The 47664-nt window shown below is 69.4% G+C and carries 41 protein-coding genes and 2 pseudogenes (1 of these 43 cut by a window edge); 27 read left to right on the forward strand and 16 right to left on the reverse strand.

The window, feature by feature from the left end; all coding sequences use genetic code 11:
- From OFY01_RS20860 to pstB, 10 genes are all read left to right on the forward strand, one after another.
- Positions 1-881 carry the 3' portion of an ABC transporter ATP-binding protein gene (locus tag OFY01_RS20860; protein ID WP_266602169.1) on the forward strand. The gene continues 34 nt to the left of window position 1, outside the view, so the window shows 881 of its 915 coding nt (coding positions 35-915); the start codon falls outside the window, past its left edge; the stop codon is at positions 879-881.
- The gene (locus tag OFY01_RS20865; protein ID WP_266602171.1) at positions 878-1909 is read left to right on the forward strand and encodes a hypothetical protein; all 1032 of its coding nucleotides are present in this window, start codon (positions 878-880) and stop codon (positions 1907-1909) included. Before OFY01_RS20860 ends, OFY01_RS20865 begins: the two co-directional genes overlap by 4 nt.
- On the forward strand, positions 1906-2901 hold the full coding sequence (locus OFY01_RS20870) for an ABC transporter permease (protein WP_266602173.1): 996 nt from the start codon (positions 1906-1908) through the stop codon (positions 2899-2901). The genes OFY01_RS20865 and OFY01_RS20870 overlap by 4 nt, the downstream gene beginning before the upstream one ends.
- A 135-nt stretch (positions 2902-3036) precedes the next feature.
- Positions 3037-5592, forward strand: coding sequence for an RNA degradosome polyphosphate kinase (locus OFY01_RS20875; RefSeq protein ID WP_407700391.1), 2556 nt, complete (start codon positions 3037-3039; stop codon positions 5590-5592).
- Positions 5573-6646 carry a CHAD domain-containing protein gene (locus tag OFY01_RS20880; protein WP_266602177.1) on the forward strand — a complete coding sequence of 358 codons (1074 nt, stop codon included), beginning with the start codon at positions 5573-5575 and terminating at the stop codon, positions 6644-6646. Before OFY01_RS20875 ends, OFY01_RS20880 begins: the two co-directional genes overlap by 20 nt.
- A gap of 7 nt (positions 6647-6653) precedes the next feature.
- On the forward strand, positions 6654-7115 hold the full coding sequence (locus OFY01_RS20885) for an NUDIX hydrolase (RefSeq protein ID WP_266602179.1): 462 nt from the start codon (positions 6654-6656) through the stop codon (positions 7113-7115).
- Positions 7116-7455: 340 nt separating this feature from the next.
- On the forward strand, positions 7456-8583 hold the full coding sequence (pstS, locus tag OFY01_RS20890) for a phosphate ABC transporter substrate-binding protein PstS (RefSeq protein ID WP_266602181.1): 1128 nt from the start codon (positions 7456-7458) through the stop codon (positions 8581-8583).
- A 146-nt stretch (positions 8584-8729) separates the two neighbouring features.
- On the forward strand, positions 8730-9731 hold the full coding sequence (gene pstC / locus OFY01_RS20895; RefSeq protein ID WP_266602183.1) for a phosphate ABC transporter permease subunit PstC: 1002 nt from the start codon (positions 8730-8732) through the stop codon (positions 9729-9731).
- Complete coding sequence (gene pstA / locus OFY01_RS20900; RefSeq protein WP_266602185.1) at positions 9728-10807, forward strand: phosphate ABC transporter permease PstA; 1080 nt, start codon at positions 9728-9730, stop codon at positions 10805-10807. Before pstC ends, pstA begins: the two co-directional genes overlap by 4 nt.
- Before the next feature lie 55 nt (positions 10808-10862).
- Positions 10863-11639 (forward strand): phosphate ABC transporter ATP-binding protein PstB, encoded by a 777-nt coding sequence (pstB, locus tag OFY01_RS20905; RefSeq protein ID WP_266602187.1) that lies wholly within the window; start codon positions 10863-10865, stop codon positions 11637-11639.
- A gap of 207 nt (positions 11640-11846) precedes the next feature.
- Here the strand turns inward: pstB and OFY01_RS20910 are convergent, their stop codons facing one another.
- On the reverse strand, positions 11847-12845 hold the full coding sequence (locus tag OFY01_RS20910) for an inorganic phosphate transporter (protein ID WP_266602189.1): 999 nt from the start codon (positions 12843-12845) through the stop codon (positions 11847-11849).
- Between the two features lie 8 nt (positions 12846-12853).
- On the reverse strand, positions 12854-13474 hold the full coding sequence (locus OFY01_RS20915; protein ID WP_266602191.1) for a DUF47 domain-containing protein: 621 nt from the start codon (positions 13472-13474) through the stop codon (positions 12854-12856).
- 197 nt (positions 13475-13671) lie between these two features.
- On the opposite strand from OFY01_RS20915, the gene OFY01_RS20920 reads away from it, so the two are divergent.
- The gene (locus OFY01_RS20920; RefSeq protein WP_266602193.1) at positions 13672-14034 is read left to right on the forward strand and encodes a metal-sensitive transcriptional regulator; all 363 of its coding nucleotides are present in this window, start codon (positions 13672-13674) and stop codon (positions 14032-14034) included.
- 10 nt (positions 14035-14044) lie between these two features.
- Here the strand turns inward: OFY01_RS20920 and OFY01_RS20925 are convergent, their stop codons facing one another.
- A complete protein-coding gene (locus OFY01_RS20925; RefSeq protein WP_266602195.1) occupies positions 14045-14245 on the reverse strand; it encodes a hypothetical protein in 201 nt (66 codons plus the stop codon).
- 220 nt (positions 14246-14465) lie between these two features.
- Positions 14466-15323 carry a hypothetical protein gene (locus tag OFY01_RS20930; RefSeq protein WP_266602197.1) on the reverse strand — a complete coding sequence of 286 codons (858 nt, stop codon included), beginning with the start codon at positions 15321-15323 and terminating at the stop codon, positions 14466-14468.
- 122 nt (positions 15324-15445) lie between these two features.
- Between OFY01_RS20930 and OFY01_RS20935 the strand changes: the two genes are divergently transcribed.
- On the forward strand, positions 15446-15595 hold the full coding sequence (locus tag OFY01_RS20935; RefSeq protein ID WP_266602199.1) for a hypothetical protein: 150 nt from the start codon (positions 15446-15448) through the stop codon (positions 15593-15595).
- A 60-nt stretch (positions 15596-15655) separates the two neighbouring features.
- Positions 15656-17248 (forward strand): FAD-binding oxidoreductase, encoded by a 1593-nt coding sequence (locus OFY01_RS20940; RefSeq protein ID WP_266602201.1) that lies wholly within the window; start codon positions 15656-15658, stop codon positions 17246-17248.
- Positions 17249-17661: 413 nt separating this feature from the next.
- Here OFY01_RS20940 and OFY01_RS20945 read toward each other — a convergent pair whose 3' ends face one another.
- The 4 genes from OFY01_RS20945 to OFY01_RS20960 form a co-directional block, all read right to left on the reverse strand.
- Complete coding sequence (locus OFY01_RS20945; RefSeq protein ID WP_266602203.1) at positions 17662-18387, reverse strand: phosphatase PAP2 family protein; 726 nt, start codon at positions 18385-18387, stop codon at positions 17662-17664.
- A 200-nt stretch (positions 18388-18587) separates the two neighbouring features.
- Positions 18588-19589 carry a C40 family peptidase gene (locus OFY01_RS20950; protein ID WP_266602205.1) on the reverse strand — a complete coding sequence of 334 codons (1002 nt, stop codon included), beginning with the start codon at positions 19587-19589 and terminating at the stop codon, positions 18588-18590.
- 501 nt (positions 19590-20090) lie between these two features.
- Positions 20091-20441 (reverse strand): SHOCT domain-containing protein, encoded by a 351-nt coding sequence (locus tag OFY01_RS20955; protein ID WP_266602207.1) that lies wholly within the window; start codon positions 20439-20441, stop codon positions 20091-20093.
- 245 nt (positions 20442-20686) lie between these two features.
- A complete protein-coding gene (locus OFY01_RS20960) occupies positions 20687-21532 on the reverse strand; it encodes a patatin-like phospholipase family protein (RefSeq protein WP_266602209.1) in 846 nt (281 codons plus the stop codon).
- A 125-nt stretch (positions 21533-21657) separates the two neighbouring features.
- On the opposite strand from OFY01_RS20960, the gene OFY01_RS20965 reads away from it, so the two are divergent.
- Together OFY01_RS20965 and OFY01_RS20970 are read left to right on the forward strand one after the other, a co-directional pair.
- On the forward strand, positions 21658-22023 hold the full coding sequence (locus OFY01_RS20965; protein WP_266602210.1) for a glyoxalase: 366 nt from the start codon (positions 21658-21660) through the stop codon (positions 22021-22023).
- A 42-nt stretch (positions 22024-22065) separates the two neighbouring features.
- Positions 22066-23592, forward strand: a complete 1527-nt coding sequence (locus OFY01_RS20970) for an MDR family MFS transporter (protein WP_266602212.1) — start codon at positions 22066-22068, stop codon at positions 23590-23592.
- Between the two features lie 285 nt (positions 23593-23877).
- Here OFY01_RS20970 and OFY01_RS20975 read toward each other — a convergent pair whose 3' ends face one another.
- The gene (locus OFY01_RS20975) at positions 23878-24165 is read right to left on the reverse strand and encodes a hypothetical protein (protein WP_266602214.1); all 288 of its coding nucleotides are present in this window, start codon (positions 24163-24165) and stop codon (positions 23878-23880) included.
- A gap of 293 nt (positions 24166-24458) precedes the next feature.
- Here OFY01_RS20975 and OFY01_RS20980 point away from each other — a divergent pair, with 293 nt between their 5' ends.
- Complete coding sequence (locus OFY01_RS20980; protein ID WP_266602216.1) at positions 24459-25211, forward strand: dienelactone hydrolase family protein; 753 nt, start codon at positions 24459-24461, stop codon at positions 25209-25211.
- A 197-nt stretch (positions 25212-25408) separates the two neighbouring features.
- Here the strand turns inward: OFY01_RS20980 and OFY01_RS20985 are convergent, their stop codons facing one another.
- Entirely contained in the window at positions 25409-25606 is a 198-nt protein-coding gene (locus tag OFY01_RS20985) for a hypothetical protein (RefSeq protein ID WP_266602218.1), read from the reverse strand.
- Positions 25607-25724: 118 nt separating this feature from the next.
- Positions 25725-26189: an ATP-binding protein gene (locus OFY01_RS20990; RefSeq protein ID WP_323135537.1), complete on the reverse strand. Its 465-nt coding sequence runs from the start codon at positions 26187-26189 to the stop codon at positions 25725-25727.
- Positions 26190-26431: 242 nt separating this feature from the next.
- Here OFY01_RS20990 and OFY01_RS20995 point away from each other — a divergent pair, with 242 nt between their 5' ends.
- Both OFY01_RS20995 and OFY01_RS21000 read left to right on the forward strand, forming a co-directional pair.
- Complete coding sequence (locus OFY01_RS20995) at positions 26432-27286, forward strand: helix-turn-helix domain-containing protein (RefSeq protein WP_266602220.1); 855 nt, start codon at positions 26432-26434, stop codon at positions 27284-27286.
- A gap of 10 nt (positions 27287-27296) precedes the next feature.
- A complete protein-coding gene (locus tag OFY01_RS21000; protein WP_266602222.1) occupies positions 27297-27491 on the forward strand; it encodes a DUF397 domain-containing protein in 195 nt (64 codons plus the stop codon).
- A gap of 26 nt (positions 27492-27517) precedes the next feature.
- On the opposite strand, the pseudogene OFY01_RS21005 reads toward OFY01_RS21000, so the two are convergent.
- The 5 genes and pseudogenes from OFY01_RS21005 to OFY01_RS21025 form a co-directional block, all read right to left on the reverse strand.
- A pseudogene (locus OFY01_RS21005) lies at positions 27518-27763 on the reverse strand (phosphotransferase-like protein); the annotation flags it as partial.
- Positions 27764-28501: 738 nt separating this feature from the next.
- Positions 28502-30763, reverse strand: a complete 2262-nt coding sequence (locus OFY01_RS21010) for a hypothetical protein (RefSeq protein WP_266602224.1) — start codon at positions 30761-30763, stop codon at positions 28502-28504.
- Between the two features lie 29 nt (positions 30764-30792).
- Complete coding sequence (locus OFY01_RS21015; protein WP_266602226.1) at positions 30793-31287, reverse strand: hypothetical protein; 495 nt, start codon at positions 31285-31287, stop codon at positions 30793-30795.
- A 1-nt stretch (position 31288) separates the two neighbouring features.
- Positions 31289-32602, reverse strand: a complete 1314-nt coding sequence (gene mycP / locus OFY01_RS21020; protein ID WP_266602228.1) for a type VII secretion-associated serine protease mycosin — start codon at positions 32600-32602, stop codon at positions 31289-31291.
- A gap of 1854 nt (positions 32603-34456) precedes the next feature.
- Positions 34457-34969, reverse strand: coding sequence for a hypothetical protein (locus OFY01_RS21025; protein ID WP_266602230.1), 513 nt, complete (start codon positions 34967-34969; stop codon positions 34457-34459).
- Positions 34970-35477: 508 nt separating this feature from the next.
- On the opposite strand from OFY01_RS21025, the gene OFY01_RS21030 reads away from it, so the two are divergent.
- From OFY01_RS21030 to OFY01_RS21070, 9 genes and pseudogenes are all read left to right on the forward strand, one after another.
- On the forward strand, positions 35478-37133 hold the full coding sequence (locus tag OFY01_RS21030) for an MBL fold metallo-hydrolase (RefSeq protein ID WP_266602232.1): 1656 nt from the start codon (positions 35478-35480) through the stop codon (positions 37131-37133).
- A 739-nt stretch (positions 37134-37872) separates the two neighbouring features.
- Positions 37873-39978: a protein kinase domain-containing protein gene (locus OFY01_RS21035; RefSeq protein WP_266602234.1), complete on the forward strand. Its 2106-nt coding sequence runs from the start codon at positions 37873-37875 to the stop codon at positions 39976-39978.
- A 155-nt stretch (positions 39979-40133) separates the two neighbouring features.
- Complete coding sequence (locus tag OFY01_RS21040) at positions 40134-40880, forward strand: galactose oxidase early set domain-containing protein (protein ID WP_266602236.1); 747 nt, start codon at positions 40134-40136, stop codon at positions 40878-40880.
- Positions 40881-41225: 345 nt separating this feature from the next.
- A complete protein-coding gene (locus tag OFY01_RS21045) occupies positions 41226-41534 on the forward strand; it encodes a hypothetical protein (RefSeq protein ID WP_189938366.1) in 309 nt (102 codons plus the stop codon).
- A gap of 291 nt (positions 41535-41825) precedes the next feature.
- Positions 41826-42725, forward strand: a complete 900-nt coding sequence (locus OFY01_RS21050; protein ID WP_266602240.1) for a hypothetical protein — start codon at positions 41826-41828, stop codon at positions 42723-42725.
- Positions 42715-44079, forward strand: a complete 1365-nt coding sequence (locus tag OFY01_RS21055) for a hypothetical protein (RefSeq protein WP_266602242.1) — start codon at positions 42715-42717, stop codon at positions 44077-44079. The genes OFY01_RS21050 and OFY01_RS21055 overlap by 11 nt, the downstream gene beginning before the upstream one ends.
- Positions 44076-45641 carry an SCO6880 family protein gene (locus OFY01_RS21060; protein WP_266602244.1) on the forward strand — a complete coding sequence of 522 codons (1566 nt, stop codon included), beginning with the start codon at positions 44076-44078 and terminating at the stop codon, positions 45639-45641. The genes OFY01_RS21055 and OFY01_RS21060 overlap by 4 nt, the downstream gene beginning before the upstream one ends.
- A gap of 45 nt (positions 45642-45686) precedes the next feature.
- On the forward strand, positions 45687-47180 hold the full coding sequence (locus tag OFY01_RS21065; RefSeq protein WP_266602246.1) for an ATP-binding protein: 1494 nt from the start codon (positions 45687-45689) through the stop codon (positions 47178-47180).
- Between the two features lie 2 nt (positions 47181-47182).
- Positions 47183-47664 (forward strand): annotated as a pseudogene (locus tag OFY01_RS21070) (type VI secretion protein); the annotation flags it as partial.

A 47664-nucleotide genomic window follows, 5' to 3' on the forward strand; every position in this document is an offset into this window, starting at 1 on the left:
AGCGGTACGGGAGGCGCGCCACCGCCGCCCTCGGCGACTGCTCCTTCCGGCTCCCGGCCGGCCGGATCAGCGCCCTCGTCGGGCCCAACGGCGCGGGCAAGTCCACCCTGCTCGCCATCGCGGCCGGGCTGCGGCGCCCCACCTCCGGCAGGCTCACCGTGCTCGGCGGCGCCCCCGGTGAGGCCCGCGCGAAAGTCGCGTACCTCTCGCAGGACAAGCCCCTCTACCCACAGCTGACCGTCGCGGCCACGCTCCGCCTGGGCGCCGAGCTGAACCCCGACCGCTGGGACGCGGCGTACGCGGCCGACATCGTGGAGCAGGGGTCGCTCGACCCGAAGGCGAAGATCCGCTCGCTCTCCGGCGGCCAGCGCACCCGTGTCGCGCTCGCCCTGGCCCTGGGCAAGCGGCCCGAACTGATGCTCCTGGACGAGCCGATGGCCGACCTGGACCCGCTCGCCCGCCACGAACTGATGGGCACACTGATGGGCGACGCCGCCGAGCACGGCACCACCGTCCTGATGTCCTCGCACATCGTCTCCGAGCTCGCCGACGCCTGCGACCACCTGCTGCTCGTGGGCGGCGGCCGGATCAGGCTGGGCGGCGGCATAGACGACCTGACCGGCGCGCACAGTCTGGTCACGGGCCGCGGCGACCTCGCCGGGCACACCGTCGTCGAGTCCCGCCCCTCCGGTCGCGGCGTCACCGCCCTGATCCGCCGCGAAGGCCGGCTCGGCGAGGGCTGGCAGGTCCAGGAGCCGTCCCTCGAGGAACTGCTCCTCGCGTATCTGCGCTCGCCCGGCGCCCCGGCCCTGCTCACCCCGAGCACCGCTCCCGCCACCGGCTCCGGCCCGGCCACGCACCGGGCGGAGGTGTCCGCGTGAGCGCCACCGCCACCACCACGCCCCCGGCCCCCGGCAAGGCCCCGGCCCCGGTGCGGCGCACCCTGCCGGGCCCGGACGGCCTGGTCTGGACGATGCTGCGGCTGCACCGCAAGGCGCTGTGGGTGTGGACGGGGTACGTCGCCGTCAGCGCGGGGCTGCTGCTGTGGCTGTGGGGGCCGCGCTCGTCGGCCGTACAGAAGGCGTTCGACACGTTCGGGTACGCGGGGGCGCAGGACAATGCCTGGCGGGGCTCGTTCACCTTCACCTTCAACTACCTCTTCTACGCTCCGCTGTCCTGGACCCGCATAGCCGCCGTCGCCCTCGCCGTCTTCGCGGCCGGTCCGCTGATCGGCCGCGAACTGGAGTCGGGTACGGCCAAGTTGGTGTGGACGCAGTCCGTGTCGCCCGCCCGTTGGCTCGCCGCCAAGCTGGCGCTGCCCGCGCTGTGCGTCACGGTCGGGACCACCCTGGTCGTCGTCGTCTACCGACTGGTGTGGGACGGGCGCAACCATCTGCTGATCGCGGGTATCGGACCACGCGACTTCGCCTTCTCGGTGGGCCCGGCCACGGTGGTCAACGCGCTGGCCGGTCTGGCGCTCGGCGCCCTCGCCGCGCTGCTCGTGCGCCGTGTCCTGCCCGCCGTCACCCTGGCCGGAGCGGCGACGTTCCTGGTGGGCGCGGCGCGCGGCAACTCCTGGCCGTTCCAGGGCAGTTACCAGCAGCCGGAGCTGCCCGTGCACAGCAGGGCGATCACCTCCGCGGGCGCCGAGGTCCGCGACCCCGGGTGCGAGCTGAACCGCCGGTGCCTCGAACATCACGACATCACCGGCTTCACCCGCCATTACCTGCCGTCGCCCGACTACTGGCCCCGCCAGCTCGCGGAGACCGGCATACTGCTCGCCCTGACCGCACTCGCCGTCGCCGCTTCGTTCCTGGTGCTGCGCCGCTACGGTCCGGGCCGTGTCCGGCCGACGAGGCCCGCCCCGTCCGCGCCGGAGGGCCGCACCTCTAAGGAGGCCGCCGCATGAGCACGACCACCGTTCGCGCGCCCGGCGCCCCGGCCACCGCCGCGGGGCGGCGCACCCTCTCTCCCACGAAGGGCCTCGTCCGGTCGGTTCTCCGGCTGCACCGCACCTCGGTGTGGCTGTGGGCTGGGTATGTCGCCGCGACCGCGGGCCTGCTGCTGTGGCTGTGGGGGCCCGGCACGTCAGGGCTGCACATCACCGGACGCTGCGACGCCGCCGTGGTGAACGCGTGCACCGCGAAGGGCCCGACCGCGGACACGTACCACGCGCTGCTCACCCGAGTGGACGGCCTGATCGGGGTCGTTCCGCTGATCGCCTCGGCCGTCGCGGGCGGGGTGCTCGTCGCACGTGAGCTGGAGCGTGGCACGGCGCACCTCGCGTGGACGCAGTCCGTCACACCGGCGCGCTGGCTGGCGGTGAGGCTCGCCGTGCCCGCCGTGTGCGTGGTCGCGGGCACGACCCTGCTGATGGTGCTGCGCCGCCTGGTCGCCTCGGGGGCGCAGGGGCTTTCGGGCAACCGGTGGTACGACGAGGCCCAGGTCTTCGACAACCTGGGGCCCACCGCCGTGGCGCTCCCGCTGCTCGGTCTCGCCATCGGCGCGCTGATCGGGTTCCTGGCCGAGCGCACCGCGGCCTCGATCTTCTTCTCGCTGCTCGTCTCGTCCCTGGTGACCGGGATGCTCGACATCACGCGTGACCTGATGTGGCCCACGGTGACCGTCACCGGCGACGTGAGCGCGGGGTACCCGAGGTTCCCGGGCGTGATCGTCGCCGAGGGCCCGGTCACCGGCAGCGGGGCGCGTCTGGCCGACGACCCGGGCTGCGTCGACGACAAGGCGTGCCTGGCCGCGCACGACATCGTGGGCTACTACCGGGAGGGCCACCCGCCCTCGCACTTCTGGCCGCTGCAACTGGCCGAGACGGGCGTGGTGTTGGCGCTGACCGCGATCGTCGTGTTCGCCGTGTTCCGGATACTGGGGCGGCGCGTGGCATGACCGTCGGCTCGGGCGGCCCGTCCCGGCCGCGGGGCCCGCGCCGCCCCCGGAGGGACCCCGTGGGGCCGCCCGCGCATAGCCCGCACGTCATGTCGCCGTAACCATTGATTCAGACAGGCTTGCGACCCTCTCGGAATGCAGCCCCCCGCTCCCGACCCTGCGAAGGCCCCACCGGAGCCCGCCGCGTCCGCCGAGTCCGGCGCGCTCCGCCTCGCCCCTGCACCCGAGCCCGCGTCCGAGCCCCTCGGCGAAGGTTCCGACGCGCCCCGGGCCCGGTCCGCGCGGAACAATAGGGGCATGAGCCAGTCGAGCGCCGCACAGGAGCAGTCCGTACCGGGAAAGGCCACGTCACGGAAGGCCGAGTCACGGAAGGCCACGTCACGGAAGGCCGAGTCACGGAAGGCCGAATCGGGTGGGGCCGAGGCGGGGAAGGCCACACCGGCCCAGCCGTCCGTCGGCACTCTCGCCGCCCACCGGCCCCACCCGGTGAACGGTGGCGATCTCGACGGCGAGTACACCGGAAAGTTCGCCGCGAAGTACGCCGGGATCGTCGGCGACATCGACGCGGACCCGGACGACTACGAGGACGAATACGCGCCCGCGCACGCGGGCGAGGAGCTGCCGCAGGGCCGGTTCCTCGACCGGGAGCGCAGCTGGCTGGCGTTCAACGAGCGGGTCCTTGAGCTCGCCGAGGACCCGAACACCCCGCTCCTGGAGCGCGCCAACTTCCTGGCGATCTTCGCCTCCAACCTGGACGAGTTCTTCATGGTCCGGGTGGCGGGCCTCAAGCGCCGTATCGCCACCGGGGTCGCCACCCGCTCGGCCTCCGGGCTCCAGCCACGCGAGGTCCTGGAGCTGATCTGGAACCGCTCCCGCGAGCTCATGGCCCGGCACGCCGCCTGCTACCAGGAGGAGATCGCCCCGGCGCTGGCCGACGAGGGCATCCACATCGTCCGCTGGCACGAGCTCACCGACAAGGAGCAGTCCCGGCTCTACTCGCTGTACATGCAGCAGATCTTCCCGGTGCTCACGCCGCTGGCGGTCGACCCGGCGCACCCGTTCCCGTACATCTCGGGTCTCTCCCTGAACCTCGCGGTCGTGGTCAGCAACCCGGTCTCCGGCCACCGCCACTTCGCCCGCGTCAAGGTGCCGCCGCTGCTCTCCCGCTTCCTGGAGGCGTCGCCGCAGCGGTACGTGCCCATCGAGGACGTCATCGCCGCGCCCCGGCACCTCGGCGAGCTGTTCCCGGGCATGACGGTCGAGGAACACCACATGTTCCGCCTCACCCGCAACGAGGACCTGGAGGTCGAGGAGGACGACACCGAGAACCTTCTCCAGGCCCTGGAGAAGGAGCTCATGCGGCGCCGGTTCGGCCCGCCCGTGCGCCTGGAGGTCGAGGAGACCATCGACTCCGAGGTGCTCAGCCTCCTCGTGCGCGAGCTGAAGATCGGCGAGGCGGAGGTGTACCCGCTGCCGGGCCCGCTCGACCTGACCGGCCTGTTCTCCGTCGCCCGCATCGACCGGCCCGAGCTGAAGTACCCGAAGTTCGTCGCGGGCACCCACCGCGACCTCGCCGAGGTCGAGTCGGCGTCGGCCCCCGACGTCTTCGCCGCCCTGCGCACCCACGACGTTTTGCTCCACCACCCGTACGACAGCTTCTCCACCTCCGTACAGGCGTTCCTTGAGCAGGCGGCCGCCGACCCGGACGTGCTCGCCATCAAGCAGACGCTGTACCGGACCTCCGGCGACTCGCCGATCGTCGACGCGCTGATAGAGGCGGCCGAGTCCGGCAAGCAGGTGCTCGTCCTGGTGGAGATCAAGGCGCGCTTCGACGAGCAGGCCAACATCAAGTGGGCCAGGAAGCTGGAGGAGTCCGGCTGCCACGTCGTCTACGGTCTCGTCGGCCTCAAGACCCACTCCAAGCTCTCGCTCGTCGTGCGCCAGGAGGGCGACTCGCTCGTCCGCTACAGCCACGTCGGCACCGGAAACTACAACCCCAAGACGGCCCGCCTCTACGAGGACCTGGGCCTGCTCACCGCCAACCAGGAAGTCGGAGCCGACCTCTCCGACCTCTTCAACCGGCTGTCGGGCTACTCGCGCCGTGAGACCTACCGCCGCCTGCTCGTCGCCCCGAAGTCGCTGCGCACGGGCCTGATCACCCGCATCGAGTCGGAGATCAAGCACCACCGCGCCGGCCGCCCCGCCTACGTCCGCGTCAAGGTCAACTCGATCGTCGACGAGGCCGTCATCGACGCCCTGTACCGGGCGTCGCAGGCGGGCGTGCCGGTCGACATCTGGGTGCGCGGGATCTGTGCCGTCCGTCCCGGGGTCGCGGGCCTGTCCGAGAACATCCGGGTCCGCTCGATACTCGGCCGCTTCCTCGAACACTCCCGCGTCTTCGCCTTCGGCAACGGCGGCGAGCCCGAGGTGTGGCTCGGCAGCGCCGACATGATGCACCGCAACCTCGACCGCCGTATCGAGGCCCTGGTCCGCGTGGAGGACCCGGCCCACCGCGCGGCACTCAACCGGTTGCTCGAAACGGGGATGTCCGACACGACCGCCTCCTGGCACCTGGGCCCGGACGGTGACTGGACCCGGCACGCCGCCGACGCGGACGGGCGCCCCCTGCGCAACGTACAGGAGATGCTCATAGACGCCCGGAGGCGCCGGCGTGGCACAGCAACACCTTGAGTCCGACGTGTCGTCCGACGAGGCGGGCCACGTCCTGGCCGGCTATCTGCGGGCCCAGGCCACGGAGTTCCTGCGCTCGCTGCGCCAGCACGGCGAGAGCGGTGCGGCGGGCGACACCGCCGGCGCGGCCCGCTCCCTGCGCCGCGCCGCCCGCCGGGTCAGTGGCACGCTGCACACCTTCCGCCCGCTGCTGGACGCGGACTGGTCGGACACGCTCCGCCCCGAACTGGCGTGGCTGTCGGGCACGTTGGCGCAGGAACACGCGTACGCGGACCGTCTCGAACGCCTGCACGAGGCGCTGCGCAGGCTGACGACCGCCACGACGGCCACGACCGCGCCACCGCCGCAGCGCACCGAGCGCGAACCCCGGACCTCGGCTTCGGCTTCCCCGTCGGCATCGGCATCGGCATCGGCACCGGCACCGGCATCGGCTCGGTCGAAGCCTCCCGGCCCCGCCTCCCGGGAGACCCTCACCGTGGGCGCGGCCAAGGCGACCGCGCTGCTCGACCGCCAGCTGACGCTCGCCCGGACACGGGCCCACAGCACGGCGCTGCAGGCCCTCGGCTCGTCCCGGTTCCACGCGGTCGCGGACAGCGTCGCCGTACTGGCCAGCGAGGTCCCGCTCTCCGGCGCCGACATACCGCTGGCGAAACTCGCCGCGCAGGCCGAGTCACGCCTGACGGAGGCGGTCGTGGCGCTGCACGACGCGGCGGGCCGGACCCCGTGCAGGACGACCCCGTACGACGCGGACACCGACGCGCCCTGGCACCACGTGCGGCTCCTGCTTCGTCTGCACCGTTACGCGCAGGAGGTCACGGACGGCCGGCCCGCCGCCGACGGCACGTGGCAGGCCGACGCGGCCCGCGCCCTCGACGCCCACCGCGACGCCGCCGAGGCCGCGGCCGCCGCCGCCCAGGCGGCCCGCACGGCACGGATCGCCCCGTCGACGGCATACGCCCTGGGCGTCCTCCACGCCGACCAGCGCCACCAGGTGGAGGCCGCCCGTGCCGCGTTCACCCGGGCATGGCAACGAGAGGCGGTGGGCACACCGTGAACACCCCATGACCGCGCACCACGGCACCGGCCCGGACCCGCACGCCGCCGCGCGAGGCCCGCTGGTCCGCGCCGCGGGCTGCGTGCTGTGGCGCCACTGCCCGCTCAGCGGCGGCACGGTCGAGATCTGCCTCGTGCACCGCCCCAAGTACGACGACTGGTCCCACCCCAAGGGCAAGCTCAAGCGCGGCGAGGCCCCGCGGGACGCGGCGTTGCGCGAGGTGCTCGAGGAGACCGGAGCGGCCTGCGAGCTCGGGGCGCCGCTGCCGACGGCGCGCTACCTGGACGCACGCCACCGCCCGAAGGAGGTCCACTACTGGGCCGCCGAGGCGACCTCCGGCGCGTTCGTTCCCAGCCACGAAGTCGACCGCATCCGGTGGCTGCCGCCCGACGCGGCCCGCGCCCGCCTCACCCAGCCGCGCGACCGCGACCTCGTCGACGCCCTGCTCGACGCCCTCCGCGCGGCCTGAGCCCGGCCCGAGCCACAGCCCGCGCCCGGCCCGAGCCGAGCCCGGACCCGCTCCGAGCCGCGCCCTGAGCCGCGGCCCGCGAACCCCTCACGTCACGCGCCTCACAGCCTGGCGCCGTGACCACTCCGTGACCTAACCACACCGCCCGCTTAGGTTCACCCGCCGTTCACTTTCGCCCATCGGCCGCTTCACCTGATCTGCCTAATTTCGGCCTTACGCGGTGAGCACCGGGACGAGAATCCGGTGCGACCGACCGCACCACGACCGACCGAACGTCCGCAGACTTCGCACGCCGCCACGGAAAACAGAGGCCGGCGGCTCCTGGAAGGAACATCCGAAAGTGAAGCTTCAGCGCAAGAACCGGCTCCGCGCCCTCTCCTTCGGCGCCATCGCCGTCTCCGGCGCCCTGGCCCTCACGGCGTGCGGCTCCGACAACAACAGCGGCGGCAACGGCGGCGGCGCCAGCGCCTCGGCCAACGCCTCGAACATCAAGTGCGACAACGCCAAGGGCCAGCTGCTCGCCTCCGGTTCCACCGCTCAGCAGAACGCCATCGGCCAGTGGTCGAAGGACTTCATGGCGGCCTGCTCCGGCGTCCAGATCAACTACAAGGGTGTCGGCTCCGGCGCGGGCATCCAGGACTTCCTCCAGGGCAACACGGCCTTCGCGGGTTCCGACTCCTCGCTCAAGCCCGACGAGGTCGCCCAGTCCAAGAAGGTCTGCAAGGGCGGCAAGGCCATCGACCTGCCCATGGTCGGCGGCCCGATCGCGGTCATCTACAACCTCGACGGCGTGGACAACCTCACCCTCGACGCCCCGACCCTCGCCAAGATCTTCGACTCGAAGATCAAGAAGTGGAACGACCCGGCGATCGCCAAGCTGAACCCGAAGGCGAAGCTCCCGAACCTGGCGATCCAGGCGTACCACCGCACCGAGGACTCGGGCACCACGGACAACTTCACCAAGTACCTGAAGGCCGCCGCCCCGTCCGACTGGAAGTACAGCGGCGGCAAGGCATGGCAGGCGCAGGGCGGCCAGTCCGCCAAGGGCTCCTCCGGTGTCGCCGCGGGCGTCAAGCAGACCAACGGCTCCATCGCCTACGACGAGCTGTCCTACGCCAAGGGCCTGCAGATGGCCCAGCTGGACACCGGCGCCTCCAAGCCGGTCGCCCTGACCACCGACTCCGCGTCCAAGGCGATCGCCGACGCCAAGATCGTCGGCGCCGACGGCGACCTGTCGCTCGAGCTGAACTACGCCACCAAGGCGGAGGGCGCCTGGCCGATCGTCCTCGTCACGTACGAGATCGCCTGCGACAAGGGCAACAAGGCCGACACCCTGCCGGCCACCAAGGCATTCCTGAAGTACATCTCCAGCGACGACGCTCAGGCGGGCCTGGCCAACCAGAGCTACGCGCCGCTGCCGAAGGAGATCGCCACCAAGGTGCAGTCCGCCATCGACGGCCTCTCCTGACACCCGCTCGCACGCACACCTGACGCCCGCGTCCGGTCCGGTCCCCCGCCCACTCGGGCCGCGGGACCGGGCCGGACCGGACCCACGTCACCCATCCGGTGCACCGCCGCCGGGGGAGCGATCCCCCATCCAGACCGGAGAACAGCATGGAAATAACCAAGGAAACCGCACCACCACCCCCCGCCGTACCCGCCGCCGCAGCCCACGGCCGGCGCGGCGTCACCCGCCCCGGTGACCGCATCTTCTCGGGCCTGTCCCGCGGATCCGGCATCCTGCTGCTCGTGCTCATGGCCGCCATCGCGGTCTTCCTCACGGTGCGCGCCGCGAACGCCATCTCGCAGGACCACGGAAACTTCCTCACCACCTTCGAGTGGGACGCCAACACCACGCCGCCCGTCTTCGGCATCGCCGTCCTGCTCTACGGCACGCTGGTCAGCTCGGTCATCGCGATGGCCATCGCGGTCCCGATCGCCGTCGGCATCGCCCTGTTCATGACGCACTACGCGCCGCGCAGGCTCGGCGGCCCGCTCGCGTACGTCATCGACCTGCTCGCCGCGGTCCCCTCGATCGTGTACGGCCTGTGGGGCGCCCTCTTCCTGGTCCCGCACCTGCAGGGCCTGACCTCCTGGCTCGACCAGTACCTCGGCTGGACCGTCATCTTCGACCAGTCCAACCCCGGCACCGCGCCGCGCAACCTGTTCACCGCGGGCATCCTGCTCGCCATCATGATCCTTCCGATCATCACCAACGTCAGCCGCGAGGTCATCCGGCAGGTCCCGGCCGCGCACGAGGAGGCCGCACTGGCCCTCGGCGCCACCCGCTGGGAGACCATCCGGATGTCGGTGCTGCCGTTCGCCCGCTCCGGCATCATCAGCGCCTCGATGCTGGGCCTGGGCCGCGCGCTCGGCGAGACGATGGCCGTCGTCACCGTCCTGTCGTCCTCGGACAAACTGACCGCGCACATCCTCGACCCGGGCGGCGGCACCTTCGCCGCGAACATCGCCTCGCACTTCGGTGAGGCCACCAGCCTCGGCCGTGACGCGCTCATCGCCTCCGGCCTCGTGCTCTTCGTGATCACGCTGCTGGTCAACGGAGCGGCCCGAGTGATCATCGCCCGCCGCAAGGAGTACTCGGGGGCCAACGCATGAGCGACATCATGACCAAGAACCCGCGCGGGACCGACCCGCTCGCCCGCCCCGGCGTCCTGGCCCACCGCCGGATGCCCCGCTGGGCGCCCGCCGGCATCGCCGTGGCGGCCATCGCCGTCGGCACCGCGCTCGGCCTGGCCCTCGGCCTGTCCAGCAAGATCCAGTGGGGCCTGATCGCCCTGATCCTCTTCGTCCTCGGCACGTACGTGATCACCGCCGCCGTCGAGGACCGCCGCCAGGCCAAGGACCGTGTGGTCACCAGCGCCGTCTGGGCGTGCTTCGTCGTCGCCGTGGTCCCGCTCTACTCGCTGGTCGAGACGACCATCGCCAAGGGCGCGAAGATGATCAACGGCAACTTCCTGAGCCACTCGATGGCCGGTGTCCTGTCCAACGACACGGGCGGCGGCGTCTACCACGCGATCATCGGCACCCTGGAGCAGGTCGGCCTCGCCTCCCTGATCGCCATCCCGATCGGCGTGTTCACCGCGATCTACCTCGTCGAGTACGGGCGCGGCAAGCTCGCCGTGGCCGTGACGTTCTTCGTCGACGTCATGACGGGCATCCCGTCGATCGTCGCGGGCCTGTTCATCCTGGCCTTCTGGATCCTCGTCCTCGGCTTCTCGTACTCCGGCTTCGCCGGCTCGCTCGCCCTGGTCATCCTGATGATCCCGGTCGTGGTCCGTTCCACGGAGGAGATGCTCAAGCTCGTCCCGAACGAGCTGCGCGAGGCGTCCCTGGCCCTCGGCGTCCCGAAGTGGCGCACCATCCTGAAGGTGGTCCTGCCCACCGCCCTCGGTGGCATCACCACCGGCGTCATGCTGGCCGTGGCCCGCATCGCCGGTGAGACCGCCCCGATCCTGCTCCTCGTGTTCGGCAACCCGATGATCAACAACGACCCGTTCCACGGGACGCAGTCGTCGCTGCCGTTCTACATCTACGAGCAGTACGTCCTGGGCACCGAACAGTCCTACGACCGGGCGTGGGGCGCGGCACTCGTGCTGATCGCCTTCGTCATGATCCTCAACCTCGTGGCCCGCGGCATCGCCCGCTGGAAGGCCCCGAAGACGGGCCGCTGACGCGGCTACCGCTACACAGCGACAGCGACTCGACTTTCGAAAGTGAAGTAACCCCATGGCCAAGCGAATCGACGTAAGCGGACTCTCCGCGTACTACGGATCCCACAAGGCGATCGACGACATCTCCATGACGGTCGAGCCCCGCTCGGTGACGGCCTTCATCGGCCCCTCCGGCTGCGGCAAGTCCACGTTCCTGCGCACGCTCAACCGCATGCACGAGGTCACCCCCGGCGGCCGCGTCGAGGGCAAGGTGCTCCTGGACGACGAGGACCTGTACGGCTCGGGCGTCGACCCGGTCGCCGTGCGCCGCACGGTCGGCATGGTCTTCCAGCGCCCCAACCCGTTCCCCACCATGTCGATCTTCGACAACGTGGCGGCGGGCCTGCGCCTGAACGGCACGCACAAGAAGTCCCAGCTGAACGACATCGTCGAGCAGTCCCTCAAGGGCGCCAACCTCTGGAACGAGGTCAAGGACCGCCTGAACAAGCCCGGCTCCGGCCTCTCCGGCGGCCAGCAGCAGCGCCTGTGCATCGCGCGGGCGATCGCGGTGGAGCCGGACGTCCTGCTCATGGACGAGCCGTGCTCCGCGCTCGACCCGATCTCGACCCTCGCCATCGAGGACCTGATCGGTGAGCTGAAGGAGCGCTTCACGATCGTCATCGTGACGCACAACATGCAGCAGGCGGCCCGTGTCTCGGACCGCACCGCCTTCTTCAACCTGGCGGCGGTCGGCCAGCCCGGCAAGCTCATAGAGATCGACGAGACGGAGCGCATCTTCTCCAACCCGTCGGTCCAGGCCACGGAGGACTACATCTCCGGCCGCTTCGGCTGATCCGAGCCGAGCCACCACCCAGACCCCTCGCGGTGCTGCATGGCGGTGCCACCGCGAGGTAGCTGAGAGGGCCCGCCCCCGACAGGGGGCGGGCCCGATCGCTTTGCATTTCAGGGGCGCTGGGAACTGCGCGAGCAACCACGACGAAACCCGCACCCGGCATCAGAAGAAGCCCCACGGCGCAAAGCCGAGGACCTAGCCGAAGACCTAGCCGAAGACTAGATACACAACCCCGTAACTCGCGGCAGCGACAAGCGCCGCAGCGGGCATCGTGATGAACCACCCCATCACGATGTTCTTGGCAACCCCCCACCGCACGGCGTTGACCCGCTTCGTGGCCCCCACACCCATGATCGACGCGGTGATGACATGCGTCGTGGAGATGGGCGCCTTGAACATGTACGCCGTGGCGAACATGATCGAGGCCCCGGTCGCCTCCGCGGCGAACCCCTGCGGCGGATCAAGCTCGATGATCTTGCGCCCGAGGGTCCGCATGATGCGCCACCCACCCGCGTACGTGCCCGCCGACATGGCGAGGGCGCAGACCAGCTTCACCCATACCGGGATCGGGTCGTTCGAACCCTGCACATCGCCGATGACCAGGGCCATCACCACGATGCCCATCGTCTTCTGCGCGTCCTGAAGGCCGTGCCCGAGCGCCATGCCGGCGGCCGACACCGTCTGCGCGATGCGGAAGCCGCGCTTGGCCTTGTGCGGATTGGTCCTGCGGAAGAGCCACATGATCAGGCACATGATGAGATACCCGACGATGAGGCCGACGATCGGCGAGAGGATCATCGGGATGACGACCTTGTCGAGCACACCGGACCAGATGACGTCCGTGCCGCCGGCGAGCGCCGCGCCCACCATGCCGCCGAACAGGGCGTGCGAGGAGGATGACGGAAGGCCGTAGTACCAGGTGATCAGGTTCCACACGATGGCGCCGATGAGCGCCGCGAAGAGAATGCCCATCCCCTTGTTGTGGGTGGGTGTCTCGATCAGGCCCTTGCTGACGGTGTGCGCGACACCGCTGCCGATGAACGCACCGGCGAGGTTCATGACCGCGGCCATGGCGAGCGCCGCGCGGGGCGTGAGCGCACGCGTGGACACGGAGGTGGCGATGGCGTTCGCGGAGTCGTGAAAGCCGTTCGTGTACGTGAATCCGAGCGCGACGCCGATCGTCACGATCAGGGAGAAGGTGTCCATGAGGTGCCTCAGGACTCCTTCACGGCGATGGTCTCCACCGTGTTGGCCACGTGCTCGAAGGCGTCGGCCGCCTCTTCCAGCACATCGACGATCTGCTTGAGCTTGAGCACTTCGATGGCGTCGTACTTGCCGTTGAAGAGGTGGGCCAGCAGCTTGCGGTGGATCTGGTCGGCCTGGTTCTCCAGGCGGTTGACCTCGATCCAGTACTCGGTCAGATTGTCCATGGTGCGCAGGTTCGGCATGGCCTCTGCGGTCAGCTCGGCCGCGCGGGCGAGGACCTCGATCTGCTGCTCCACGCCCTTGGGAAGCTCCTCGATCTGGTACAGGACGACCAGGTCGACGGCCTCCTCCATGAAGTCCATGATGTCGTCGAGGGACGACGCGAGGGAGTAGATGTCCTCCCGGTCGAACGGCGTGATGAACGAGGAGTTGAGCTGATGGAAGATCGCGTGGGTGGCGTCGTCACCGGCGTGCTCGGCTGCCCGCATCCGCTCCGCGATCTCGGCCCGGGCGGAGGAGTCCGCTCCGAGCAGTTCCATCAGGAGCTTCGAGCCCGTGACGATGTTGTCCGCGGACGCGGCGAACATGTCGTAGAAGCTCGTCTCCCTGGGGGTCAGACGAAAGCGCACGTGGGGTCCTTGGTGTCCTCTGGGTTCGGTCAGGGTGATGCTAGGCGCATCATCCGGCCACGGCTAACCGGCGTTCCCCCAGTGTCGCCCATCAGGAACAGTGGTCCGCACGGGGTCCCGCAGAGCGGCACAACCCCGGCAAAGTCGGGTACCCTATACCCACTGGGGGTATAGGGATCTACGGGAGGACGGACGCGATGACGACGGAGACGACCAGCACGGCGGCACAGCCGGCCACGGCCGCGGCGGCGGACATCGTGACCGACCACGACCTCGGCATCCACGGCTACCACCACCAGAAGGACGAGCACGTCAAGCGCCTGCGCCGCATCGAGGGCCAGATCCGTGGCCTGCAGCGGATGGTGGAGGAGGACACCTACTGCATCGACATACTCACGCAGGTGTCGGCCTCCACGAAGGCCCTGCAGTCGTTCGCCCTGCAACTCCTGGAGGAACACCTGCGGCACTGCGTCGCGGACGCCGCGCTCAAGGGCGGCAACGAGATCGACGAGAAGGTCGAAGAGGCCACGAAGGCCATCGCGCGCATGATGCGCACGTGAGGAACCTCTCTCAGCGGACGGCACGAGCGGGCGCCGGGGCCGACCCCGCCCGCCCCGTGCCACCGTCCGCCCGCTCGACGCGCAGCACCTCGTCGATCCGGTCCGCGCTGAGCCGGTCCCCGGCCACGGTGGAAGCGGCGATGATCAGCTCGCCGCACAGCTCGATCTCGGCGAGGGCGACGTGGTCGTGCACCACCACCGTCACGTTCATCACCCCTTCCCGGCTTCCCGGCTCCCGGCCACACGGGTCGGCTTCTCAGCGTAGGGAGTCCCCTACGCGCCGCGCATGGCACGGAAGAACCATTTCCGGCCGCCGAACCGGACCCCTCTTCGGAGCGGCCCCTTCGCCGAACCGGACCCTTCGCCGAACCCGGCCCTTCGCCGAACCCGACCGTCACCGAAGCGGCCCCCGCTCGTCCACTCGCCCGCCGCTACTTGTCGGCGACCTTCCCCGCGTAGATGTCCCCCTTCTCCGGCAGCCGGACCCGCACCGCCTTCCCGAACCCGTACAGCAGCGTCGTGGACGCCACCACGGTGTCCCCGTCCCCGCCGCCGCGCTTGCGGCCCGCGGCGCCGCTGGTGAACCCGAACCGGTGCCGGATCTCGTGGACCAGGCCCTCGTCGTCCAGGTAGACGTCGAACGGCACCCGCTCCTTGCCGAACCCTTTCGCCGCCGCCTCCAAGGTCGCCCGCCGCCCCGGCGAAGCGGCCTTCGCGGCGGCCCGGAGGTCGACGGTCCCCCGGTAGTGCCGGGTAGCCACCCCCAGCACCTCGCCGCGCCCCACGTACGTCACGTCCCGCGCGCCGCGCAGCAGCTCGGCCGCGGTCAGCGGGTCCGTGGCACCGCCGGTGGCCAGATTCCCGTCCTGAAGGGACGCCGTGTCGATCCGCACCCACTTGTCCGCCGGTACACCCGCGCCCCGGTTCTTCATGAACAGGGCGCCCGGCGCGAGGAGTTCGGTGATCGGCCGGTGCTCCCGGTCGCCCGCCGCGTCCCGCGGCAGCCGCACGGTCAGCTCGCCGCGCCCCGCCCGGTAGTCGTACACCCCCTCGCCGTGGATGGTCACCCGGGTGCCGCCGCTCGCCATCTCCATCGACGTACGCACCTGGGACGTGCCCTCCCGCACGAGCCGGTCCGCCGCCTCGTGCACGGCCTGCGTGGGATCGGTGTTCCGGTCTCCCGCCTCCGCGCCTCCGCCGCACCCGGCGGCGCCCGCCATGATCCCGGCGACGGCCACGACGGCCACCGCCGTGCGCGCCGGACGTCGCCCGCGCTGCTGCCTCACCATCGCCTGTCGACCCCCAAGCCGGTCGGTCCGTCCGCGTACGACCCCCTGTCGCTGGGTTAACGACGAGTAGGGTCGCCCGTCACGCGAACGGGGGGTTTACACAAGCCCGCTACGGTGGCCCGGTGACACAACAGCAGCCCGACCACGCGACGATCGTCGTGGAGCAGGGTCGTTTCTGCCTGGCACGGTGCAGCTGCGGCTGGCGCGGCCCGGCGCGCAGAGCACGCAGCAAGGCGAGGTCGGACGCGGCCGAGCACACGCAGGACGGGTGACCGGAACCCGGCACCCGTCCGTTCTCGTCTTCCCGCCGGGGAAGCGACAGGAGGCGTGACATGGAACGACGTACGTTCATCGCGGGTGCGGCGGCCGCGCTCACCACAGGGGTGACGGCGGCCTGCTCGTCGGGCGGCGGCGGATCGCCCTCCGCACCGACCACGGCGTCGCATGCCGCCGCGCCCACGTCCGCGCGCCCCACCGCGACGCACGCGAGCGGCGCCGCGCACACGCACGCCCCCGCCGACCTCGACGCGCTGGCCAAGGACCTCGACGGCTCGCTGGTCCGCCCCGGCCAGTCCGCCTGGGCGGCCGCCCGCCAGCTGTACAACACGCGCTTCGACAACCTGAGGCCGACGGCCGTGGCGTACGTGTCGTCGCCCGACGACATCCGTACGGTCCTGGCGTACGCGCGCAGCCGCAAGGTGCCGATATCGATCCGCAACGGCGGCCACTCGTACGCGGGTTGGTCCTCCGGCGACGGCCGCCTGATCCTCGACGTCTCCCGCCTCTCGAAGATCCGTACGTCGTCGGGCGAGGCGGTGATCGGCGCGGGCGCCAAACTCATCGACGCCTACCGGGCACTGACCGCGAAGGGCGTCACCATCCCGGCGGGCTCCTGCCCCACGGTCGGCGTCAGCGGCCTCACGCTCGGCGGCGGCCACGGTGTGGTGTCCCGCGCGTACGGACTGACCTGCGACAGCCTCACGCAGGCCACGCTGATCACGGCGGACGGCAGGGAGCTGACCGCGAACGCGTCGACGCACAAGGACCTGTTCTGGGCGCTGCGCGGCGCGGGCAACGGCCAGTTCGGCGTCGTGACGGAACTGCGCTACAAGACCCACCCGGCGCCGCAGGGCGTCACCGCGTACATGACGTGGCCCTGGTCGAAGGCGGCGACGGTCCTCAAGGCGTGGCAGGAGTGGGGCCCCGGCCAGCCCGACGAGATCTGGTCGGCACTGCACATCGCCAACGCGGCGGGCGGCCACCCCACCGTCTCCGTCGCGGCGTTCTCGCTCGGCACGTACACAGGGCTTCAGAACGCGGTCGACCGCCTGGCCGACGGCCCCGGCGGACCGGGCCCGGCGAGTTCGGTCTTCCTCAAGCGGCACTCGTACGAGGAGGCGATGGAGATCTACGCGGGCTGCTCCTCCTTCCCGACGGACGCCCAGTGCCACCTTCCCGGCTCCACGCCCGGCCGCTCCCCGCAGGGCGCGCTGCACCGCGAGACGTACGCGGCGGCCTCGGACTTCTTCGACCGTTCCCTGTCGGACGCGGGGGTGCGGGCGCTGCTCGGGCAGCTGGACAACGTGACGGCGGGCTCCGGCTCGGTCGCCCTGACGGCGCTGGGCGGCGCGGTCAACCGGGTCGACCCGACGGCGACGGCGTTCGTCCACCGCCGTGAGCGGATGCTGGCCCAGTACATCGTGGCGTGGCGGCCGGGCACGTCAGGGTCCGCCGCCCGAGGCTGGCTCAAAACCGCCCATGCGGCGATGCGCCCGTACGCCTCGGGTTCGGCCTACCAGAACTACACGGACCCGACGCTGACCGACTGGAAGCGCGCGTACTACGGGGACGCGGCGTCCCGTCTGACCAAGGTGAAGCGGACGTACGACCCGACGGGCTTCTTCACGTTTCCGCAGGCGTTGTAGCCGCGGGTCCGTCGCGCGGGGCTGTCACTCCTCCGGCCCCGCGAGCCCACCCGTACGGCCCCACCGCACCGCCCCTCAGGTAGCCCGCGGCGAGCGGACGCGCGTGCCTGGTTACATGAACGCACCCCGAATAGCCGCGGCGGCGGCCGCGAGCGCCGCCGTCCTCACCATGGGCGCGGCAACCGCGTCCGCCCTGGACGACGGCGCGCTCCATCCGCAATCCGCACCGCTGGCCGTCGGCTGCGCCCTGGTCGCGCTGGCGGCCGCCGCGGCCGGCCACTCCGCGGTCCACCGAACCCGACAGGCCCGACAGGCCCAGCAGGCCCGGCAGTCGCACCAGGCCCGAGAGTCGCACCAGGCCCGGCAGCCTCAGTGGGAGGAGCGCAAGGAGCGGGCCCAGCGGCAACGTACGGCTACGCGGCCAGGTCCCGCTCCCCGGAGGACTCAGGCGCGGCGTCCCGAGCCTCAGGCAGCCCCACCGTTTTGCGCGCCGGCGGCTCCGCCACGGGCGCCCACACGAGCCGCCCGGCCCGGCGCGAGCGCCCGACCGCCTTGGCCAGCGGCGTGAGCAGCGCCGACGCGAGCGGCGAGAGCAGCAGTGCGACGGCGGTGCCGAGCGCGAACCCGCCGACGACGTCGGTCGGATAGTGCACGCCCATGTAGACGCGGCAGAACCCTTCGAGCAGGGCGAGCCCGATGCCGAGGAGCCCGAACTTCCGGTTGGCGACGAAGAGCGCGGCCCCCATGGCCATCGCGAGCGTCGCGTGGTCGCTGACGAAGGAGAAGTCGTTCTTCCCGCTGACGAGCACCGTCAGGCCGTCGTGGTCCCGGAACGGCCGCGGCCGTTCGACGAACGACCGGATGGGCACGTTGACGAGCACGGCGAGCCCGGCGGCGAGCGGTGCCCAGACGACGGCGGCGACGGACGAGGCGGCGTCGTCGAGAGCGCCGCGCTTGCGCGCGCCCCACCAGCACCACACGACGGCGAGCACGAGCGCGACGAGAATGCCGTACTCACCGACGAACTCCATGACGCGGTCGAACCAGCGCGGTGCGTCGTCGGCGAGTCCGTTGATGTCGTAGAGCAGCGTGACGTCAGGGTTGGTCCCGGAAGTCTCGAGTGCCTCGAGTCCAGCCATAGTTCAGCGACCCCTTCGTCTCAGCCACCCCCGTGGTGTGTGACGGTGTTCAGGACAAGGAACGCACGACCCCACCACGTACGTTCCGCACTCGACCGAATGATCACGCAGACGTTACCGAAGAGAGACGCAAACCCGCAGCTCAGGGCCAGGGATTTACGGAGAGTTCAGGCCAGGTCACCCGTGCGGTCGCCATGAGGTCACGCCCCGGGGAGCGCCGCGGCGCCGTCCTTGGTCACCCGCGTGGCCCCGAAGTACTCGGCGGTGTCGATGGGGTCGAACCGGATCACCGCGCCGGTGTGCGGCGCGTCGATCATGTATCCGCCGCCGACGTAGATCCCCACGTGGTGGATGGCCCGGCTGTTGTGGGGGTCGGAGGAGAAGAACACCAGGTCACCCGGCAGCAGCTCGTCCCGCCGTGGGTGCGGACCGGCGTTGTACTGGTCGTTGGCGACGCGCGGCAGCGTGATCCCGACGCTCGCGTACGCGGCCTTGGAGAGCCCCGAGCAGTCGAACCGCCCTCCCTGGTCGGCCGTCCCGTTCCCGCCCCACAGATACGGCGTGCCGAGCTTCTTCTGCGCGAAGTAGATGGCACCGGCCGCCTGTTGCGAGGGACGCACGCGCCCGACGGGCCGCGCGAAGCTCTTCTCCAGGCTCGTGATGGTCTTCACGTAGTTCTGCGTCTCGCGGTACGGCGGCACGCCGTTGTACTTGATGACGGCGTAGGCCCCCGCGTTGTACGAGGCGAGCATGTTCTTCGTCGCGTCGCCCGGCACGTCCTTCACGTACGAGGCGAGCTTGCAGTCGTACGAGGCGGCGGACGGGATGGCGTCGGCCGGGTCCCAGATGTCGGCGACCCCGTCCCCGTCGCCGTCGACGCCGTGGGTGGCCCAGGTGCCGGGGATGAACTGGGCGATGCCGTACGCGTGGGCCGGGCTCCTGGCCTTCGGGTTGAACCCGCTCTCCTGGTACAACTGCGCGGCGAGCAGCGCCGGGTTGAGGGCGGGGCACAGGTTGCCCCACTTCCGCACGATCGACTGGTACGCGGCGGGCACCGTCCCCTCGGCGAGCCCGACGGTCCCGCCGACGCCACCCGCGAGGCTTCCGGCGGCCATGTACGTGCCGACGACGAGCAGCGTCACGAACCCGGTTCCCCCGGCCACGGCCGACCCCGCGACGACCCACGCCTTACGCACCGTCAACCGACCTCCGCCGCCCAGGAGTCCACCGACACCGAGCCACAGTGTAAGTGGACGACTCCCGTGCGTGGCAGGTGGCGCGTCAGGGGCGCGGGAGGGGGCACCGACGGCCGGGACGGCGACCACGGTCAGGACGTACTGGTCCTGTGCGGGGGCTGGGGTCGTGGTCGAGGCCGGGGCGGGGGTCGGGGCGAGGGCGAGGCGAGGGCGAGGGCTGAGGCTGGGGGGCCGCGTGGCTCAGCCCTCCCCCTCAGAGGCTGGGCGGGCGGGCGTGGTGACGGCTTCCAGCACGGTCAGGACGACGAGGAAGGCGACGGCGAGCGTGCCGGTCTCGGTCCCGATGGTGAGCAGCGAGCTGCCGATCGGGACAAGGCCGGCGGGAGTGTCGTCATGTCGTCACGACTCCTCACGCCCCTGAGATCCAAGGGCCCCCTGTGATCCACGGGGCCTCTGTGATCCACGGGGCCCCTGTGATCCACGGGGTTCCTGTGATCCACGGGGCCCCTATGACCCATGGGACCCCTCAGACCCCTGGCCGCCGGCGCCGGAAGCGGGGCCGTGGGCGGCGCGCAGTACGGCGAGCCGTCGCTTGTACTCGTCCTCGTCGATCTCCCCGCGGGCGAAGCGCTCGGCGAGCAGTTGCTCGGGCCGGGACATCGACGCCGACGGCGGTGTGGAGGGCGGCGGCACGGAGGGCGGCGGAGGGCCGGCAGCAGCCCCTCCGCCGGTCCGGGCGAGGGCGCGGAAGAGGAGGACGCCGACCGCGATGATCACGGCCCAGAACAGCACCATGCCGAACGACATCGCGAACCAGCCCCAGCCGCTGACATCGTGTCCGTGGTCGTACCAGAACATCACGGCCCTCACTCCCTCACGGGCTCACAGGCTCCCCCGTTCCCTTGCCTCCACGATGTCGCCGACGCGGCCGGACGTCATGGGCCGAAGAGGTCAGGTCACCCGGGTCGTGCGGCCCTACGGCGCGCCGTCCGAGGGCGGCGTCGACGCGTGCCGCCTCTCCCGGGCCTGCCCCGCGGCGAGGGACGCGGGTGACGCTCGCGAAGGTCGCCGCCAACCACGGCGCGCTCCTCAGGAGCGTCCGCTCACGCCTTCCACAGCGCGGCAACGGCCTCGGCCGCGCCCCGCCCCTGGGCGAAACCGGCATGCCCCGCGGGTGTCCGGCTGGCGGGCGACAGGGGATCGTCACCGAAGGCGGCGAGGGAGGCGGCGTCCGGCGTGATGACCTCGACGCGGCCGCCGCTCGCGACGATCGACGCGACATCGGCGTCGAGCACGGGGTCGGGCATGGGAGCGACGACGAGGGTGCGGGCGTGGTGCGGAAGGAGATCAAGATTGGTGAAGGACCGCACACCGCCGTCGAGATACCGCTCGCCGTCGATGGTCACGGAAGGCCAGACACCGGGAATGGCACAACTGGCGCCGACCGCGTCGACGAGCGCCACCCCGGCCTCACGATCGAAGACGCGGGTCTCACCGGTAACGGCGTTGACGGCCACGACGGACAACGACAGATCCCCTTCGGGCCAACGGTGAGACGGCAACCGCCCCTCGACGACAGCCCGTCGCTCGCCCTCGCTCACGGTCTTGGCGGCCAGCCCCATCTCCCCCATCCGCCGCAACCGCTCCACGGGATCGCTCACCTCCGCGTCGACCTTCTCCCCGAACGCGAACACCTCGGCGAGGGCCCCCTCCCGCGGTTCGAGCTCCGCCCGCTGCAGCGCGGGATCGACCTGGGCGCGGAGCAGCTCCGGCAACTCCACGCCACTCGCGATCTGCGCGGCCACCACGGACCCGGCGGAGGTCCCGAGCAGAGAGTCGGCCCGCCTGACATCGACCCCACCCTCGGCAAGCCCGGCCACGACCCCGGTCGCCCACGCGATACCGGCGACGCCGCCACCCCCTACGACAAGCGCACGATCCTTCGACACGTCGTCAACCCCCTTTGCCGGCACCGGACATCATCACTGACCATGCCAATCCCCGGGGACACATGGGTATTCCCACGGCGCGGTTGCCCCGGCCCTCGGAGAGCGGGTGGATAGGTTGACCGGGCATGGACGTCCTCTTCATCACGAGCGTGGCGGCGGTCGTCGCCGACCCGCCGCAGAGCCGCAAGCTGTTCATCGAGGCGCTCGGCCTCCCCTTGGAGGGGGAAGGCGACGACGGCTACTACTCCAGCGGCAACATCCCCGGCAGCGAGCACTTCGGTCTGTGGCCGCTCTCGCAGGCGGCCGAGGCATGCTTCGGCGCGCCCCAGTGGCCCGCCGACCGGGTGGTTCCACAGGCATCGATCGAGTTCGAGGTGGCGGGCCCGGAAGCCGTCACAGCCGCCGCTGCCGAGCTTCAGCGCGGGGGCTTCGAACTGGCCCACCAAGCCCGCACCGTCCCGTCCCGCCCCGTCCTCATACACCGACTCTGACTCCGACTCTGACTCTGACTCTGACTCTGACGAGGAGTGTCCGTGGCCACCGAGAACTCCCATGGGGCGCACCCTCCGGGCGACGACCGCCTCGGCCGCGACGTATGGATTCCGGCCATGGTGGTCGTGGCGGGACTCATCATGGCGATCCTGGACACGACCATCGTCAACGTCGCGCTCGACACCCTCGGCCGCGACCTCGACACCCCGCTCGCCACGGTCCAGTGGGTGACCACCGGCTACCTGCTCGCCCTGGCCGTCGTGATCCCCGTCAGCGGATGGTCGATGGACCGTTTCGGCGCGCGGCGGGTCTGGATGGCCTCCATCGCCCTCTTCGTCTGCGGATCGGCTCTGGCCGGACTCGCCTGGAACATCACCGCCCTGATCGTCTTCCGCATCCTGCAAGGCATGGGCGGCGGCATGCTGCAACCGGTCGGCCAGGCCATCCTGGTCCGCGCGGCGGGTCCTCACCGCATAGGACGGGTGATGTCCGTGATCGGCGTACCCATGCTGCTCGGCCCGGTCCTCGGCCCGGTGCTCGGCGGGTGGCTGGTCCAGGACGTCGGCTGGCGCTGGATCTTCTACGTGAACGTGCCCATCGGCGCCGCGGCACTCCTGCTCGCCTGGCGCCTGCTGCCACGCGCCGCGGCGGCCCGCCGCGCGGGAGACGCGGCGGGCCCGGGAGGCGCGGCCCCGGCGGGCCGCCTGGACGTACGCGGGGCGGTACTTCTCTCGGTGGGCCTTGCGCTCCTGGTCTACGGCCTGTCCACGGCGGGCCGGAGCGGCGGCTTCATCGGCTGGGACACGGACAGCTGGATCGCGGCCGGGCTCGTCCTCATCACCGCGTTCTGTCTGCACAGCGTCCGCAAGGGCCCGGACGCGGTCATCGACGTAGGGCTGTACGGGGACCGTACGTTCACGGCCGCCTCGATCACGGGCTTCGTGATCGGCATGGCCCTGTTCGGCGGAATGCTGCTCCTCCCCCTCTACTACCAGGTCGTACGCGGCGAGGGCGCGCTGACCGCCGGACTCCTGCTCGCCCCGCAGGGGCTCGGCGCGGCCATGGCCATGCCGGTGGCCGGCCGCCTGACGGACCGGCTCGGCGCGGGCCGGGTCGTACCGGTGGGCCTGACACTGGCATTGCTGGGCACGTTCGCGTACACCCAGGTCACGGCGGACACCCCGTACGCGCTGTTGGGCGGCGCCCTGTTCGTACGGGGCATGGGTCTGGGCGCGACGATGATGCCGACCACGGCGGCGGCGTACGCGACACTGAGCCGGGCCGTCGTCCCGCGCGCGACGAGCGCCCTGACCATCGTGCGCCAGATCGGCGGCTCCTTCGGCAGCGCGCTGCTTGCGGTGATCCTGTCCCAGCGCATCCAGGCCGAGTTGCACACCCCCGGCGGAACGACCCGCGTCGGCTCGATCCCCCCGGCACTGCGTGAACGCGCGGCCCCTCTCCTCGCCACGGCCTTCGCCCAGACCTTCTGGGTGGCCTTCGCCCTGACGGCACTGGTGTTCCTCCCGGCCCTACTCCTGCCCCGCCACCCCAGTGGAGCCGCCGGATAGGCTCACCCGGGTGGTAACCCCCGCAGACTGATGTTCCTCGCTCTCGCCGTGAACGGGCCCACGGCGCCCGTTCACGGTGCCGGGCAAGCCGTCCGGGAGCGGGATCATGTCGCCGCCCAGGAAATCGTCCTGGAGCTCGGTGAGCCGGGCCTCCGCGGCCTTGGGGAGGGGGCCGTACTCGACGGTCACGCGCTGGCCCGTGGACACCTTGTTGTCTCCGCCGTCGCCGTCCTCGCCGCCGTCGCTGTCGTCATGGCTCGTGTAGTCACTGGCGACGGAGACCTCTCAGCGTCCGGTCGGCCGCTCGGGTGCCGGTGCCGTCTCCGAACCACTACGCGAACCGTGGCCACCGCCACCGAGGGCCTCGTCACCGAGGAACCCCGGCCCGCTGCTCTCTTCCCACGCGCCCCAGCAGTAGCGGTCCTTGGGCCACGGCCACGTGCCCGCCTCCCACGTGCCGAGCCCGGTGCCCGCGAGCGCGAGCACCAGCGCGGATATCAGCAGCAACCGGCCGCGCCTGCTGCGCGGCAGCGCCCGACCCAGCCGCCCGCGCGCATCGGGCTTCTCGGTCACCTCGGGCGCCGCTGGCTTCTCAGGCTTCTCGCCTATCTCACTTACCCCGTGTTCCCCGTGCCCCCCGTGTCCCCCTCCGGCGCAGGAGCGTAGTCACGACTACGAGCCGACCTCCACAAAATCCGTTGGGCGGACCACGGCACCCCTGCTACTTTCAGGGAGGCCGTGCGAGAGAACGAGGAGGTGGTACCCGTGAACGCAGTATCGACATGGGTGCTCTCCTCCGGGATCACGGTCGGGCGATAGGTCGTCGTCCGGGAGCGCCGTCAACAGCACTCCCGAAAGGCACGACGATGCCCCTTCACTTCACTTCCGAACAGCGCCTAGACGACAACGTCCTCGAACGCGAATTCACCCTCGGCGAGATCCCTGGCATCCTGTGGACGCCTGAATCCGCATCCTCATCCACACCCAGCCCGGCGCCGCTGATCCTGCTCGGCCACCCGCCCCTCGGGCTGCGCGGGATGCACCCCCGACTGGTGGCCCGGGCCAAGCGCGCCGCGGCGGACGGCTTCGCCACAGCCACCATCGAGCTCCCCGGCAGCGGCGACCGGCCCCGCCTGGCCGCCCTCGAGCAGGCCCGCGCCGACCTGCGCCACGCCATGCAGTCCGGCGAACCGGTCAGCGACGAGATCACCGAGGCCGTCGTCCTCCCGCTCGTCGACAAGGCGGTCCCGGAATGGCAAGCCACCCTGGACGCCCTGCTCTCGCTACCCGAGATCGGTGGCCCGGTCGGCTACTCGGGCGGAGTGATCTCCATCGGCATCCGGCTGGCGGTGGCCGACCCACGCATCGCGGCCGCCGGGCTCTTCGCCGGCAGCCTCGTACCTCGCGCCATGTTCGAGGAGGCCCGCCGGGTCACCATTCCGCTGCACGTCCTGCTGCAGTGGGACGACGAAGGGAACGACCGGCAGGCGGCCCTGGACCTCTTCGACGCCTTCGGCTCCAAGGAGAAGACACTGCACGCCAACATGGGCGGGCACACCGGCGTCCCGCAGTCCGCGGGAGAGGACGCGGCCCGCTTCTTCACCCGCCACCTGAGGTGAGACCGGACAGTCGGGCCACCAGTTGTTGGTAGGCGGTAGACGGTGGGCGGTGTCGGTCCGGATGCCGCTCATCGAGTTCAGGTCCTGCCCCGACCGGTCGGTCGGGGCAGGACCTGCCCACGCTCCGCATCGCCGGGCGGTACGCCGCCACCCACTGCACCCATGACACCGTCATGCGGAAAACCCCGACCGGGATCTCAGCCATCGAGGGGAGACCCGAGACCCATCCCCCTCAACGTCTCGTCGATCTCCTCATCACTCAGTGCCGGTCCTCCGAGATCCGGAAGATCCAGGTCCCCCATCGAATCGGTCCTGAACGGAAAGGCGGGCCCGCCCACCTGGGTGCCACGCGGAACGATGTCCCCGATGGGCACACCGTCCTTGGTGATGGTCACCGTCTCCCCGGCGGCAACCCGGGCCATGATCCGCGAGTCTGCTGACTGAGCTCCCACACCGGAATCTCGCAGTTCGTACCCATATCAGCAACACGTTACGCGTTCCGCATCCTCACCCTCAGCCCCTCCCCCGCCACCCGCGACCACCACACTCGGCCCACAGCAACTTCCCGCCCCGCCGATCCGGGAACGCGTACGCCCCCCAGTCCTCGGCATAAGCCCGTACGAGAAACAGCCCCCGCCCACCCTCAGCACAAGCATCGGCAGCGGGCCCACCCCGCCGGAACCCAGGCGGAACCTCCGGCTCCCCGTCCCACACAGCCACACGTACGCGCCGCGGATCGACAGGCGCGGGCCCGAGCCGCAGGGCGTACGGACCGGCGGTGTGGAGATGGGCGTTGGTCAGCAACTCCGACGCCAACAGCTCGGCGTCATCGGCCAGTTCCGCCCGCCCGTGCGCCTCAAGGATGAGGCGGAGCGTGGCACGGGCGATACCGGGGGCACGGGGGTCATGAGGCAACTGAAGGGTGTACGTGCCCGGAACCGGGACGGGGATGGAGGGGAGCAGGGATACGGTGGTCACCGAAGTCTCCGTTTGACTGGGCGAGTTGGCATCGCCGAGCGAGATTGAGGTGAGCTGGACTGCCGGGGCGTACGACCCCCGGCCGGTACCCAGTGACCAGGCCGCTCCGTCGAGCGGGGTGCTTCTGGGTGATGGCGCCGGAAGTGAAGGTAGTGGATGCGGATATATTATTCACCCGAATCCGCTCAATACTTGCTTCTTTCGCCTGTGTGGGTGACTCAACAGCACGGAGGTACGACCAGATGCCCGTGAGGCCCAGCCCGACGGCTCGTCAACTTCGCTTCGGCGTCGAACTGCGGAGGTTGCGCGAACGGGCAGGTCTGTCATCGACGGAAGCCGCCCGCCTCCTGGGCATGAAGCAGGCCCAGGTCAGCAACATGGAGACGGGTCGCCTGGGGGTCAGTGCCGAGCGTGTGCGGACCATGGCATGCCAGTACGAGTGTCCGGACAAGGACCTGGTCGAAGCCATCGCAGGCATGACGGGTGATCGCAAGCGTGGTTGGTGGGAGGAGTACCGTGACCTTCTCCCACCAGCACTTCTGGACCTCGCCGAACTTGAGTGTCATGGAACGGCGTTGCGCACCTCGCACACGTCGGGCATTCCAGGGCTGCTCCAGACCATGGACCACGCCCGCGAGGTGTTCCGTCAGGTGGTACCGGAGCTGTCACCGGCAGAGATCGAACACCGAGCCTCGTTCCGCCTCAAGAGGCAAGGGATCCTCTTCCACTCGAAGCCCCCAGTTCCCTACCGCGCGGTCATCCACGAGGCCGCGCTCCACATGCGCTTCGGGAGCAGGGACGTCACCCGGCAGCAGCTCAAGCACCTGCTGAAACTCGGCGAACACCCCAACATTTCTATCCACGTCATCCCGTTCGACGCAGGCGGTTACCCAGGCTCCGGGCAGCCCATCTACTACGTCCACGGCGCGGTGCCACAGCTCGACACCGTGCAGCTGGACCAGTCGCACGGACTCGTGCTTCTCGACGCAGAGGCGCAACTGGCCAAGTACCGCACGGTACTTGACCGCCTGATGGCGTTGAGCCTCATAGAGCTCGAGTCACGTGCCCTGATCCACCACATCCTCCAGACCACCTGAGAGGCCCACCATGACCGCATTGACCTGGCAAAAGTCGTCGTTCTGCGGCGAGGGCGAATCGTGCGTCCACATCGCCGCCACAGACAGCAACACCTTCCATGTGACAGAAAGCTCCGACCTGAACAGATCCATAGTCACGGCCTCCCGAGACGCACTCACGGGGCTCCTCAACGCCCTGAAGCAACAGCAGGATCCGCGTGACTAATACCCTGGCCGACGAGTAAGCGGGCCTCACGCCGTCAGGGGTTCCTCGCTGTCCGCCAGGAGACATCGGCGGAGTCGCGTGAAAGCGGTGAGGCTCGGGAGGAACTCCCGGATCCACTCGGCGCATTCGCGAGGACTTGCAGCGCTCGTGTCGCACTCCAGGTCGTAGTCATCATGGCCGTGAACCAGGCCATACTGGTACGCCGCGAGCCCCAGCGGACGATCACCACGGGCCAACTCGCGGCGGGCCAGTTGGTCCGGTGAGCAGTGGACCAGTTCGCCCCGAACCGGTCGGCCGACGCCGTCCGATCTTCTTCAGCTGGTGCGTACTCGGGGACCTGCGAGCGATGGCCTTAGCAGGAGGACATGAGTCGCGCTCCGAGTGCTCGGAAATTTAAGGCGACTCCGGGGCGTTTTCGTCAGAGTGGTGGGTTCAACCGCACGCCTTCGACCGCTGAACCTCCGCAGTATAGGAGGTGATGAGCCTCTTCATTGCAGCCGCATCCTTGTGCTTTGACCCGGTGGCTTGAATAGCAGTATAGAGAACTTGCCCGCGACGCTTAGAGTTTCTGCAATTCTGGGCCTTCCCGAACGCCTGGTTTCCTGAGTAGATGAAGCGACCATCACCGGTTCTATGATCTAGATGTTCTTGCGTCATACCTCGGGAGAATTCAAGGACAGTCATATCCCCCCACCACTCCTGAGTCGCGTACACGACATTCTTTCCATCCACGGAGACAATGCATCCAGACCCCCAAGATGGAGAATCCGGATCACGCTTGACCGATATTTCCTTCCCAGCCGGAAGGAACGCGGAAAGCTCGTGGGACATGACGGCAGTTCCACATAGAGACCTAGGCGTTTCGTACTCCCGCTTGTGTTCAGTGGAACCTGAGCAGCCCGCGAGAGCAATAAGAGAGACGGACACAACAAGGAGATGGGGGCTGCAGAGTCTGCTACGGACAGCGAATGCTGCATTCACGTTATTCTCTCAATTTCACTCTTCGGACTTCAGGGAGTAGTCCTGCTTCCAGGGGCCTGCCCGTCCAATATATTCTCGGCGTTGAGATACCCCTGACGAGCTCCGGTCCGGGCCCACACCCCCACATCACTCTCGTTCGCCAGGTGGTACTTATTCGCGGCAGCCTCCGCTCCTGCCGAAACGTACTCGTTGTTCTGCTTCAGGCCAATCTGCCAGCGGCGCCCCATGTCATCGGAGGCATCGGCGAGCGCGTGCCCTTGGGAGTCCTTAAAGACGTCCTGCAACACCGCACCCGTGACGGTTCCTGCCGCCCCTCCAACGGCTGCTCCCACAGCTGGGGATCCGATGAAGGATGTTCCGACACCAACCACCGTTCCGACAGTTCCAGAAATCAAGTTCGTTCGTTGGGCGACACTGTTGTTATATGCGCTATCGTCGGCGCCTGCTTTCTGAGCAACCTCTTCCTGGCGACCAAGACCGAGAGTTCCCGACACCTCACCAGAATGCTGAGCGATGTACGAGACCGTAGTTTGCGGGTCATGGGAGAAATGGTCATTCGCAGGCAGGTTCGGATCCAGGTGATAGGCCATGAGCTTAGACATGTACGTTTCTTGACCCACTTCGACGGCCGAATAGCCCTTTGGGTTCTGCCCAACCGCGAAGAGAAACTTACTCACGTCTCGGTGATCCAGAACAGCGTCGGCACCATCAATGGGGTAAAGTTTTTTGATCTGGTCCCAGTCGCTGGAACTCCTGCTCACATCAGTTGTGGCCCGGTTGATGTCAGGGAGGTATTCCGACGCCATCTGCCCCATGCTGTCTGACATATAGCTGTGATTGGTTAGACGCCCCGTATCGTCACCTACTGACGTGACGATCTGGTTGAACAGGTGAGCCTGGTCCTTGGTATGTGCGGGGGTGTCCAGCGTAGGGATTTCTCCAGCAGGGTGCCCGGTCGTGGCCGCCTCCAGAGCGAGCGCGAGGTTGTTGTGGCCAGCCTCGCTGCCGGAAGTCGGTTCCAGCGGCCAGTGCCGGTCCTCGAAGAGATACTTGAAGTTACTGATCGCGTGCTTGTGGTCGTCGTCCTTCGGCAGAAAGTCTTCGTTGAAGAAGTCGGTAGCTGCGGCAGGACTGTTGGACAGGCCCTTCAGGTAGCCGGTGAGCGGGTCGTCACCCGAGTCGTCGCCGATGCGGTTGAGCCACGGGTCCGTACCCATGTGACCCCAAGTGACATTGGCGTGCTTACCGTTGTCCGTCATGTTGCGCTCCGTAGCCATGAGCGCGGTTCCGTAGCTCTTGAGGAACTGGTCGTCGTAGTCGCCAGTGCGCATTAGGTTGCTCATAACCTGGAAGCCCATTGGGCCGGCTCCATGGCCGACAGGCTGGTCACCCAACCTGATCATATTCCCCTTCCAGCTGGCCATGCTGGCAGAATCGCTCTGTGTGGCGGTAGCAAGCGTCATGCCGAGATTGCGCTGGAGGTCTTCGAACTGGTCAACTCGGTCGTGCCCCAGATGCATGTTGACGGCTGGGTCGTTGATGCCTTCCCAGAACTCAAGTGTTCTCTTCGGGCCGAGCCGTGTCGCGAACTCTTCTGAGAACAACGGGTCATGCTTGTATTTCGCCAGACCGGCCTCAATCTTGTCGAAGTCGGCAGGAGTAAGGCTCGCGGGGTTCTTCGCCGCGATCTTGGCGAGGTTGTCAGCGGTCTCGATAGCCTTGGCGGCGCTGTCGCGATCCTTGTAGTTGGCGTCGGCGAAGCCCATCCGAGCCTCGTCAGAGATAGCCATCAGCACCTTCTTTGCTGAGTTATCGCTCTCCGTCGCCTTCTTCAGAATTCCCTGCACTTCGTCACGGAGCGCAGTTACATCACTCTCGTCGTGCTCAGGGACAGTGGTGCCATGTGCAGCACGATCAGGGTGGATGTTCATGGTGACGGTGAATGTTCCGTTGCCGGTGTCCATCACTGTCAGGTTCTTCTTAAGGCCGCGGTCGATGGCTGCCTCAAGGTCCTTCTTGTCCTGTTTTAGCTCATCGCGAGTGTCGCTCAGGATGTTATATACCGTCCTGGCCTCAGTGTGTGCGTCATCGAACTCACCGGCGGTCTTACCGACGAACTCTTTGGTCACTTGGGCGTTAAGGCCGGCCCAATCCGCCTTGTTGGCAGCCTGATGCAATCCGTCCTCGGCATCCTTCTTCAAGTCCGCGAGGTGGCGCACAAGGAGGTGCCAGTCGGAAACGGCATCGTCGAGCGTCTTGAAGTTGGCGAAGCGCAGTGCGTCGAGGTCCATGGCTCTTGTCTCTCCCTCTCGCTACTTCGTCACTTCTTCTTGGGTCCGTAGATCTTGTTCTTGTCGCCAGGGGGCCCGACGCGTTCGTCGAATCCCTCGTCGAGCGCAGCGATGCTGCTCATTTGCCTCTGGATGTAGTGCTCGTCACCCGCATGGATCTTCTTGGTGACCTGAAGGTGATTCGAGATCTGCGCGCATGCGTCCATCAACGACTTGAGCTGCTGGTCCCACCGGTTGGACACGTGCTGCAACCCACTGCCGAGCGCGAACCCTTGTCCTGACAGGTCGCTGGCAGCTGTGTCACTGCTGGGCAGAGCAACGCGAGCCTTGTCCCAGAGCTGGTTGTACAGGGTGTGCGCGTGGCTGCCAATCTTGATGAGATCACCGTTCGAGACCTTGAGGTCCCCCGTTTTGCTCGGTGTGACGTAGGGCCCGTAGGTGCCGCCTCCGACAGGCGCACTGTTCAACTGCATGTTCGTCGACTGGTGCTTGGCCTTGAGCTCTTCCCACTCGTCCCATGCCATATCAGGCTCTTCCCCCGTGATCGTTGGTGTTCTGCGGCGGCCAAGGCTGGTCCGGCGAGGGCATGCGCCCCTGGTGACCTGGTTGTCCCGGCTGGTTCCAGTTCGTTGCGTATGGGTTGGGCTGGTGCTGTATCGGTGGCGGCGCCATTGGCGGTTGGGCGGGCATCGCCTCGCGGCGACGCTTCCGGTTGCGTAGGGCGAGTGTGGCGCCGCCGGCTCCAGCCATGACGAGGACGCCGGCTCCGCCGAGGATCCACGGCAACGTGCCGGAGGAGTCATCGCCGGAGCTGTTTCCTGCTGCGACCGTCGGCTCACTCGCGCTCTTCGACGGCTTCGCCGTCGCGGCGTTCGACTCGGGCGTGGAGCCGTACTTGAAGTCGGGCAAGGGGTATACGTGGGCCGGGCCCGGGTCGCCGGGGTTCGTGAGGGCGATGCGCGGGCGTACGGCGCCGTAGCCGATCTCGTCGGTGCGCTTCTTGCCGCTCTTGGGGCCGCTCGCCGTGTTCAGCATGACCCGGAGGACCTGGTTGTTCGTCCAGTTCGGGTGCTTGGACCAGATCAGGGCGGCGGAGGCGGAGGCCAGGGCTGTGGCGTCGCTGGTGCCGTGGGATTTGCAGAGACCGGTCTTGCCGGTGCACGCGGCGATCATGTCGTATCCGGGAGCGACCAGGTCGACTTGAGATCCTCGCTGGGACTCTTTTGTGACCTTGAGGTTCTCATCGATCGCACCGACACCGACTACCCCCGGCGTAGCCGCAGGATATTCGCGCTGGTTCGTCCCCGAGCCTGTGTTACCCACGGCGGCAAAGATCAACTTGTTCTTGGACAGCGCATAGGCGACGGCCTTGCTCAGTTCCGGAGAATTCCAAGTACTGCCCAACGAAATATTGATGACCTGGGCTTCCGAATCGGCCGCATATCGAATGGCCTTCGATACATAGGTCGGATAACTGTCCGGGTTGCCGTCCTTGCGCGAGTTCTCGATGAAATCCGGCACTCGAATCGGCAGGATTTTCGCCCCAGGAGCCAGACCGTACGATGCCGTGGCACTGTTCTTCTGTCCGGTCCCGGCGATGAGTACAGCCATGCCGGTGCCGTGACCGCTGTAATCGTCGTGCTCGTCCCCAGGGTGGTAGGAGTAGTTCTTACCGGCCAGCACTTGCCCACGCAGGTCAGGAAGGTCTTCCTCGACGCCGGAATCGATGACAGCAACCGTGACGCCCTTGCCGGTGCTGGTCTTCCACATCTGCTCGGCCCGCATAGCGGCGAGGTACCACTGCTGGTCGCGGACGGTTTCCGCCTGTGCAGGTGTCACAGTGACGCATGCCAGCACAGCGCCGCACAGGGTCGATGCCAGCCTCAGCCTCCGGACCCGCTTGGTAGGGCTACCCATGGTCATCCTCGTGTGTCGTCTTGCGCGTCGGGCAAAGGCGGCATCAGCGGCCGACGAACCCGTTACTTGGTGTCGTCGTTCTCCTTGTTCTTCTGCGCCTGGCGCTTCCTGCGTGGCTGTTCTGCAGAGGCGGGCCCGAACCCATTTTTGCGTGCTGCCGCCTCGGAGCCCCGAGCGGACCCACCACGCTGCCCCCGAGCCCCACCCGCGTCTACCTCCGACCCACGCACGAGGGCCTGCCCGCTTGTGGCAGACGACACCGGGCGCCCGGGCTTCGACGACTGAGGCCGTCCACCGGCCACTCCGTCGGAACGCGCAGGCATACGTTCCCCCGCCGCGCCACTTCCACGTCCCGTGGCGGGAGCGGCGGCGCGAACAGGTCCATTGCCCGGCCGCTGCCCGCTCGGGGAGCCACCTCGCGCTGTGGCAGCCTGCTCTTCTTCCTGGGAGCCTCCCACCACTGTGCCCCGAGGCAGACCAGTAGCCGGACGGCCCGTCTGCCGCGAGATCGGTCGGCCGCCGGCGATTCCGTTGGGCGGGCGCGCCGGACTCGCGCCGCCTGGCCCGCGTACCGGTGACGTGGAGCCGGTCGGCTTCCCCGTCACTCCAGGAACTCCGCGCCCCGAGGTCACCTCGCGAGACTCTGCGGGCAGCCCTGGCTTGACCTTCCCAAGAGCTTTGCCCAGCGGACCCCGGGAGCTGGAGGCGGAGGAGGCTCGGCCGACTTCTGGTTCTGACAGCGGCCCGGTGAGTTTGCCTCTGCCGCCGAACACAGGTGGCGTCGGACCGGGCCCAGCTGCCGGAAGCCCCGGCGTACCGCCGGTCATCGGAGCAAGCGCGGGCGACGCGGGTGCTGCCGGGCTTGGCGGCATAGGAGACGGGAATGTACTTGCCCTGTCCAGGGTCGTGCCCGTCCCTCCGGGGGACCCTGGGAAGACTCTCGAAGGTGTCGCCGTCGCATGTGAGGTGTGTCCGTCGCCCGCCAGCGCGGCGCCACGGGCAGCTTCACGGAGAGCGACGGCACCTGCCGCGGCTACACCCACTCCCCCCGCTGCAGCCGCTTCCCCCGTGTCGTGCGACTTGATGTCCTCCGAACCTCCGTGTGCCTGCGGCACAAACTGCTTCGGCATCTCCGGAAACACAGGCGCCTCAAGCCCCTGAATCTGCTCCCGCGAAGCCGTGTACGACTGTGCCAGCTTCGACATCAGCAGGGCCGCGTCCGCGCGGTCGCCGTCGTACTGCTTCTGGGCCGACGTGACCTGGGAGTCCGTCGGGCCGTCGGAGTGGTTGCCGACGTCCGTTGCCGCCGCGGAGTGGGCGTCGAGGATTTTGCGGGCCGAGGCGCTGGAGTTCTTGAGGATCTCCAGTTGCGGCTTGACCTCGTGGAGCGTGTCCGCCGCGTGGCCGAGCCATTTGCCCGCGCCCTCGCTGTAGTCGCCCAGGCTCAGCGTCGCCGAGGCCGTGCTGTGGACCCACTTGCGGAAGGCGTCGCCGCCCTCGCCCTCCCACTCGACGGCCTTGCTGTGCTTCTGCAGGTCGTCGCCGATGTTCTTGATCGTGGTCGAGGCGTGTTTCAGCAGCGAGCCCAGGTCGGAGACGTGTGCGCCGTCCGCCGGCTCGACCATCTTCCACAGTTCCTCCGGGTCGTGGACGGCGAACCGGTACGAGTTCACCGAGTCCCACATGCCCGCAATGAAGCCGTCGCTCATGCCCGTACCCGCCCTCGGTCTTGTCCGTCGTGCCCGGCCCTGCGGCCGTTACGCGTGGTCGCGCCCATCACAGGCCGCCCGCTTCGCCGTCCGTCGCCTTCGGCTTCGGCTTCGGGTTCGGGTCCGACCCCTGCTGGCCGTGGTTGCGGGCATTCGCTCCCAGCAGTTCGTCCGACTCCGAACGGATGCGGCGCAGGCGAGCGCGTACCTCGTCGTCCAGGTTGTCGTAACCCGTCTTCGACGCGTCCACCGTCGTCACCAGCGCCTCGATCTGGAGCGCCAGCATCTTGGAGAGGTTCTCGAGTTGCGTGTGTACGTGCGTGTACGCCGCGTGGAGGTCGTCCGCCTCCTGGAAGGCGCCCAACCGGCCGTTCGGCATCCGGCCGTTCGCGATGTGCTTCGGCGCCGCCTTCGAGCCCTCCAACTCCTTCAGCAGCCCGTCGACCCTCCGCTTGAAGGTCGTCAGGGTCTCCCCCTCGACCTTCATAGCCTGAATCGCCGAGGCCCCGACCGCACCGGCGGCCGCCGCCGCGGCGGCCGCACCAGCAGCGGCGAACGCACCGCCCCCGTCGCCCGACACCGTGTCATCCCTCCCGTGGTCCCCCGTGCAGTCAGCGCGTCACCATGAACCTCCATGAACCTCAAGGTCAGCGACTGACTACCGAAGGTGACTCCGACTGCCTCATGCGTAACACATACAACCCATCCACGGTAGCCGCCGGTTCCACCCGCGCCCTCGGCAGCCGCGAACCGACCGGGCTCGTTGGCTCGAAAACACTGGTCGGGGAGGCGCGGATGCAGCTGTTTCCTGCGTACTCAGCACCCGCGTACGCCATGCCTCGCGCTGCCGATTGGCTGATTCGCTTCGATGCCGCAAGCCGCCCACGAGGCATGTCGCCGTGCACCGGGCGACGGTTCACGCAACCGCGCCGACGAGGTCGGCTGGATGGCGGAAGCTCCCGCTCCACGGCCGGTGTGGCGCGGTGTGCGCCTGCCTGACGAGGCGTTCAGTGGAGTGCGATCCGAGGGGGCAGGGGCAGGGCCGGGTCCGCCGCGAGAAGCACGACACGAATCGAATGAGGGTGACCATGAAGAACACCGCGCGCGCAGAGTCCGGCGGGGTGTCCCGCCGCGACGTCCTGAAGGTCTCCGGAGCGACTCTGGGTGGCATGGCCGTCGGAGGCGCCACGGCCGGCACCGCGACGGCCGCCACGGCGAGGACCACGCCAGGCACCACCACGGGCGCCGCGACGGGCACCACCACGGGCACCACGACAGGCGCCGGCTCGGCGGGGACGCCCGCGCCCCCCGAAGCTCAGCACTGCGACGAGAACGGCTGCCACTACCCCGTGGACCCGCGGTCCACGCAGCGGTACAGCTATCCGGACAGACTGAAGAAGTTCACTCCGGACATGCGGGCGGATCTTCATGACGACGAGATGAGAATCACCTTCCTCGGGACCGCGTTCCCGACATCGCCAGGGCGCCGCGCCCAGCAGTTGATGAGCATCTTCGTGGAGGTCGGCCCATGGCTTCCGGACCCCGACGGAGGATTCGGGAAGGCGACGGACTCGTTCGTCTTCGACTGCGGAGCCGGGGTGATCGCGAATTACGGCGCGATGGGCATCTCACTCGGCAGGATGGACAAGATCTTCCTCACCCACCTGCACGGCGATCACATCAGTGACCTCACGCCCATCTACTGCTTCGGCCCCGCGTACGACCGCCACACGCCTCTGTACGTATGGGGACAGGGCCGTTCGGGCGTGGTGAACCCGAAGGGGAGCCCGAAGTACTACAAGGACGGCCTCAACGACTTCTGCGGGCACTTTCGCGAGGCCATGCGGTGGCACACCGAGTCGTTCAGCTTCCTGCCGACGGGCTATCCGGGGTACGACATCCCCACCCAGCAGGACTGGCAGACGCCGGTTCCCCTCCGGCCGGTCGGGGACGACGCCGCCAAGGACGGGTACGGGCTCGTCCCCGTCGAGCTGGACTGGAGGATCACCGGGCTCGACGCGGACGGGAACCCCAACTACGAGAACATCGCCTACCGCAACAACGGCGTCACGGTCACGCACTTCCCGGTGATCCATGACCGGAAGGGGTCGATGGGCTACAAGCTCGAGTGGAACGGCCTGTCCATGATCTACACCGGCGACACCAGGCCCGAGACCATCAGCGTCAAGCACGCCCACAACGGCGGTAAGGGCGTGAACGTGTTCATCCACGAGATGATCCTTCCGCCGGAACTCCTCGCGATGAAGAACATGGGTCTCACGTTCCCCGACTACTCGGTTCCCGGTTTCAAGACGCTCGTCGAGGGAGCGGCGGCGGTCGAGGCGAGCTCGCACACCCCGCAGGGAGCTTTCGGATACCTGCTGAGCCAGATCGACCCGCACCCCGACCTCTCGGTCATCGCGCACTTCCCGGTGGCCGACGACACCGTCAGGTGCGCCATGAACAGCGTGCGTAACCACTTCCCCGAGGGCCGTGGCCCGAAGTTCGGCAAGGACATCGTCTGGTCGACCGACCTCATGGTGCTGAAGGTGAAGAAGGGCGAGCACGGCAGACCTCCCAAGATCGAGCAGCTGATCGGGGATGTCTCGGACTACACGTTCGCGGCGCCAGGGAACGTGTCTTCGCCGCTCAGCAAGCCGAAATACCCGAGTCCGACGGCGCAGCTCGACACGACGAACCTGATCAGGCCCGGCGCGAACACGTACTGCGCGAACGGCTACTGACCCGACATCGGGCGGGTGACGTCGCGCAGCCGTACCCCTCGGCCTCCCGCCCGTACGGGTTCTCCTACACCCCGCCCGAGTCGCTCGCGTGAACGGTGCCGGCCCTTGTCCGACCACGGATGCCTGCGACAGGGCACCGGTCTCTCCGAGGACGCGCGCAGGCCCTCAAGTTGACGATGCCGGGCGGATCCGACGAGGAGTACGCACGCCAAGCGCCTTCGCGCGTTCTCCGAGGAGGAGAACCCTCGGCGGCCCCGGCGACCCTGGCAGCCCCAGCGGCCCCGGCGACCCCAGCGGCCCCGGCAGCCCTGACGACCCCGGCAACCCCGGCAACCCCAGCAGGCCCGGCAACCCCAGCAGGCCCGGCAACCCCAGAGGCCCCGGCGGTCAACGACCGTCGTGTCTGGCGGGACGCGACGTCAGCGAAGCCGGCCGTTGCGAACCGCTCTTCGCCGTGAACGACGACTCCTCGTCCGTCCTGCTGGACCTATCGTCGGCCTCCGACGTCACAGCCCCGCAACCAGTCCCACCATCGGCCCCGCGCCGCGGAACCGCGCGACCCTCGCCACGCGTACCCACCTTCACCAGGCGCTTCAAGGGCACCTATTCTCCATCGAGTTATCGAGGCGTACCGACTCCGACTCCCGTCGATGACCGGGCGGGCGGTAGCGGTACCCGTCCGTGTTGTACGCACGTGTACATACACGTGTGCGTATTCGACCAGGGGGAGCGCAGCACCATGAGCGGGACCGGCGAAGACGAGTCGGAGCGGCTGGGCGGGCCCGACGGTGATGACGGCATGAAGCCCCTCGCCTCCTTCGATCCGACCCACATCGGCCCCTACCAGCTGCTCGGGCGGCTCGGCGCCGGTGGCATGGGGCGGGTGTATCTCGCCCGGTCCGAGAGCGGGCGCACCGTCGCCGTGAAGGTCGTGCACGAGGAGCACGTCTCCGACGCGCAGTTCCGGGCCCGGTTCCGGCGCGAGATCACCGCCGCGCGGCGCGTGGGCGAGCGCTACACCGCGCCCGTGCTCGACGCCGACCCCGACGCCGAACCGCCGTGGATCGCCACCGGGTACGTTCCCGGGCTCTCGCTCGAACAGGTGGTACGGCAGCACGGGCCACTGCCGAACGACGCCGTGTACGGCCTCGCGGACGGTCTGCTGCGCGCGCTCAAGGACATCCACGACGCCGGGATCGTGCACCGCGACCTGAAGCCGTCGAACGTCATGCTGACCGTCGACGGCACCCGCATCATCGACTTCGGCATCGCCCGCGCGCTCGAGACGTCCGTCGAGTCCCTTCTGACCAGTACGGGCATGGTCATCGGGTCACCCGGGTTCATGTCGCCCGAGCAGATCCGCGGGGAGCGGGCCGAGGCGTCGAGCGATGTGTTCACCGTCGGGTGCGTACTGATGTACGCGGCCACGGGGAGGCTGCCGTTCGGGCACGGGGCCAGTAATCCACACGCCGTCATGTACCAGGTCACGCAGGGGGAACCGAACCTGGAGAGCCTGGAGGACGCGGGGCTGCGGGCGCTCGTGGCGCGCTGCCTCGCCAAAGAGCCGGAGCAACGGCCCACCGTCACCGACCTACTGGGCGATGGAGGGCCCGACTCGCGTAGTGGTCCCAGCGACACCGGTGGCTTCCCCGATCCCCGTGACTCCAGCGGCCCCAGCGCGCCCCGCGACCCCAGCGACCCCAGCGACCCCAGCGACCCTCGCGATCCGCCCCGCGCCCGGCCCGGCGCGGCCGCCGCCGCGAGGACCGCCGCCGCGAGGACCGCTGCCGCGAGGACCGGCGGGGCGGCGACCGGCGGCGCCTGGCTGCCCGCCGAGGTCGTCGCCCACATCGCCCAGCGCTCCGCCCGGCTCCTCGACGCCGAGGCCATCCCGCTGCGCGAGGAGCCGCGCGGCGAGACCCGTCGGCTGACGCGCGAGGCCCCCGTGAACACCGGTGGCCCCGACGCTCCCGAAGACCTGTCGACCGTCAGGCTCGGGACGACGTCCGACGCGTCGGAACCCGCCGAGGACGACGGCCGTGAGACGCAGCCCGAACTCCCCCAGGCCAAGGCTCCGCGACAGCCCAAGGAGCCCAGGCGACGGCGCCGTACCGTCATCGCCCTGCCCGTCGTCCTCGTGCTCGGCGTCGGCGGCGGCACCGCGGCCCTCCTCCCCTACGTGATGAACAACGGCCACCACGGCTCCCACGCCTCCCGGACCAGCCCGCCCAGCGCCTCCGGCATCACGCCCCTCGGCAGCGTCTCGCCGGGCGCGCCCAGTGGTTCCTCCAGCGGTTCCCCCACCAGCTCGCCCTCCAAGCGCGCCAAGAAGAAGGAAAGCGGGAAGCCCGACGGCAGCGGCGGCAGCACGACAGGCGCCGGATCCGGCCCCACAAGCTCGTCCGGGGCCCCCGGCAGCTCGGGGGGCTCCGGCGACAGCGCCGGATCCGGCACTGGCACCGGCACTGGCACTGGCACTGGCTCCGGGGGTTCGTCGAGCTCCGGAGGTTCCTCCGGCCCCGGCGGTACGTCGTCCGGCTCCAAGCCCGCCAACCTGACCGGCTACAAGGTCCAGTGGAAGAACTCCTGTGTCGGCGCGTGCGACATGCCGGTCATCGTGAGTTGGTCGCCCGTCTCCCGCGCCACCCGTTACGACATCCACTACACCAACAAAGGCAGCCAGTACACGGCGAAGAACGTCGACGAGATCCTTTCGACCGGCAGCACCAGCTACACGATCAACGGCCCGTACTCGGGCGACAAGATCTGTGTCTCCGTCCGCGCGGCCAACAAGTACGGCGCCTCGGCCTGGGCGCAGACCTGGTGCGACACGGTGCCCTACTGACGCGCCGCGGCGCCCCGACGTCACGCAGCAGGGCACCGGCGCGCCGGTGTACCGGTACCGGCGTTCCGCCCGCGACGAACACCGCGGAGATCCTGACCGTCGACACCTCGAGGGATCTCGACGAGCAGCCCGGCTGGCGCCGCACCCGCAACCCGATGAAACACCGCCGGGTCCTGTGCGACGCCACCCTCCTCGCCGACGGCACCGTGCTGGTCAGCGGCGGCGCCGAGAAGGGCTGGGGCGACAACAACCGCGGTGACGTACGGGAGTCGGAGATCTACGACCCGGCCAGGGAGGTCTTCACACCGGTGGCGTCGGCCGCCACGGACCGCAAGTACCACTCGGTGGCCCTGCTCCAGATGGACGGCTCCGTCCTGAAGGCGGGCAGCACCGGCGGATTCGGCAACGTGGGCGCGAAGCCGCCGAAGGACGTCGGCGACCCGGCGTACGCAGCGCGCTACGACAACGACTACTGGAGCGACGACAAGAAGACCCCGGACAACCTCCGGATGGTCACCCACACCGACGCCGAGGTGTACAAGCCGGCGTACATGTGGGCCGCCCGCCCGAGGATCGACAAGGCACCGCGCACGCTCACCTCGCGCAACGGCACGTTCCGGATCACCGTCGCGGGCGGGACGCTCGGCACCGGCCGCGCAAGGCCGCGGGTCGCGGTCATCCGCATGGGCGCCACCACGCACGGCAACAACACGGACCAGCGTTACGTGTGGCTGGAGACGGGTTGCCAGGAACACGCGGGCGGCGACGGCGCGAACGCGGCCTGGACGCTGGAGGTCACCCCTCCCGCCAACCCGGCCGCCGCGCCGCCCGGCGACTACATGCTCGTCGTCGTGGACGGCAACGGGACCCCGTCGGAGGCCGGCGCGCTGCGGCTTCCGTAGGGCGGGTGAGCGAGCCCCGCGTGGCGGCAGGCGGGCGGTACGGGAGCCGCGCCGGGCCCGGCGCGGTCCTGCCTGGTCCGGCGCGGTCCGCCGCCTGGTCTTGCGCGACCCTTACCGGCTCCTCATTGCCCACTGTGACCTGCCGTGATACACAGAGTGACGATACGTTTCCCGGCCGCGGCACCCCACCCCTCCCGGCGGCGCGCCGCGGCCGGGAACGTACGAACTCGGCCAAGGAATGACGCCAACTTGGCAGGCACCGGCGACATTCTGAGGAACAATGTGCCTGACCTCTGCGCTGCGGCGGGGGCGACAGAACTACCCATATGGGGCGGTGAGTTACACATGCTGCTGGCAGCCGACAAGGGCGACATCTCCACCATCATCGGCGGGATCGCCCCTGACTGGGGACCCTTCGGGAGCCTGGGCAACGAGGCACGGGTGATGATCGAGGTCGTCATGGCCGTGGCCATCCTGCTGTGCCTGGGCATCGCGATCTGGGGCGCGGCGAAACAACGTATCGGAGCGACGGCCCTGCGCGACACCTTCAGCGCGGAACAGGGCAAGGGCCTCATCATCGCCGGGCTGACCGGCGTGTTCATCATCGGCTCCCTCGGCACCCTGTTCACCATCGTGTACGGCATGGCCGTCTAGCGCGGCCGACCGGCCGGGCGACGCACGGTCCGGCCGGCCCCGGCCCCGGCGCCGGTCCCGGTCCAGCTCTCCGATCCCGATCCCGATTCCTGATCCCCGATCCCTGGTCCCCGCTCTCCGGTCCCCAGTCCCCAGACCCCGACGTTCCTGCCCGCTTCTCGCGTCCCACGACTGAGGTCCTGTGTCCCTGATGCCCACTCACCACATCACGCCCGTACGCGATTCCACCCGGCGGCTACCGTCGTACGTACGCATGCACGTCTGGTGCTGCCTTGAGGGGGCGTACGGAGCATGAGTCTCAGTGGTGGAGACAGGGACGACCACGACCTGTACGGGGACGGACACACCCGCACGCGGCTGCCGGAGCAGTCCGGATCCGGTGCGGACGGGTACGGGTTCGGGGGCGCGGGCGGACGCAGACCGGGACGTTCCCCGTCCCGGTCCCTGGTGATGATCGTCGGCGTGGTCGTCCTCCTCGTCGCGGCGATCGCACTCGCGAACCGAGGGGATACCTCAGCGGACGGCGGAGGCTCCGGGGCGGGCTCCGCCAGAGGTACTGGTGCTGGTGCTGGTACTGGCACGGGTACCGGCACCGGCACGGGTTCCGGCGCCAAGGCCGACCCGACGGCTCCGACCGGCACGAAGCCGGTGAGCGGCGGGGCCGGGTTCGCGCACGACGAGCAAGGTGCGCAGTCCGCTGCCGCGAACTACGCGGTGAAGCTCGGCGGAGACGGAATGTTCAACCCCGACCGGCGGCACGCGATCGTGGACGCCGTCTACACACCGGCTGCCGCCGCGAAGCTCAAGGGCCCCATGGACAAGGCCTACTCCCCCGAGTTCCTGAAGAAACTCGGACTCGACGCGCAGGGCAATCCGCCGCAGGGCAGCACGTTCGTGTCCCGCACCATCCCGGTCGGCACGAAGACGATCGAGTACGGCAGCGCGTCCGCGAAGGTCTCGGTCTGGTACATGGGGCTGCTCGGCATCTCCGGTACCGACTCCACCAACCCCGTCACCACGTCCTGGCAGACCTGGACGTTCAACCTGCAGTGGTCCGACGGCGACTGGAAGGTCGCCTCCGACTCCCAGAAGAACGGCCCCACCCCTGTTCCCGGCGACGAGCGCGCCTCCAGCTCCGACGCCATCAGCAAGGCCATCGAGGAGTACGGAGGGTTCACGTATGCCCGATAGCCCGAGCCGCGCGCTCAAGCTCACGGTCGTCGTCGCTGCCGTGCAGACCACAGCCGTGCTGACGGCCACGCGCGCCTTCGCGTCGCCCGATCCCAGCCCGACCGACGACGCCTGCAAGCTCATCATCGGGCGCGCCAAGCAGTACTGCGAGCGCAACGACCCGACCAGCAGCCCCAGCAAGTCCGGTGGCACGCCCACCCTCAACGACCCCACCGACCCCCTCTCCAGCCTCGCCAAGGGCTGTGCCGACGCCGCGTCCTGGACCGTCGACAAGCTCAGCGAGGCCGTGCAGAAGACGGCCGCGGTCGACTTCACCAACCACAAGTTCCTCCAGCAGTACGCCGTCGTGTTCGCGGCCTCCGCCATCCTCACGGTCCTGCTGTGGCTGCTCGCCGTCGCCAAGCGCGCCGTGCGTGGCGTGCCGCTGACCACCGCGATCACCGAGGCCGTCGGATTCCTCTGGCTGACGGTCCTGGCCTCCGCGTTCACGCCGCTGATCCTGTACACCGTCGTCTCCGCCGCCGACGGCATCTCCGACGTGCTCGCCAAAGCCACCGGCAACCAGACACCCACGTTCTTCGGGGCGTTCTCCGAGGCCCTCAAGAAGGGCGACGACATCGGCGGCGGGCCGATCATGCTGATCATCGTCTCGCTCGTGTCGATCGTCGCCGCGGGCGTGCTCTACCTGGAGCTGTACCTGCGCGCCGTCCTGCTCTACGTCGGCGCGCTCCTCGGCGTCGTCGTCTACGCCGGGCTCGTCGACAAGAACCTGTGGGGGCACGTCCGCCGCTGGGTCGGCATCATGATCGCGATCATTCTCGTGAAGCCGGTCATCGTGATCGTGCTCGGCCTCGCCGGAGCGCTGTCCACGAGTTCGGGCGGGCCCAACTCCCTGTCCGCCGTCGTCTCCGGGCTCGCCATCATCCTGCTCGCCATCTTCGCCAGCGGCATGATCTACCGCTTCGTCCCCGGCTTCGGCGACGAGATGGCCAACGTACGCAAGAACCGCCTGATGCAGGGCGCCGAGGGCAAGGCCGCCGCCGTGATCTCCTCGCCCGCCGCCCTCGTCTCGCAGGGCATCAAGACCCACAGCGCCCGCACGGACGGCGGAGGCGGAGGGGGAGGCGGCGGCGGAGTTCAAGGCGGCGGTGCCGCTGCCCGCCCGTCCAACGCCGCGTCCGGCGGCATGGCCGCGCACAGCACCCGCTCGGCCGCTCAGGGGGGCCAAGGGGGCGGCGGCGGAACTGTCCCCTCCGCCGCACCCCCGCCCCGTACCAGTCCCGCCCCCACGAACACGCCCCACGCGCGCAACACCCGCAGTAACGGCAAACCGCAAGGAGGTGCAGGGCGTTGACGACCCAGTCCCACGTGTCCCAACAGCCGGTCACGCCCCGCCGTACATATCTGATCGGCCGCGCCCGGCCGAACGCGATCGTCGGCAGGAACCGCGAGACCGGCGAGATCGCCCTGATCATCGCCGGGGCGTTCCTCGGCATGATGTGCGGCCTGCTCGTCCCGGTGTTCGCGCTGCGACTCGTCCTGCTCATGGGCTTCCCGCTGCTCGCGCTCGCCGCCGTGTACGTCCCGTACCGGCACCGCACCTTCTACAAGTGGTTCGAGATCAACCGCAGTTACAAGCGCACCCTCAAGCGCGGCGCCGCCACCTACCGCTCCCGCTCCATGGAGGCCGGTACCCGGTTCGACGGGCGTGAGGTCGAGGTCGGGCCGCCGCCCGGCATCGGCCGTACGACGTGGCTCGCCGCGCCGTTCGGGCCCGACGAGATCGCCGTACTGCTGCACACCGACCGCCGCACCGTCACCGCCGCCATCGAGATCGAGGGCCCCGGCGTCGGCCTGCGCGACTCGGAGGACCAGGAGGCGCTGGTCGACCGGTTCGGCACGCTCCTCAAGCACGTGGCCAACGGCGACGGGTTCGTCACCCGTCTCCAGATGCTCGCCCGCACCCTCCCCGCCGATCCGGACGCACACGCCAAGGACGTCTCCGTACGCGGCGACGAACGCTCACCCGCCTGGCTGCGGGAGTCGTACGACCAGCTCCAGTCCATGGTGTCGACGAGCAGCGAGCAGCACCGCGCGTACCTGGTCGCCTGCATGCACTTCACCCGTGAACTGGCCGCCGAGGCCCACGCGATGGCCCGCGCCACCCGCCCCGCGGCGGGCCGCAAGGTCGACCGGGACGCGGGGCTCGCCGTCGTCATGGCGCGCGAGCTGACCGACATCTGCTCACGGCTCCAGGAGGCCGACATCCGGGTCAGGCAGCCGCTCGGGCAGGGGCGGCTCGCCTCCCTCATCCACTCCATGTACGACCCGGACCACCCCATCGACCACATCCAGGCGATGACCCAGCGCAACGCCTGGCCCGCCGAGCTCGACGCGACGGAGCCGACGTACCTCCAGGCCAAGACCCGCGAGTCCGTCACCCGCGCCCCCTGGTGCCACGCCACCGCGTGGGTGAAGGAGTGGCCGATGACGCCCGTCGGCGTCAACTTCCTCGCGCCGCTGCTCGTCCACACCCCGGACGTCATCCGCACCGTGGCCGTCACGATGGACCTGGAGCCCACCGAGGTCGCCATCGAGCGGATGCTGACGGAGAAGACCAACGACGACGCGGAGGCGTCCCGCGCCGCCAAGATGAACCGGACCGTCGACCCGCGCGACGTCGCCGCGCACGGCCGCCTCGACCAGCGCGGCGAGGACCTGGCCAGCGGCGCGGCCGGGGTCAACCTCGTCGGCTACATCACGGTCTCGTCCCGCAGCCCCGAGGCGCTCGCCCGCGACAAGCGCACCATCCGGGCGTCGGCCGGCAAGTCGTACCTCAAGCTGGAGTGGTGCGACCGCGAGCACCACAGGGCGTTCGTCAACACGCTCCCGTTCGCCACCGGCATCCGCCGCTGACATCCGGCCGACACGATGCGAGAAGGCAGAAGGTAGGCACTGCTCATGCGGGATCCCTTGTCCCTCTTCACGGACGCCTTCACCTCCTTCCTGTTCGGGAAGGTGGAGACGACGCGCCTTCCCGTCCGCACGTCGACGGGCCAGGCCCAGGCGGTGTACCTGCCGACGGCCGCGCCCGGCCTCGGCGACTCGGGCGTCATCATCGGCCGCGAGGTCTACTCCGGGAAGGGCTACATCTACGACCCCTTCCAGCTGTACGGGCAGCAGCTCCCGGCCCCGCACTGGCTGGTCCTCGGCGAGTCCGGAAACGGCAAGTCCGCCCTGGAGAAGACGTACGTACTGCGCCAGCTCCGCTTCCGCGACCGTCAGGTCGTCGTCCTCGACGCACAGGGCGAGGACGGCGTCGGCGAGTGGAACCTCATCGCGCAGGAACTGGGCATAACTCCCATCCGGCTCGACCCGACCGCCGCCCTCGACCACGGCATCCGGCTCAACCCGCTCGACCCGTCGATCACCACGACCGGCCAGCTGGCGCTGCTCCGCACGATCATCGAGGTCGCGATGGGACACGGTCTGGACGAGCGCTCCGGCTTCGCCCTCAAGGTCGCCCACGCGTACGTCAACGAGACGGTCACCGACCGGCAGCCGGTCCTCTCCGACATCGTCGAGCAGCTGCGCCACCCCGAGGCTGCGTCGGCCGAGGCGATGAACGTCGACATAGAGGACGTACGGGCCTGGGGTCTCGACGTCGCCCTCGTCATCGACCGGCTGGTCGACGGTGACCTGCGCGGCATGTTCGACGGCCCGACGACCGTCGGCATCGACCTCGACGCGCCGCTCATCGTCTTCGACCTCTCCCACATCGACCGCAACTCGATCGCCATGCCGATCCTGATGGCGATCGTCGGCGTGTGGCTGGAGCACACCTGGATCCGCCCCGACCGCAAGAAGCGCATCTTCCTCGTCGAAGAGGCGTGGCACATCATCAACAGTCCGTTCGTGGCCCAGCTGTTCCAGCGTCTGCTGAAGTTCGGGCGGCGGCTCGGCCTGTCGTTCGTCGCGGTGGTGCACCATCTGTCCGACGTGGTGGACGGCGCGGCGGCCAAGGAGGCGGCGGCGATCCTCAAGATGGCCTCCACACGCACGATCTACGCACAGAAGGCCGACGAGGCACGGGCGACGGGGCGCGTCCTCGGTCTGCCCCGCTGGGCGGTGGAGATCATCCCGACGCTCACCCCCGGCATCGCGGTGTGGGACGTCAACGGCAACGTACAGGTCGTCAAACACCTGGTCACGGAGACGGAACGCCCGATCGTCTTCACCGACCGCGCCATGACCGAGGCATCGTCCGGGCCCGGCGGAGCCGACCACGACGCGCTGCACGCGGCGGAGCTGGAGGCGGAGGAACGCGCGGCGGCGTTCGTGGAACAACGCCTCGGCGACGCCTCCGCCCCCACATCAGCCCCTGCCACGTCCGCCTCCGCCACATCCGACGCGGCCGCGTCCGCTGCCGCCGCCTCCGAGTCCACGGTGGCCTGACGATGCGGGAGGACGAGCGCGCGTACCGGCATCCGCAGGAGCGGCGCGGCCGGGGCATCCCGGACGGCCTGCTCGTCGCGGTCCTGGGGTTCCTGCTGGGCATGACGGTCCTGGTCTGGACGGCGACCGGTCTGGCGGGCCTGTTCGCGAAGGGCGCGTGGCCCACGCATGTGACGTTCGGCCGCACGCCGATGGCCATGCGCGCCCTGATCGCCGCACCGCACGACCTGCCCGGCGCCTGGCCGGACACCCCGAAACCGGAGCTCTCGGGCTACGGCCTCTTCTGGGGCCTGTTCATCGGCCAGTTGATGGTGCTGGTGGTGCTGGCGGTGTTCGTGGCGGGGACGGTGGCCCGGTGGAGGGCGGTGCGGCGGGCGGACAGGGCGCGCGCGGCCGCGTCGGTCAGCGGCTTCGCCGCGAGGCGCGGCGACCCGCGCGACGAGCCACAGCGGACCGTCACACCGGACGGCGCCCCGGGCCACAC

Origin of the sequence: Streptomyces beihaiensis (assembly GCF_026274175.1) — a bacterium.
Classification (GTDB): Bacteria; Actinomycetota; Actinomycetes; order Streptomycetales; family Streptomycetaceae; genus Streptomyces; species Streptomyces beihaiensis.

Bases quoted from the DNA above. Each gene is read 5' to 3' on its own strand.
- OFY01_RS20955 (WP_266602207.1), bottom strand. From the start codon at position 20,441: ATGTTCTGGTACGACCACGGACACGATGTCAGCGGCTGGGGCTGGTTC.
- OFY01_RS21065 (WP_266602246.1), top strand. From the start codon at position 45,687: ATGCGGGATCCCTTGTCCCTCTTCACGGACGCCTTCACCTCCTTCCTG.
- OFY01_RS21030 (WP_266602232.1), top strand. From the start codon at position 35,478: ATGAAGAACACCGCGCGCGCAGAGTCCGGCGGGGTGTCCCGCCGCGAC.
- pstC (WP_266602183.1), top strand. From the start codon at position 8,730: ATGGAAATAACCAAGGAAACCGCACCACCACCCCCCGCCGTACCCGCC.
- OFY01_RS21010 (WP_266602224.1), bottom strand. From the start codon at position 30,763: ATGGACCTCGACGCACTGCGCTTCGCCAACTTCAAGACGCTCGACGAT.
- pstA (WP_266602185.1), top strand. From the start codon at position 9,728: ATGAGCGACATCATGACCAAGAACCCGCGCGGGACCGACCCGCTCGCC.
- OFY01_RS20885 (WP_266602179.1), top strand. From the start codon at position 6,654: ATGACCGCGCACCACGGCACCGGCCCGGACCCGCACGCCGCCGCGCGA.
- OFY01_RS20930 (WP_266602197.1), bottom strand. From the start codon at position 15,323: ATGGTGAGGCAGCAGCGCGGGCGACGTCCGGCGCGCACGGCGGTGGCC.
- OFY01_RS20925 (WP_266602195.1), bottom strand. From the start codon at position 14,245: ATGAACGTGACGGTGGTGGTGCACGACCACGTCGCCCTCGCCGAGATC.
- OFY01_RS21000 (WP_266602222.1), top strand. From the start codon at position 27,297: ATGACCGCATTGACCTGGCAAAAGTCGTCGTTCTGCGGCGAGGGCGAA.
- OFY01_RS20980 (WP_266602216.1), top strand. From the start codon at position 24,459: ATGCCCCTTCACTTCACTTCCGAACAGCGCCTAGACGACAACGTCCTC.
- OFY01_RS20875 (WP_407700391.1), top strand. From the start codon at position 3,037: ATGCAGCCCCCCGCTCCCGACCCTGCGAAGGCCCCACCGGAGCCCGCC.
- OFY01_RS20945 (WP_266602203.1), bottom strand. From the start codon at position 18,387: ATGGCTGGACTCGAGGCACTCGAGACTTCCGGGACCAACCCTGACGTC.
- OFY01_RS21035 (WP_266602234.1), top strand. From the start codon at position 37,873: ATGAGCGGGACCGGCGAAGACGAGTCGGAGCGGCTGGGCGGGCCCGAC.
- OFY01_RS20940 (WP_266602201.1), top strand. From the start codon at position 15,656: ATGGAACGACGTACGTTCATCGCGGGTGCGGCGGCCGCGCTCACCACA.
- OFY01_RS20920 (WP_266602193.1), top strand. From the start codon at position 13,672: ATGACGACGGAGACGACCAGCACGGCGGCACAGCCGGCCACGGCCGCG.
- pstB (WP_266602187.1), top strand. From the start codon at position 10,863: ATGGCCAAGCGAATCGACGTAAGCGGACTCTCCGCGTACTACGGATCC.
- OFY01_RS21015 (WP_266602226.1), bottom strand. From the start codon at position 31,287: ATGGCATGGGACGAGTGGGAAGAGCTCAAGGCCAAGCACCAGTCGACG.
- OFY01_RS20965 (WP_266602210.1), top strand. From the start codon at position 21,658: ATGGACGTCCTCTTCATCACGAGCGTGGCGGCGGTCGTCGCCGACCCG.
- OFY01_RS21055 (WP_266602242.1), top strand. From the start codon at position 42,715: ATGCCCGATAGCCCGAGCCGCGCGCTCAAGCTCACGGTCGTCGTCGCT.
- OFY01_RS21040 (WP_266602236.1), top strand. From the start codon at position 40,134: ATGAAACACCGCCGGGTCCTGTGCGACGCCACCCTCCTCGCCGACGGC.
- OFY01_RS21045 (WP_189938366.1), top strand. From the start codon at position 41,226: ATGCTGCTGGCAGCCGACAAGGGCGACATCTCCACCATCATCGGCGGG.
- OFY01_RS20995 (WP_266602220.1), top strand. From the start codon at position 26,432: ATGCCCGTGAGGCCCAGCCCGACGGCTCGTCAACTTCGCTTCGGCGTC.
- OFY01_RS20910 (WP_266602189.1), bottom strand. From the start codon at position 12,845: ATGGACACCTTCTCCCTGATCGTGACGATCGGCGTCGCGCTCGGATTC.
- OFY01_RS21050 (WP_266602240.1), top strand. From the start codon at position 41,826: ATGAGTCTCAGTGGTGGAGACAGGGACGACCACGACCTGTACGGGGAC.
- OFY01_RS20870 (WP_266602173.1), top strand. From the start codon at position 1,906: ATGAGCACGACCACCGTTCGCGCGCCCGGCGCCCCGGCCACCGCCGCG.